The sequence below is a fragment of the Shewanella sp. 30m-14 genome, from assembly GCF_052977125.1.
Window position 1 is genome coordinate 115,343 of sequence record NZ_JBRILW010000010.1, and the last position, 42,093, is coordinate 157,435.

Genomic DNA, 42,093 nt, shown 5'->3' on the forward strand with positions numbered 1-42,093 from the left:
TTTAATGAAAACTGCTTTATCTATCATATTGCTCTCGCTCTCACTATTAGCCGCACAGCCTGCTGCGGCGAGTACTGTGCATGCCGTCACATCTATGATGTCGGTCTCTATGAAGGCCAATAGTAATCAGCAGCAGAAATTAAAAGTTCGCAGCAAAGAGCAGGCTGTACAGTTGGCGAAACGCCAGTATCGCGGCAAAGTGCTGAAGGTGCAGTCTAGCCGGGTTAATGGCAATCCAGGTTATAGCGTAAAGCTACTATCGAATGACGGTGTGGTTTTTTATGTCAACGTCGATGCCAAAACAGGCCGTGTTTCTCGCAACTAACTTTAGGCTATTGCTTGCAACGTTTTATTATCGAGCCGTACAACAAGGAGCCAGACCATGAGATTGTTATTAGTTGAAGATGATTTAGAGCTGCAATCAAACCTTAAGCAGCACCTTATCGAGGCCAATTACACCGTCGATACTGCCGATAACGGCGAGATAGGGCTATTTCAGGGCCGTGAATATAATTACGATGCAGCGATAATCGATGTAGGCTTACCTAAGCTTGATGGCATCGCGCTTATTACTCAGTTAAGAGCACTTGAGATTGGCTTTCCTATTCTTATTTTGACCGCCCGTGATAGCTGGCAAGATAAGGTTGAAGGCTTAGATGCTGGCGCTGATGATTACCTCACTAAACCCTTTCATCCTGAAGAGCTCGTCGCGCGTTTAAAAGCCCTTATTCGCCGCTCTGCAGGTAAAGCCAGCCCCATTATCACCAATGGCCCCTTTAGCCTGAACACCAGTAGCCTTGAGATTAAAAAGTCTGGGGAAACCATTACCTTAAGTGGTTCTGAATACAAGCTGTTTGAATACTTTATGCTGCATATTGGCGAAGTGAAATCAAAAACGGTGCTAACAGAGCATATTTACGACCAAGATTTTGATTTAGACTCTAACGTGATTGAGGTGTTTATTCGGCGCTTACGCAAAAAGCTCGACCCTGATAATCAAATAGGCCTTATCGAAACCCTTCGTGGCCAAGGTTATCGTCTTGTGTCACTCGATGACGACGCGAAACAGTAAGCCAATGATTAACCTCAAGCGCTTGCCCACTGTAATGCACTCTTTAAAGGCACGTCTTATCGTCAGCGCCATGCTGCTGAGCTTAGTCTTAATCCCTATCGTGGGCTTAACCCTCAACGACGCCTTTAAATTGCAGGTCAAGAGTGCCTCGGTCAAAGAGCTTAAAGCCTATGTTTATTCCATCTTGGCGGTGACCGAGGTCGACGATCAACAGTTATTTATGCCCGAGGTGTTGTTAGAGAATCAGTTTAATGTGATTCAGTCTGGGCTGTACGCCTTAATCACTATTCCCGAAGGCCTACAACAGACACTCACATCGGCATCCACATCGACAAGTGACCATAAACAAGACTCTAGCTTCGATGCTAAATTTGTTGGGCCTGAAACCCTAAGGCCGGCAAGCGATCAGATTATCGCCGAGCAACAAGTCACAGCCGGAACAGAGGTCGCTTGGCGATCTAACTCATTGCTTGGCATCGACCTCACTTCGGCAATCACCACTGCGGTACATACTGACCCGGCCTTTCCACAACCAGAAAAAGGCCAAGGCCAGTTCAGTGAGATTATGCTTAATGGCGAACCTCATTTGGTCTATGGCTTTAGTGCGAGTTTCGAAACCCAGCAAATTGATAAGCACGGGGATGAGCAGATCACCCGTTTTCCTGTCACGATTTATATCATTAAAGATCAAAGTGACTACCAGCTACAGGTTAATGAGTTTAATCAGCAACTTTGGCGCTGGTTATTGATCTTGATGGCCGCCCTGCTTTCAATTCAAATGTTATGGCTATGGTGGACACTAAAGCCCCTCACTCGTTTACAAAATGAATTAGCCGCGATTGAAAACGGAAAAGCCGATCACTTAAATGATAACTACCCCACCGAACTCAGTGCCGTTGCCAAGCAGCTCAACACCCTGCTCAATACTGAGCAAAATCAACGTAAACGCTATCGTAATGCCTTAGCGGACTTGGCCCACAGCCTAAAAACACCGCTGGCGGTTATTCAAAGCCAGAAAGATTTAAGTCCACAATCATTCGAGCAGATATCTCATATCAATCGCATAATCGGCCACCAGCTCAAACGAGCGCAATCGGCAGCAGGCTCTGCCTGGCACTTAGGCGTAGAGGTGGCTGAAGTCTCAGATAAACTGGTGCGCAACCTGCCCAAAATATACTGCCAGCCAGCAATCACTATCAATCAAGATGTCGACAGAAGCGCCGTCTTTAAAGGCGATGCCAGTGATTTGACTGAAATTCTAGGTAACCTGCTAGATAACGCCTGTAAGGCCGCAACCTGCCAAGTGCTATTAACAGTAAAGTCTGTCGACTCTTGCTTAGTTATCGATATCGAAGATGATGGAAAAGGGATCGATGAGGCGCTGCATTCACAAATATTTGAGCGTGGCATTCGCGCCGATTCTTACCAACAAGGTCATGGTATAGGTCTGGCAATTGTGCGCGACTTAGTCGATAGCTATCAAGGCCAACTCATTGTCGGCCAGTCGGCCAAACTCGGTGGTGCTCAATTCGAGCTGCGCTTTAACAGCTAATTTAACGGCACTCATCTAACGGCTCTAATCTACCCGCTTTTTGGCTTTCAGCTTCTGTTCATCTTGGATTTTTTATACTGATGCTAACGTATAAGGAGAGCATATGAACAGATTCAAAAAATGGCGCTGGCTATTTGTCATCACACTTGTCATTGCAATGCCTTTGATGATGTCTGCCGCCACAGTCAACGCACAAGATCACGACGCCGAGCGCGCTCAATACAGTGAAAGTCAGTATAGCGAAGGTCAGTTAGCGCAGATGCTTGCACCTATCGCACTGTACCCCGATAGTTTGCTTACTCACATTTTGATTGCCGCGACCTATCCATTAGAGGTGGTGCAAGCCCATCGCTGGCAAGCGTCTCATAACAACTTGAGTACACAAAAGCAGATAGACAAGGCGCAAGATAAAGACTGGGATCCCAGTGTGGTCGCGCTTATCGCCTTTCCTAATGTGCTACAAAAGCTCAGTGAAGATCTCAATTGGACCCAGTCTATTGGTGATGCCTTTTTACAAGATGAAGCACAGGTTTTAGACAGTATTCAAACTCTGAGACAAGAGGCTGATAATGCCAACAGTCTTGAGCAGATGGATAATATGCAGGTCACTCGGGTGAATAATCAGATAGTGATTGAGCCGGTAAGAAAAGAAATTGTTTATGTGCCTTACTATGACCCAAGATCAGTTTACGGGTATTGGCGCTGGTATAACTACCCGCCAGTCTATTGGGCGGTTTATCCCGGCTATGTCAGACCTGGCTATGGCCACTTTTACTGGCGCGCGGGAGTACATATTAGTTTTAACTATTATTTTAGTGCATTCCACTGGCACAAGCGTCATGTGGTCGTGGTGCATCACCATAACTCGCACCGATATCGTCATCGCGGCCGTATCGTAACCAGCCATGGTGCAAAACGCTGGGCCCACAAGCCTCAGCATCGACGCGGTGTGGCTTACAGTAATAATGCGCTTAGGCACAAATATAACAGCCATCATCCTAGTCGCGCTCAGAGTAAAGCGTTACGACGAAACGATAGCAAGCATGTGGCCAACAACATGGTAAACAGCCGTGAGCGGAATAACAGCCATGAGCGTGTAAACAGCCATGAGCGTGTAAACAGCCATGAGCGTGTAAACAGCCATGAGCGGATCAATCGTCATGATCCAATTAAGAACCATGACCGCATTAAAAATCAGATGCAAAACAAAAGCCGTGAGCGCGTGCAAACTCACCAGCAGAACACCCATAAACGTGAACAGCAGATGCGCACTAAGCTACAACCCAGCTCAAAGGCAGACAGCCGACACAATATATCAACAAACAGTCGGCCCCAACATGCTGCGACCAAGGTTCTGCAACCAAGAGTCAATAAAAGCCATACCACTAAGCCGCGACCCGCCCCTAGTAGCCATGCATCTAGAGGCAATTCGCCAAGGAACGACTCGCCAAGGAGCAATTCAACAAGGAATAACCAGCACAAACCAAGGAAAGATTAAGCTATCACATCACTAGCGACATAAAAAACGCCGTCAATCGATGGCGCTTTTTGTTTACAAACAAATACTTAACGTTAAGTTTTTGCTATTTATGTACTATACACCTAGATGCTTAGAGAATAAGATAATTAGATGCTTAGACATTGCTCGCGCTCAAGCAGCTCGGTGCATTGCAGTAGTCGCGTATCAATCTCTTTAAAGCGTGGACGTAAGCCGATGCTGGGCTGTAAACATGCGAGTTTTAACTGCAACAGCTGGGCAAGAATCGCTTCACTGCTGTCTAGTTTAGATTGTGAGCCTGTTTTTACTGGTAAGCATTGCCCAAGTAAATCCTCTATTAGGCACCCTAAGGCTCGCACTTCAATTGCTTCCATCGCTTCTTGTTGCAGTAAAGGCAATTGGCTTAAATTGGTCGCAGCGCCAAAATCACCAAATAGGATCTCAGCATTATCATTGTACATAGTGTTATGGGCGTAGATATCACCATGACTCACTTGGTTATGGTGCAGATGAGTTAGGCCTGATGCCATCTGTTTCAAGATAAGCAATATCTGTTTTAGTTCAAATTGAGTGCCAGCAGTGAAGGTGTCTCGCGTGCAAGTATCCAGTGATGGCGGCAGGCCTAAGTTTTGATAGTGACTAGGAATAAGCTCCATCACTAAACCAGAACGTTCAGCTTGACTAAGCTGGGCTACAACCTTAATGAGATTGTGATGGTGCCCAGCCTGTAAGCAATTAGCTAACTCATCTTTGGGGTAACCATCGCTAGTGACCTCGCCTTTAAATATTTTAACGGCAATATCAACTGGAGTAGCTGTTAACGCTGCTGCTTGCTTAAGCCATTTAGCGCGGTAAATAACGCCCGACGCACCTTGGCCAATAACCTCTTTAAGTTCAATATCATCAAGACTCACACTAGGCATAGTGACAACAGCTAAGCCTGGTTCATTGATTAAGCCAGATTTATTGACTAAGCCAGTTCCACTCACTAAGCCCGACTCTGCCACTAAGGCTTGTGGCTGCGGTTTTAACGGACTTCCGTCAAGCGCTAACCAGCTTAGGCGTGGCAACTGAAATAACCAATCTGGCAACGACTTAAAGGCATTAGCCGATAGGCGAGCTAATTCTAGTTTGGTGCATTTGGCCATACTCACAGGTAAAGCCGTCAGCTTATTGCCCGCCAAAGCTAACTTTTGTAATCGATGTAAACGCCCCATATCCTCAGGTAAAGATTCGAGCTGATTGTCGGTTAAAATAAGCCAGCGGGTATTTTCTGGTAAGGCCTTTTCTGGCAGGCGTTTTAAATTGTTCGACTTAAAGCTGATCATTTCCAGCTTAGGGCACTGTGCAAGTACCTGTGGCACAGATTCAAAGCTGTTATTGGTGAGAAACAAAATCTTTAATTGATGCAAATCACTTAAATTATCAGGCAACTCACACAGTTTGTTGTCAGATAAATCAAGTACCTCCAAACTATCTGCGAGGGAAAAAATCGCTGCTGGAAACTGTGTTAAGCCTTCAGAGATCTGTAGGCGTTTAATTCCCTTTAACTGGCCAGAGGTTAACTGCTCAATGGTGTGCAAAATCTTGTTCCTAATTGCCGCTGAAAAATAGCCCGCAATACTATACGATTCACGGGCATAGAGAAAGGCATAGAGAAAGGCATAGAGCAAGGCATGCATAAACCAATCTGCCTCAATGTGTTTGGCTATCGGTTCAATGATCCATACTCGCTTTATCGCGTATTGACAGAGCGTATTGATATAACATTGTATTTTGACTTAACCCTACTCCACTTTGGATAAAGGCCTACAGATGAAAAAATCCCAAACAGCTAAAGTCCCCAGTAGTCGGCTATCGCGACTCACCTCCTTAGGCGGTTTAGCGTCGCGATTAGCGGGAAGTATTGCTGTCGAGGGCGCCAAAAAACTGAGTCAGGGTCAATCACCTAAGTTACAAGATTTAGTGCTAACACCGACAAATATTGGCCATATTGCCGATAAGCTTGCTCAGATGAGAGGAGCGGCCATGAAAGTCGGCCAAATGCTGTCTATGGATTCTGGCGAGCTAATGCCAAAAGAGCTGAGTGCTTTGTTAGTAAGGCTAAGATCTGACGCCAAAATCATGCCCCATAAACAACTCGTCGCCGTGTTAAAACAAAACTGGGGAGAAGATTGGTTAGCACCTTTAGCACATTTCGAATTACGTCCATTTGCAGCGGCGTCGATCGGTCAGGTACATCAAGCAACCCTCGCAAATGGCAACAAACTTGCGGTAAAAGTCCAGTATCCCGGGATCCGTAATAGTATTGATAGCGATATCGACAACGTCGCAGCTCTGCTGCGTATATCGCAATTAATCCCTCAAGGTCTACAGTTTGAGGCATTACTATTAGAAGCTAAAAAACAGTTACATATTGAGGCCGATTACCACGCCGAGCTCACCATGTTAAAACGCTACAAACGCCTTATTGCCGATGAAGAGACATTTGTGTTGCCATCAACCTATGATGAATTATGCACGGCAGACATTCTGGTTATGGACTTTATCGAAGCACAGAGCATTGAGTCTGTCGCGAACTTAAGCCAAGGCGTGCGCAATAGGGTTGCCAGTGAGCTGCTAAGGCTGTTTTTTAGAGAATTATTTGAATTTAAGCTGGTGCAAACAGACCCTAACTTTGCCAATTTTCAGTATCAACACTCACAGCAGAAAATAGTGTTACTCGATTTTGGTGCCACCCGTGATATTCCGGCTCCGCTATCGGACAATTACAAACAGCTCATGAGTGCAGCCAAAGTTAATAACAGAGAGTTAATGGAAGAGGCAGCCCAAAAGATTGGCTTCTTTCAAGAGGCCATTAGTGAACAGCAAAAAACGGTTATTCTAGATATTTTCTATCAAGCCTGTGAACCACTCAGAAGTGAGCAAGCCTATCATTTTGGCGACAGCACGCTCGCGACACGGATCAAAGCGGCGGGTATGTCGATGAGCACAAAAGCTGACAAATGGCATACCCCGCCTGCCGATGCGATTTTCGTTCATCGAAAATTAGCGGGTATTTACTTACTTGCTTCAAAACTCGATGCACAGGTTGATGTTAAATCCATTTTCGAAGCCGCTATTAGGACACCTTAGCCCGATTATCTCGCTCGAGCTTTAACAGATCTTGGCCTTTGGTGATCGCAACAACAGCCTTTGATTTAAACTCGCGTAGGTAAAGGATAATGACAACCAAAATACTCGCGCAAATCAACACTAATGGATGATAGAACCAACACAGGGCTGCCATCGAAAAATAATAACAACGTAAACCATAATTATAAGAGTGTGCAGCTTGATCTTGTACCACAGCCATCTGCTTAGCGTAAGCACAAAGGTTTTCATTGTTCCCAAGCTTATCAACAGGCGCGGCTCCCACCATCACATTTAAAAAGCCATATTGACGCATTGACCAAGTAAATTCGAAAAAAGCCAACACAAAGATAAAGGTCAGCATACCTAGCTTGACTTGAACTAATGCATGATTTGGGGCGGCCGCAAACGGTATCGTTGCTATAACAGCCTCAAGTCGCTCAGCCTGAGCAAACAGGGTTAACACCCCCGCGAGCACAAACATGGTGGTCGAGGCAAAAAAAGCGATATTGCGCTCAAGGTTTGCCAGCAGCGCCGCTTCACTAACTCGCACTTCTCGCTTTAGCAACTCATACATCCAGTGAATACGATGCTGATGCAAGCAGCGGGCAATACAGTTAGTGTTTTTAGCTTTGCGTTTGGCAAAGAGTGCATAGCCGACCCAGCTAGTTATAAAACAAAATAGTGCAAAAAGGTCGAGTAGCGAAATAGTCATGCTTGGGTCCGTCAAGAGGAAAACGCATCATAATTTAAATCTATCAGCAGCAGTAATAGCAGGGCTTAAGTCTGATAAATGGTTAATAGGTGTTAAATAGGCAAAAATCTAAATTAATATTTATTTTACTCGTTTTGCTTGTAGATCCTTTTTTACAATCTCTAACGCAGCCAATGCAACGTCAGTAGCAATCTGGTTATTCTCCAGTAGAAAGATAAGATCGACTGCGAGCTTTACTTCCTCAGGAGCCTTATCGAGCGCATTAATTGGCTTATTTTCACTCATGATTTTTAGATTCACGTTCTTCGATAACAATTAGCGCACCATTATACTCAGACAACCCCATAGCCTCAATTAAGAAACTTGATGTAGATCTTTAGTTTTGCACCAGAATATCTATTTGTCGTGGCTGTAGGGCTTTATTACCTCTGAAAGCCTAGATATACTCGGCGTTAGAAGACACAATCAATATTGTGAATAGTGAATACAAAGGTAAATAACTCCTATGGCAAAAATGGATTTCTCGGTGATCAATGACACCACAGCAAAATCTTTTATCGAACAAAAAAACCTTATTAAAAGAGTATTTAAAGGTAACACTGTTCTGTGCCCTGTGTGCAATCAAGCACTTGAAATGAAGCTACCAGTTAGGGGTCAAGAAGAGAGTGTTTCAGGAATTTGCTGCAAGAAAGGTTGTACGGATATAGAACTTGATATGGAGCTTGTGCTTTAGCACTGAGCGCTCTATTGCGGAAAATATGCTATTTGGGGATAGTATGCTTTTTCGAGCAGTACGCTTTTTAGAACAGTACTGGCTATCAGTAATAATGGCTGCCAACTTAAGATGTTGAGCAGCCATTTTTTATCTACTCGCCACGTTTTTGATAGTGGTAGTGATAGTGATAAGCCCTGTGGCGCTGCGTTACCGCTTAGCCAGCTAAAGACTCACTCTCACTCGGCCAGTATGGGTAATAGCACTTCGAATACACAGCACAAGAGTGGTTGATACCGATATTGACAGGGTGACAAAAATCGCAACTGAAATCACTATCTGATACTTGATGGCGATTAACGGATCGACTCCCCCTAAAATCTGTCCCGTCATCATGCCGGGCAGCGTCACTAACCCCATGGTTGCCATTGAGGCCAAGATCGGTGCGAAAGATTGCTGCATCGCCATTTGCACAAATGGCAGGCTTGCCTGACTCGGTAAAGCGCCCAGCGCCAATGCACCTTGATATTCAGCCTTTCTATCATTAAAGGCTCCAAACAACCGCTGCAGCGCCACAATATTGCCGCTTAAACAGTTGCCCAGCAACATACCTGCGGTAGGAATTAAGAATTGCGCGGCATAAAGGGGCTCTGGCGATAATAGATAGACCATCATCAACCACAGTACAGGGAACATTCCCAAAGCTAAGCCTGATAAAACCGGAAAGTAGAGTAACTTCTTAGGTAACTTTGCTTTGCTGATAATCGCACTCGCTCCCACAAGTAACATCACCATTAGCCAAGCTAAATTGACCCAAAGATTATTGAGTATAAATAAATACTGTAGATACAAGCCCACCAGCACCAGCTGAGCAGTCATACGCAGCACCGCCCAAGCCATATCAAAAGTGAGCGCTAGACGAAAATATCGACCTATCGCGATAGGGATCACTAGCACTAACATAAATAGGCCTAACTGCAGCCAACCTATATCCATCTCATTATTCTCTAATCACTAAGCCCATGCCACAATATAACTGAAATAGCGTTAATGACACTCAATTGTGGCGGTTATCCATAACGAAATATTCACCCATTAGGAAAAACTTGATCAATATCTAATGAATTCACAATTGCCCTTGTTAGACTCTGGTCACTTTTTGCTATTTTAGAAACCATGATTATGAAGCAGCAACTACTTGAGCGATTCTTAAGCTACGTCAGTTTTAATACTCAATCTGACGGCAATAGCCAAAGTGTACCTAGCACAGACAGCCAATTTGTTTTTGCACAACATCTTCGTCAAGAGCTTATTAGCCTTGGATTTGACGATGTGCAACTCTCTGACAAAGGCTACTTAACCGCAACGGTACCTAGCAACGTAGAAGGCGCTCCTTGCATCGGATTTATTGCGCATTTAGATACCGCTCCCGACTACAGCGGAGAGAATGTATCGCCGCAAATCATTGAAAAATATGATGGCAAAGAGATTCAATTAGGCCTTGAGGCTGTACTGTCGCCAGAGAAATTTACCAGTCTAAAGCAATATATCGGCCAAACCCTTATCACCACCGACGGCAACAGTTTACTCGGCGGAGACGACAAAGCTGGCATCGCAGAGATCATCAGTGCATTGCACCACCTTGTAACTCACCCAGAGATCCCTCACGGTAAAATAAGACTTTGCTTCACCCCAGACGAAGAGATTGGCCGCGGCGCCGATCATTTTGATGTCGAGGGCTTTGGTGCCCAGTGGGCTTACACTGTTGACGGTGGTCAAGTTGGCGAGCTTGAATATGAAAACTTTAACGCTGCCACTGCAATAATCACCGCCACGGGAAACAACTGTCACCCCGGTACCGCCTATGGCGTGATGGTTAATGCCCAAACTATTGCGGCGCGTTTCCACGCAAAAATGCCGCTAAAAGATACACCGGAATACAGCCGAGACTATGATGGTTTCTTCCACCTACTTGGCATGGAAGGCGTTACCGAGAAAGCGACACTGACTTATATCATTCGAGATTTCGACTTTGCGCTTTTTGAGCAGAGAAAACGCTGGTTGGCTGAGGTTGTTGAAAAATATAATGCCGAGCTTGCTATCGGTAAATTAACCATAGATATTCAAGACTCCTACTTGAATATGAAACAACAAGTTTTACCCCACCCACATATTATCGATATCGCTAAACAAGCGATGCAAAACTTAAACATAGAACCCATTATTAAGCCGATTCGTGGTGGGACAGACGGCTCACGCCTGTCATATATGGGCTTGCCTTGTCCAAATATATTTACTGGTGGGCATAACTTCCACGGCAAGCATGAATACCTGTGTCTTGAGTCGATGGAGCAAGCTAGCAAGACGATTATTGAAATCGCTAAGCTGACCGCATTACATAAATAGACGCGTCGCCAAGATCAAAATATAAAAGGCCTGTGATTACAGGCCTTTTTGGTCAATCCGGTTAATCGCGCTATTTTCCTTGGCAGCAAAAAGTATTTGCTTCCCTCTGCGCGCTCTCTACACTTAGGCTATTCATATTCAACTCGACACTACCAAAATGAACGCTGCTATCATAGGTGCCACAGGACTCATAGGCCAATTACTGCTACAAAAATTGATCGATTCAGGATGCTATGAGCACATTTTAGTACTCGGTAGAAATCAGCCAAAATACCGATTAACACAAAACACTCAAGTCACATTTTTACAATGCCAACTTAATGAACTTTCCTCTCTCGAGCTTCCATTTACAGTCGGTCATGCCTTTTGTTGTCTCGGCACCACCATCAAGCAAGCTGGTAGCCAACAAGCCTTTATCGCCGTGGATAAAACAGCCTGTATCGATTTTATTGCCAAGTGCGAAGCCAGTAACAACTATGTCGTGACCGCCCTTGGTGCAAACAGCCAGTCAAAAACATTTTATAATCGCGTCAAAGGCGAAACCCAAGAGGCTCTTGCGAGCTTATTGAATAAAAACCAACAACCCACATCACCTAAGCGATTATGGTTATTTCAGCCAAGCCTGCTTTTAGGAGAGCGTTCGAATACACGAGTATTAGAAGATCTGGGTAAGTCATTATCTCGCTTAGTCTCACCGCTATTTATTGGCGCGCTGAGACAATATCACCCCATTGAGGCTGAAAAAGTGGCGAATGCCATGTTGGCGCATGCTCTATCAGCATTAGAGTCCAATGCAGCATCGCCTCAACGTGTCACTTTGGTTGCTAATAAAGAGATGCTATAGCCGGCATGGCTATTGACTCCATACCTATAACATCCTTTAAAATAGCATCCTTTAAAATAATGGCCCTTAACATAGCGGCCTTTTACCCTGTCATCGAGAATACCTTTGAAGCTCAGCAAACGCCTCCAATATATCAACAGCCTGATTAACACCCACTATGATCAGATTTGGGATTGCTGCTGCGATCATGGCTTGTTAGGCGCGGCATTACTACAACGAGGCGCGGCAAGTCATATCCACTTTGTCGATGTAGTGCCAAGCTTGATGGCTGAGGTGAAAAGTAAACTACAGCGGTTTTATCCCGATGCAAACAAAGAAGAGCAAACGCCTGTAACAAGTCCTAAAAGCTGCTGGCAAGTGCATTGCTTAGATGTGGCTAAACTCGATTTAGGCGCTAAAGAGCAGCGTCAATTGATTATCATCGCTGGCGTTGGTGGCGAACTGACGGTTGAACTCGTGCAGCAAATTGTTACACGCCACCCAGAGCATTCACTTGAGTTTATCCTTTGCCCTGTGCACCATATTTATACCGTCCGTACAGAGATGCAGAAACTCGGTTTAGGCCTAGTGCATGAGCAATTAATCCAAGAAAATAAGCGTTTCTACGAGATCTTGCATTTATCAAGCAGCAGCCAAGAAACAATAAGCCCTGTTGGCTCAATAATGTGGGATCATAGCCGTGAGCTAGATAAAGCTTACTTACAGAGTACCTTAAAGCATTACCACAGAATGGCTCTAGGTTTAGAAAAGGCTAATTTAACAATCGAGCAGCAAAATGAAAAAGCAGAGATTGAACTGATTATTGCAGACTATCGAGCCTTAACCGCTCAATAAGTTTCCCTGCACGCAACTGGTAAACAGCCCGTCATTTGCAGCGGTAAGCCGGTTACCCCCACTTTGTCGCTATAGGGTATAATCCCGCATCTTTCATTTAGTCCCCCTTAACCAATACGAGCTGAGCTGACCCATGCGCCTGTTAAAATCGACCATTCACGCCGACATCGCCCACCTTGCCACAGATGAACTTGCGACTAAAAGCTTTCACCGTCAAGCGGCTCGAGGGGTTATTCTTAAAGGCGAAGAGATCTTAATGCTCTACACCGAGCGCTACCATGACTACAGTATTCCAGGTGGTGGCGTTGATGACGGTGAAGATATTCAAAGCGGACTTATTCGTGAATTAGAAGAGGAAACTGGGGCGAAGCATATCGAGATCATCAGTGAATTTGGCCTATATGAAGAGTTTAGGCCCTGGAATAGAGATGGTTTTGATGTGGTACATATGGAATCGTTCTGCTTTGTTTGCGATATTCATGCCGAGCTTGGCGAAACAAAATTAGAGGCCCATGAGATCCAAAATGGTATGACCCCAGTGTGGATAAATATTCACCAGGCCATCGCCCATAACGAGCACACCATGGCTAACAGCCCTAAAAAAGGTATGTCGATTGAACGAGAAACCTTTTTGCTCAAGCGTATCGTGGCAGAGCTTTTATAAGCAATTGTACATTTTGGTTTAATATAGAAAAGCGTGGACTTTTAACCCATCCACGCTGTAATCACTCTTTGTCGCCTTGAAGTTTCACAACCGCTAATTCAAGCCTTTTAATCTCTCGTGCAGTCGCATTACGATTCATCTCGTTATAGATCCACATCTTAATCGCGATCTGCATCATACTTGCCAACAGCAACGTCACCCCCCACTTGATTAGCGCCACCGAACTGACGACGACAAAAAAGAATTGATAGCCTGACCACAACATAAGCAAGCTCAGCACAAAGGCAATAATGCTCATTAATATCATCCAGCCGCCCAAACGCCCTTTATAAGCATCGCCCAACATAGTAAACAGGCTTGGGCCGCGTTTAAGTTGACTACTTAGCTGCTCAGATTCTTTTAGTAATTGCTTGCGGATTTTCTCATCGATATCCATAAGTTTGCTCCTATTTGTGTCTCTTGTGCTAACGCTTCTTTCTAGATGTCTTTTCTAACCGCCGGGCTCTAACACTTGCTTTAGCAGCTCTCAGGCTCTGAACAAACGCGACTTAATCGTTCCATGTTGAATGCAGATAAACGGCTCCTTTATCTGTTTGAATAAAGACGATGCAGCTGAGTAAAAGGTTCACCCAACCTAATAAAAAAAGGGAGCATTTGCTCCCTTCTACCTGCCGCTTTGGTAATTTAAAAATGATTTAAGCTTAAAAGAATAAAACTTAAAAATAGACGAACAAGTTGATGATCATGGCATTGATAATATCGATAAAGAAGCCGCAGACTAACGGTACGATAATGAAGGCCCTGTGGGCGGCACCATATTGCTGTGTCACCGCGGTCATGTTAACAATCGCCGTTGCTGTCGACCCAAGTGTGACGCCACCAAAACCAGAGCAGATCACCGCAGCCTCATAGTCTTTACCCATCATTCTGAACACCACGAAAATGGTAAACATCACTGACAAGAATACCTGCACAGACATAACCACCGAGATATACAGTAAGCTACCTTCTAACTCCCAGATTTTAAGGCTCATCAAAGCCATGGTTAAGAACATACCTAGGCAGATATCTTGAATAAGTGACAAGCCTTGTGAAGCATCATCTAAATAGGTTCTATCTTTGACCGCTCTACGGTTGATAATAACCCTGCCCACATTACCGATAATAATGCCGGCTAATAGACAGGCAACGAACATCGGCAGCTTAACGCCAGCTTCTTGCAGCGATAAATCAATAAAATAGCCAATAATTAGTGTAACGTTGAGCCATAACCAAGCACGTAACACACCAAAATAATCGACCTTAATATGCGATGAGCCGGCTTGATGGCTGGTACCAATATCAAGATCTGAGTCTGGATTGGCTTTCACATTGTGTCGCTTCATCAAATATGCCGCAATTGGACCACCAATCACACAGGCAGATATAAGCCCTAACGTATTTGATGCTATACCGAGCTCGCTGGCATTCACAATCCCAAGCTCTTCAACAAAGGTTGGCGTCCAAGCCATTGCGGTTCCCACTCCGCCAATCAATGAAATAGAACCCGACATCAAGCCAGCCTTTGGATCTAGGCCAAATAAGGAGGCAATGGTTACGCCGGTGAAGTTTTGTAAGAAGATGAAAACACTGGCTAGAACGATGAGAATAAGTAACGGTTTGCCGCCCTTAATTAAGGTCGCAAAATCTGCCTTTAAGCCAATACCCGCAAAAAAGTATAAGAGTAAGGTGTCTCGAACACTCAAGTTAAACTCAATTTGAATATCAAAGGCATAATAGAGAATACCCACGATTGCAGCGCAGGCGAAGCCACCAACGACGGGTTCAGGAATACTGTACTTCCTGAGCAATTCGTAGCGAGAAATAATGCTTTTACCAATAAACAAAGCAATTATCGCTAAAGTAAAAGAGACAAAATCTTTAATTTCAATTAACTGGGGTTCCATGACAATGAGTTCATCCCTAAGCAAAAGTAAAAAGAAGTATCAGTAAATAGCCAAGATTTCATATCTTTAATATCACCTAATACCCACTTAACGCCCAATCCTTATCGAACCAACGACAATTAACGACTGAGTAGCGATATCATAAACAAATTGCAACATCTATTCACCCCTTGATATCACTATGTATATCAGTAACGAGCCAACTGTTTGTCTCCCCCTCACGAGCAGCTCAAGGTAAGCGCCTGTTGATGACATATTAATCATACCAGTACGACTAAAGTGATAGCAGCAAGCGCAAGCCCAATAAATGCTCACCAACAATAATTACGTTAACCCACTAAAAAATTAGATAAAACACTGAAACCCCAACAAAAGGCAGTAGACAAAAATACTAGCTTACGAATCTAAATTAGTAGTTAAGAATCACAGCTTTAATACCAATGCTGGACGCTACAAACACTCCTGACCTGCATACTCATCGGCAAGTACAAAGCTCATAATGCCGCTAAAACACAGATCTACAGAATTTAAAACTGGACTTTTACATTAATCAAATTAAGGATATGACTCATGAGAAAGCTACTCCCTATTGCAGCCGCTGTCGCAATCGCTCTAAATCCAGCGTTAGCCCTAGCTAATAATGCAACTATTAGTCAAGATGGCAACTCAAACACAGCATCTACAACTCAATCTGGTGCAGCTCAGCTCGCTAATACTAGCCAGGTAGGTAACGGTAATACCGCTACAGCACTCCAGTCTGGTGCAAACCAAACAGCGACAATCACTCAAGAAGGTGATAACAATACCACTAACACGACACAGTCGGGTTCTGCTCAAACTGCAACAGTGAGCCAAGTGGGTGACGGTGATGGTTCAACAGTCAATGTGACTCAGTCTGGCCTGGGTCCAAATTCTGCGATAGTAAACCAGGAGCATAACTTCAATAGCACGGCTGATGTTATCCAAGACGGTAACAACAATAGCGCGATAGTTAATCAGTTACATGTCAATGATAGCGCTGCAAACGTAAGCCAAACAGGCGACACCAACAGCGCTGATATTCGTCAGCATGGTTTTGGTATTCATAACCCAGCAGGCGCAACAATTAGCCAAAGTGGTCAGCGCAATACGGCTTCAACCAATCAAGATCTATCTACAGATGCATTGGCAGACGTAACACAAACAGGTAACGATAACACTGCAACCGTTAACCAATTAGCCGATTCTGTAAATTCAAAAGTATTTGCAACTCAAACAACAAACAACGCCTCAGTTATTGCGACGCAAACAACGGCTGATAACTCTACCATTACGACATTGCAAGAGAGCGACTCTAACTCAAGCATTACCGCAAGCCAGTCTAACGGTACAGCTAACACCATCAATGTGACTCAAACTGATTACACGACAGACTCTACAGCCTCTGTTAGCCAAAATGGCAGTAATAACAGCATGACTGTTTTCCAAGAGCACGCCTACACCTCTAACGTTACCGTTTCACAAGACGGTACAGGTAACATGGGCTCAGTCAATCAAGAGCACGTAGATAACAGTGCAGCCTCTATCAGCGCAACGGGCAACGACAATTCAACGGTTATTCGTCAGTTTGGTTTTGGCTGGCACGAGCCTGCATCAGCAACAATTACCACAACGGGTAACTCGAACAACGTCAATATTAATCAAGACACTTCGTTTGAAGCTATGGCTACTGTAGAGCAAAATGGTGATAGCAACATTGTTGATATTGACCAAGTAAACGAGTCAGATAACTCTGTTGTCACAGTAAAGCAACTCAATGCGAGTGTTAGCGGAAACGTGACTGCACAACAAAATGCAGCTGCGGATTCAAGCATTACAGTTGAACAATCAGGTGTTAGCGGTACATTTACTACCGTTAACCAGCTAAACGGCTCAGAACTAACGGCTTTAGTGACTCAAACAGATACTATTGGTGGCTCAGTACTCATCAACCAAGAAGGTGTTGATTTAGATGCGACGGTTACTCAGAGTGGTGAAGCTAACAACGCGGATATTATGCAAACCAGCACGTTAAACGTCGCTAGCGTTCAACAATACGGTGAATTTGGTATGGCCGACATAGACCAAACAGGCGCTGATAACGAAGCTTTCGTTAACCAACTTGGCGGTGAATATAACGATGCGTATATCGATCAGCAAGGTGATGGCAACCTAGCTAATATCACCCAAGACGGTTTTGGTGATATTGCTGCACATAATACTGCAACGATTACTCAGTATGGTACAGGTGATACAGCATCTATCACTCAAACGGGTGGATTCGGTAACACGGCAACTATCCTACAGAACTAATATTTTTGTAGCAAAAAAGGGGGAGCTAATTAGCTCCCCCTTTTTTATTTTTACTTTCAAAAACAGTTTACTTCGCGTATTCAACCGCAATGCTAGCCGCTAGTTTTGCGTTATTAAACACAAGTTCAATGTTAGCCGCTAAGCTGACGCCTTTTGTGGTTTCTGCCACTTTAGCCAGTAGGAATGGCGTTGAAGCCTTACCAAAAATACCTTTACTGTCCATTTCAGCAACAGCATCTGCAATCACCTGGTCAATCATAGCTCGGTCTAGCTGGTGTGCTTCTGGAATTGGGTTAGCGATAACCAATCCGCCCTTTAGGTCCATATCCCATTTAGCTTTCATTGCTGCTGCAATTTGCGCAGGGGTATCTAGCTGGTAATCAACACCGAACTCACTTTCACGGGTATAGAAAGCGGGCAAAGTACTAGTTTGATAACCAACAACAGGTACACCTTGAGTCTCTAGGTATTCAAGGGTTAAACCGATATCCAAAATAGACTTAGCACCAGCGCACACTACCGCTACGTCGGTACTGGCTAGCTCTTGAAGATCGGCAGAAATATCAAACGTTTGTTGTGCACCACGATGTACACCACCAATGCCACCAGTAGCGAACACTTTTATCCCTGCCATTTGAGCTAAGATCATCGTCGATGCGACAGTCGTTGCACCATCAACTTGCTTAGCAACAATAAATGGAATGTCACGACGGCTTGTTTTAATCACATCTAAGCCGGCTTTACCTAGGTATTCGATCTCTTCATGAGTCATACCCACTTTCAAGCGACCCTTTAAAATAGCGATAGTTGCGGGTACGGCACCGTTATCACGAATAATCTGCTCTACTTTAAGCGCCGTTTCTACGTTTTGCGGGTAAGGCATGCCGTGAGAAATAATGGTCGACTCTAATGCAACGACTGGCTTACCTGCTGCTAATGCGGCTGCAACTTCTGGATTAATATCTAGGTACTGCTCTAACATAACGACTCCTTGATAACGCGCTTAACGGAAATTTCTGACATATTAGGGTTTATAGTGGCTAAGTGAGATAACGCGACAACCGCGGCTCCCATAGCAAATTGTGTAGATTCTTCAGTGTCCCACTCTTGGATCCAGCCATGGGCTAACCCCGCGAGGAAAGCATCTCCCGCGCCATTTGCGTTGACCATAGACACCGTCATAGCAGGGACTAAGGCTTGTATGCCCTCATCGCTATAAAACACGCCATCTGCGCCTAGACTTAAGAAAATGCGTTTCACGCCTTGGCTGTGGAACCAATTAGCTAATTGAGGTAATTCATCATGACTCTTAATACTAATTCCAGAAAGTTGCTCGGCTTCTTTAAGGTTTGGTTTGAGGGTGTGAATGGAGCTTAAGAATGGCGCTAATTTCTTGGCCTTTGCACAAGAAACGGTATCAACAAAAATAGGTCTGTCGGAGAAGTTACTTAAAATATATTCCAAAGACTCTGCCGAAAGGTTGGCATCGACAATAATCAGCTCTGCTCGTCTTAACACTTCTTCGTGAGTCTTTAGCACAGCTACGCTTAGCCTGTCTAAAATAGCCATGTCATTGATCGCAACATGCATATCGCTGTCACCATCTAGCACTGAAAGGTAAGTTGATGTGGCAAATTCATCCAGATGAATACAGCCTTTCATATCAATGCCGGCTTGCTGACACTGACTCATGATCATCTGACCATAAGTGTCTTTTCCTAACGCACTAATAAGGTGAGTATCAGAGCCTAATCTAGCTAAGTTTTCTGCGATATTTCGGCCTACCCCACCCGGTGAGCAAGTTACGCTACCAGGATTAGAGTCGCCTACCTGTAGGGTATGTAGAGGGCGCCCAAGAATGTCCATATTGGCACCACCGATAACGATGGCGTAGCGAGATTCAGCAAGAATATACCCTTTACCTTTTATCACACCTTTATGGGTTAAATTCATGATGTGCCCGGCTACAGCAGAGCGACTAATCCCTAATTGATCGGCAATATTTTGCTGCGGGATCAAAGGATCTTGTTTAAGTAGTGCTAGTATCTCGAGTTCGCGTTCTGTCATTGTTATTATCCCGTCGACACGGCCAAACAAACATTTGTTTGGATACCAAACTTTAGTTCAAACTTATGCTAAGGGTATGCTTAATAAACTGAATAATCAACAGCTACGATCTGTAAAAAAGGGATTTGTGATCAAAGTAGTGAAACGACTTTGTCTAATATTTGGCGGGTATGACGTAATAGGAGTGAGTTACCTGTTCGGAAATCACGAGATAAAACAATATTCCTTGCCAAGAACCAAGCCTGTCGCAAAGGAGTCGGCGCAGCAGCTGATCTCAAAGCTATTAATAACCAAAAAATAAAAATGATAGAATAAAAATAGAATAGAATACGAAGGGGGTTATCGGCGAAATAACTAATAAAGAATTAATCGTTCAGAAAGGTACATCACGATAGAGCGGACTAAGCTGTATAAAAAAGGCCATCTTGGTAGATGGCCTTCAAATTAGTTAACCGTGATTAAAGCCGGATGACTCTTCAGAATCACTATTATGAGAAATAGGATGCTTAGCAAAGAACTCAACACAATGCTTTAAGTCTACTACGAGCAAGTCTGCTTGGTCGCGGCTAAAGCCATGACGAACCAAAATACGCATAATGACAAGGTCTTCTCTTTTCGGTGGCATAGCATACGCCGCTATCTGCCAACCTCTAGAGCGAATACGATCCGAGAGATCAAATAAGTTGAATCCAGGGTCAACCCCCTCTTTTAATGACCAACTCATCGCAGGGATCCCGCCATGACCATCATAGATAATTTCGAACATACCCAACTTTTCAATCTCACTCGACAGGTATTGAGCTGTGTCATAACAAGACTGATGGATCTTTCTGTAGCCTTCTTTACCTAAGCGTAAGAAATTATAGTATTGAGCCACGATCTGCCCACCAGGGCGAGAGAAGTTTAGCGCGAAGGTCGGCATGTTACCGCCCAAATAATTCACGTTAAAAATTAGGTCTTGATCTAATGCTGAAGCATCTCGCCAAATAACCCAACCTACACCTAGAGGGCTCAAGCCAAATTTATGCCCTGATGCATTAATTGACTTAACGCGTGGAAGTTTAAAGTCCCATTCGAGATCCGGTTGACAAAATGGCGCTAAAAATCCACCACTAGCAGCATCTACATGAATAGGAATATCAAGACCGGTATCTTGCTGGAGTTTATCGAGTGCTTCATGCACCGCTTTTACTGGTTCATATTGACAGGTGAAGGTGACGCCTAAAGTGGGAATAACACCGATGGTATTTTCATCGCATCGCTTAATCACTTCTTCAGCATTCATAATTAAGCGATCGCCTTCCATCGGGATCTCACGTAATTCAATATCCCAATATCGAGCAAACTTATGCCAACACACTTGCACCGGGCCACAAACCATATTGGGTTTATCAGTCGGCTTACCCAAGGCTTTCATTTTCTTGCGCCAGGCCCACTTAAGCGCCATACCGCCTAACATCGCCGCTTCGCTTGAACCGGTAGTCGAGCAACCTAAAGTATTTTCCGCATCCGGTGAATTCCATAGATCTGCGAGCATATGCACACAGCGGGCTTCAAGTTCTGCTGTTTGAGGGTATTCATCTTTATCGATCATATTCTTATCGATACATTCATCCATCAATTGATGGACTTCATCTTCAACCCAGGTTTGACAAAATGTTGCTAAATTCTGGCGAGAGTTCCCGTCCATCATTAGCTCATCGTGTACAATTTGATATGCATGACGAGGATTATTTTCCTGATCAGGCATCTTATATTTCGGCATAGATAATGCTAAATCTGTCGATGAGAAAATATCATCGAGAAGGTCGTCTCGCACAGAATCTTTTGCATGAAGAGGCATTGTATTTTACTCCATTGAATTAAATAAAATTTCCTACTCGCTGGTGATGCACAGCTGACCTAATCAACATAGAAGATAGTTAGACTGTCTGCAATACACAATTGAAAATAAATCAAAAATAATGACCTTACTTTAATATGAAAAACCACATTAAGTTAAAAACGCAGCAACAAATAACACCGCTGAAACCAAGAGTGGTTTTTTCATCTAAAAAGGAAACCTTGGAATAACCTTAAGGCAACCATACAGACCAAAGATACAGCTTAATTTACAACCAACTAAACAGCTAGTAATTAAAATATTTTCTATCAACAGCTGGTATGGACTCATCTAATTAACAAGACTCACTTCAGTATTTTCTAACTAGGCTTAAACCGAACAGTATAAAGAAGTGATCGACTCAGAGTGTTTTAGCACACTAATTCAAGGCAAATGAATGTGAAATGCTCGTCCTTTTTTGCCCCGCCATGCAACGAAGAAGTAAGCTGCCCAAAATACGCCGACAAGGCGATATTAAGCACTTCTGATGTGTACGAGCTTAAATCTAGATTAACTATGCTCGTGGTGAGCAGCATGAACTTGTATATCTCTGACATACATTAAGACACTTAATCCACAGGGACTGTGTGACTGTATGACTGTGGGACAGGGAAAATGCCTTTAAAACGCAGGAACGCTTCAGAGCGTGGAGGTCAGTTGCGTAAATGTCGTTAATGCTGCCTTATAATAGTTATAGTTATGGTTATGGTTATGGTTATGGTTATGTTTATGTTTATGTTTATGTTTATGTTTATGTTTATGTTTATGTTTATGTTTATGTTTATGTTTATGTTTATGTGAGGCAGAGTAATGCAGGAGCCGTTACCGAGGAGTAATTAATATTCTTGCCCAGAAACGCTGCACTCTCGCAAAGCGATCACACCTTTATACTGATTGGTATCATTCAAGAAAGCCGTTTTCAATTAATCATTGGAATTATCTCAATGATTAATGGGCTTCAGGGCTTCCCCATTAGATGACGTACTTATTAAGCCTTAAGCATTGATGAATCGCCATTAAGCATCTTCTTCATGCATATAGCTTTCAATTAAGGTAATTTGCTCAGCGAGTTGCTCCTCAATCTTGACTAATCTATAGCAACCATGTGGTAATGTTTCGAGCCTAATGCTATCACCAGCTCCGATGTTCAATTGCTCCACGACTTCAGCCGGTAATATTAAGCCTAGATCGGTACCTATTTGGCGGATTTTAATTTCGGTCATTTTTCTACCTACTCTATGAAAAGTACCTCAAGCCATTCATTGCTAATACACAGAACAACTATCCACGTACTATTATCAACTTCGATTACTGACATTATAGTAAAAGCTAATCAGCTCGCCTGGACAGTTTTCTTATCTAACATAAAATCGACAAAATACGACTGATAAAAAGTGATTCGCTGCCTCTACAAAAAGTCACCTCCTAAAAAAGCATTAGGGCTAAAAACTAAAAAAGGAGAGCTATTTGCTCTCCTTTCACACTTTCAAATATTATTAAACATCTCTAGCATTCGTTTGCCGCTACTATCACTTAGTCATTTAGACGTTAGGGCTTATGATGTTTGGTAATAAACCGATCTAACTGATTACCGAATGCTTGCTTATCACTCGCACCTATCGCAGCTGGCCCACCCGTTTGAACGCCACTGGCACGCATAGTGTCCATAAAATCACGCATATTTAAAATTGATTTGATGTTTTGCTCGGTATAGAGCTCGCCGCGAGGGTTGAGTGCCACACCGCCTTTGTCGATAACTTCTGACGCCAGTGGAATATCTGCTGTGATCACTAAATCACCTGCGGTTAACAGTTTGACGATTTCATCATCGGCCACATCAAAGCCTGAAGAAACAGTAACAAGGTTGATATAGGGAGATGGCGGTATACGCATCCAATGGTTAGCCACCAGCGTTACTTCTACTTTGGCTCTGTCTGCCACTCTAAATAACATCTCTTTAATTACACCCGGACACGCGTCTGCATCGACCCAAACTTTCATTACTGCTCCTAATTTGTTCTTTATAGATGACCGATTTAATGATTGAGCTATGACAGGCAATATGCCATGTCGCTAGGCCCAAGGCTTGAGATCAAGTACAGGCCAGATTTAATCAGCCACATTTTAACAGCTATCGCCCTTGAATGAGTAGCAACAAGTACATTGACTAAGTTAGTATTTATTCCGACTGGTATTATTTAACAGCTTCATCTTTCCCCCATCAACCAAGGTTGTGTTTTCGAATGAGCGTATTTACTCCTGAGTGTTTTGATTTTTTAAACGAGCTTTCAGTCAATAACGATCGAGAATGGTTTAAGGCTAATCAAGCTCGCTATGAGGATAATGTACGTACACCTGCGCTAACATTTATCGAAATGATGCAGCCACATATACTCGCACTTTCACCCAGATTAACCGCAGTCCCGAAAAAGGTGGGTGGCAGCATGATGCGACCGCAACGAGACAGTCGTTTTAGTAAAGATAAAACCCCCTACAAAACCAATGTCGGCATCCAGTTTAGGCATTTTCAAGCCAAAGATGTGCATGCCCCCGGTTTATACCTTCATCTAGCCAACGATAGCTGTTTTATCGGGGCTGGAATTTGGCAGCCACAATCACCAGCCCTAAACGCTATTCGCAGTTGCATTGATGAAAACCCCAACGGCTACAAAAAAGCACTGCGGGAACTCACTCACTATGACTTTGAAATGCAAGGCAGCCAACTTATTCGACCACCGAAAGGTTATGATAAAAATCATCCTTTGCTTGATGAGCTAAAGCGAAAAGATTTTATCGCAATAAAGCCGCTAACTATCGAGCAAGTGTGCGCGCCTGACTTTGTTGAACAATGTGCGAGTGAGTTTGTCTCTTGTCAGCAATTGATGCGCTATTTGTGCTTCGCATTAGATTTAGATTACTAAACGAATAAGCGAATCATTAGAGTCAATAACCTCAGTATCGATAGCGGTGGCTCGTCACACATTCAAGTCGCACCGGGTTGAGTCTGTTACTATTAGCTACTTTCTCAGTTCATTAGCAAATACCATGAGGCGTTTCTATTAAGCGCCTCTACACTCAGCAACAATCTCTGCTACAATTGCGCCAGTTTTTATTTCCAGCCCAATACAGGCTACTTCAGGCACACTCTAATGATAGAACCGTCATCATCTCCTCAAGATGCTTTCCAAGCACAATCTCCGGCGCAAAAACGAGCGTTAAGCTATAGCAATACCATACATCAGCTCTTTTTAAGTGTGATGCATGAAAAACTGCCCGCCGACCGCATTGTTGGAGAGTACTTCAGAACCAACAAGAAACACGGTTCTAAAGATAGACGTGTCATTCGAGAAAGCCTATTCGCACTGTTTCGATGGTGGGGTTGGCTCAAGCAGATCCACACTAGCGAGCAACAAGATCCTAGCTGGTTTGCCTGCTTAGCAATAGTGGCGGAGTTAGAGGCTCATAAATGGACTCAGTTTAGCGATGCCTGGCGTGAATTTGCCAATCAGTCAGAGCAATTTAACTTAAGTGCCACAGAGCAATTGTTCCCAAGTATCGGTGAAAAGTGCCAACGAGTAAGACAGCAGCTCAATGATGACAGCATTAATGAGCAACAACTATTACCTCAATGGTTTTGGCAAGTCGCTCAAACTGATCCCACAAAACAACTCGCAATTGTTGAGGCTATGTGCACTCGCCCGCCAATTTGGGCTCGCGCGCAAACACTAACCCAACAGCAACTTATCGAGTCACTTGCTACCGATGACGTTACCGCTATCGCCAGTGAATACTTTGATGATGCAGTAAGCCTTGGACATAAGAGCATTAACCTCAATGCTATTGGCGCCTATCAACGCGGTGAACTAGAGATCCAAGATCTAGGTTCACAAGTCATTGGCCGAATTTGTAACCCTAAAGCTGATGAAAAGTGGTGGGATACCTGTAGCGGTGCCGGTGGCAAGTCACTACAACTACGCTCATTAATGCTTAAGCAGGACCATGAGGCTCGCGGTAGCATCGTCTCATCAGATATTCGTCGAAAGCCGTTAGAGGAATTAACCAAACGTGCTAAACGTGCAGGTTTTAACGCTATAAGTATTGCTCCGTGGAAGAGTGAAGCACTGCCAGTACAAGCCGAGTCTTTCGATGGTGTCTTAGTCGACGCGCCTTGCAGCTGCACAGGCACATGGCGACGTAACCCAGATATGCGTTGGCTCGATGATGCAAGCGTGGTGACAGATAAGCACACCCTGCAGTTAGATATATTAAGTCGCAGTGCTAAGGCCGTTAAGCCGCAAGGACAACTCGTGTATGCAACCTGCTCGCTCTCGCCGATTGAAAACGAGCAAGTGGTCAATGCCTTTTTGCAATCTAACCCTGAGTTTGAATTACAAACATTGACTCACCCATTCACCGGTGAGCAAGTCAACATGCTGACTATCTGGCCTCAAGAGGCCGACACTGACGGCATGTTCGTTGCAAAAATGTCCAAACGATAACCGTCGTTAGCGGGGCTCTTTGCCTTCAAAGACATTTTCAATCCAGATGTTTCAATAAAAACGCCATCTCTTGTATGGCGTTTTTTTTCGAGCAATATTCTCACCTGTATTTCGTCATTTACTTGTCACTTTAATTCGCTAAAATCAAACAGAAACTAGGCTGGCTTGCCATAATCACAGCCCGCTTAAAACAAGGTTAAGTAAGACTGGAATTTAGAGCATGAGAAATACATACGATTTTGTTCAAGACAATGACTGGGATGATGATTTTGGTCCAGATTTAGATGAAATCAGCAAGAGTAAGCGTAAAAAGCAGCGTCGACGAGAACAGAGAAACAACTCTAAACGCGTTGATAATGATACTGAGTTTTCACCTTATAACGGCAATGAATTAGTTTAAAGAAGCCAACTAAAACTAAGTTTACAGGCTCTTTCTCTCTAACGATTGATTAAGAGCTGTAAACGTCTAATTGTAAGGCGTAACACTCAGCCTATATTTGACTTAAGCTTTGTGCATAACGTTCTCGGCGCTTAACACTTTGATCTTTGTATAAACGCTGCTCAGCTTGCCTTAGCCATTGACTGCTATCATTCACATCCGTATTTAAGCTAACACCAAGATGGATACTCATATCACTATAATGTTCGATTAAATAACCAGATTGGATCCGTGAAACTCGCTGCTGTATCTTTTGCAGCAACTCAGCCTCACACACAATAACGAAACTATTGTCTGCTATGCGATAGGTATCGATTAACTTACTGTCGGTGTCGTCATAAGCCTGACGGAGATAATCAGCCACACCACAAATAACCTTATCGACCTCATTATGACCCAGCTTTCGAGTGAGTAGCGTCACCCCCTCTAACGACACTAAAACCAAACATAATTGATTCGATGCTTGAGCACCAAAAGGGATCCCCCTCTGCATACCTTCATCAAATGCAAAACGATTCGGTAATCCTGTGAGCTTATCGGTGCGGGCATTTTTCCTAGCGACTTCTAATGTTTCGATGTGGCGCTCTTTCTCTTCGGACAGCAGACGAATTTTATAGGCTAACGCAAATGATAATAACAACGCATCGGCAGTACCTCCCACTAAAGTAGCCAGTTCTGCGTTATCAAAAAAATCAGGTGTCAGCCCCATATTTCCCGGCAAGATAAGTACTGCCGGTAACAGCAAACAAGTAAAGGCTAACAAGAAATATCGCGCTGGGGGAAACCCTTTTAATAGACAGACATTACCACAAACCATCGCCAACCCGATCCATAACATGATCAATACTGAAGCGATTATCGCCGTATAAGAGACCAGGTATATACTCGTTGGCAGGGCTATAATACATAACCACATTAGCCCTAAGCTTAGACGCCATAGTTTCGGTGACAACTCAGCAAGCTGCAAAAAGTGTATGTAAAATAATATATTAAATATTGGTAAGCTAATAAAAAACAGGTGGTGTAACTCCAAGCCATGAAAATCAAACAGGTGTGCAGGTAGATGAAAAGTGAGCGCCCAGCCAACCAAATAACATAAAACGTAACAAGCATAATAAAGAAATGCTTTATCACGAATAGACACAAAAATGATCCCGTTATATAGCGCAATAAACAGTAATCCACCTAAACAAAGAATAATAAACAAGGCATAGAGATCTGACTGGTGCTTATGTTCTTGGTATTGTTGAACTTGCAGTTTCGGCTGAGATGAGAAGTAACGACTATTGACTCGAGCAACCAACCAGTAATTAACACCTATGTTCATCTCTACGCTTCTTGCGTAATCAAACAAGAACTCGTAAGGGGCATAATAACCACTGCTGAAATATTGAGTTGAGCCGTCCTCGCCGATTAACCAATAATCAACGGACTCTATAATAGAATTTTTGACATTAACCGCCCAGTGCGTGTCATAGCTGTTAACCATAACACCTGCCACCATCCAGTAGTCACCACCATTAAGAGATACGCTACCGAGTGGTTTTTTTGTTTCCAACCAAGAGATAGTCTGCTCAAAATCTTGTGGCGCTTCATCTTCTGCTTCGGCACTAAAAATTATGGTCTGTTCGAGCATGGCTTCTTGCTGAGCATAACTCACATCACTCAATCCAAATACTGACAGTAACAGCAGAAGTCGCATTAATATTTTTATTGGCATTAACCAAGTAACCTATCAGTTTTATATCGGTCGAAGGATGCGTTAACTCGCACTTAAGCAACAAAGTGTGACAACAGTTTACATAAACAACAAATAAGCAGCAATTCAATTAACTGGCTCACGCTCGCCTATTTCACTTAAGGTTGAAGTTTTGAGCGCTGCTCACAAAGAGGCATACGCGGTTTGAATGCACAGCTTTGTGCAGCCAAGAATGGAGTAAGTTATTTTGAATGCACAGCTTTGTGCAGCCAAGAATGGAGTAAGTTATAACGAGGAAAACTCTAGCTCCAAAAAAGCATAACTGATTGATACAAATGAAATTGGCCCGATGCGCAATAGGAAAGTAAGAAGTTTATCTGCTCTGGTCTTGAGGCAGTCTTGATATGGTATTGATATGGTATTGGTATGGTATTGGTATGGTATGGTATTGATTTATATTAGAATCGCTTAGGCTCGCTCATGGCCAGCCTAAGCAGGGTTAACATCTCATAAAATCGAGAGTAAGCCGTTCTTTAGAACGATGCTTTTGCTCCAATATAGAAGCCCGAATCTAGCGTCGAATTTGATGCATTATCATACTGCAGACGAATATTTCTATAACCCGCAAATAGGGCTAACGCAGGGTTAAGTGCATATTGCACCTTACCATCTAACTGCCAGGATCCATCGATATCGCCAAATGATAATACCGAAGGAGAATAGTAGCCCGAACCATGAAGAGACACATTTGAGCCTAGGTGCATGGCATAACGCCCGCCTATCCCGACAAAATTGCCATTACTGCTGCGCTTCGACCACACTTGAGAAAACTTGGCGCCTAACTCAAATTGGTGGATCCCAGCGTCATGTTCAATATGCATCGCACCAGACAACATTTGCCCGCCCGTATCAGCATAGATATATTCAACAGATGCATTAACATCTTTATTGACATTAAACTTCAGCTCGGTCGACAACATGTCGTCATTAAGCCCAAAGGTAAAGTCTGTCGCATAGGCATTGATAGACAAAGCACTCAGTAAAAGTGTTGCCATTAAGGTTTTAGCTGTCATTTATGATCCCGAAACTTGTAAACTTTCGGCAAGCATACACAAAGGATTAGCGCTTTTTTATATAAACCTTGTCTGAAACCTTGCTTTTAAATGAGCGTCAACACAAATCAAACCAATAGGCAACAAGCAAAACTTAAGCAACACATCCGCATCCAGATGTAACAAATCAAGAAATGTTAATTTTGCCTGTTAATTCTTTATGTTAGCGAAAGCGCTAGCACTACAGAAATCTTTTACTGAAAAAAGGCTAATCTCGTTTTCTTAATGTGATAATTTAAGCCCCGCTTTATCGATTATTCATCCTCAAAGCCTTTACCAGCTTAGGATTGAAACAAGTCTAGTTGAATTTAAAAAACGCGATAATATTAGGCAACAACTATACAACTACTATACTAAGTTATTAGAAAGAAATGCTTTGGTGTACAGATGAAACAGTTAACATTATCCCCTCTCGCAATGGCTATCACCATGGGCTTGATATTATCAGCTTGTGGCTCCGACGGTGACGCTAGCAACCCAGTGCCAGATCAAGGCATATTTAGCCTTGGGGTGTCAGACAATCCAGCAGACGCAAACATTGTTAACGTGGCTTTTAAGCAAGTTGTGTTAAAAAACAGTGACGGTGCGATCTCATTCGATGTTTCCACGGATGATGACGGGCTACAGCACGTCGATCTGTTAAGTTTTCAGGGGCAAGCCGTTGAAACTCTAGTCAGTGGCCAGTCCGTTCCTGTGGGTGAATACCAGATGTGTATTTACATGGAGAATAACACCATCTCTAGCGATGACAGTTCCTACGTACTTAGTGGCGCAACTGAAAATGAAAATGGTGAGTTTGTTGGTGGTGACATTGAAGGCTTAGTCACCAACAGTAATGGTTCTTGTGGCGGTATTGGCGCCGAGGAAGACAACACGGGTCGCCTCTTCTTCAATAAATCATTTACTATCGCAGCGGGTAACAATAACTTTGTGGCTGAGTTCAACCTCGCTAAAGGCCTTCAAGCGCCACATGGCAATAAAGAATATTGGACACTAAAACCCACTTCAGTGCAGCTCGTTAATGCATCTGAGGTTGGTGCTATTCAAGGTCAGATCAGCCAACAAACCATGACCAACTGTGAAACTAGCGCTGGAGGCTCAGTGTTTAGCCCTGCGGTATACCTGTACCCAAGTGAAACAGAGCTGGATCAGATGGCAGATTTTAGAACCGGTCCAAATATTTTAACTCAGGTCGCCCCCATCACATCAGCGAGAGTTAACCCTATCCTAGATGGCAGCGATAATGTCACTGGTTATGAATACGAATTTGGCTTTGTGGTCGCCGATACCTATAGTCTTGGGTACACCTGCCTAGCACAAAACGATGATCCAGAAGAGTCTAATCTGCGTGAACCTGATGATGGTAGCCTGCCATTCTTTATTGACTCAGCAGAGCAAGCTGTCACTGTGACCGCTGGCGAAACGACGGAACGCAACTTTCCCGAGTCATTTGCCCCTGTAACACCTTAAGTCCCACTTTATTACAGCGATTAAATAACCACGATAAAGGGCGCTCATAGCGCCCTTTCACTCTCATTTTATTGCTTACTTCAAGGGTAACAATCAGCAGCGAGTTGTTCATCTTCCATCAAACTCATTGCACAAAAGTAAAAAATGTCGATAGAGTATGACTAACGACACAAGGAGAAAATGATGACAAGTTCAATTTATGATTTTGCAGTTAAGGATATTCAGGGGAAAACGGTTTCACTGGCGGACTTTAAAGACAAAGTCGTCTTGATCGTCAATACTGCCAGCGAGTGCGGTTTTACCCCTCAATATAGAGAGCTTGAGGCTTTGTACCAGAAACTTCAATCGCAGGGGCTTGTCATACTCGGGTTTCCCTGCAACCAGTTTGGTGAGCAAGAGAAAGGGGATAGCCAAACCATTAGCTCATTTTGTGAATTAAATTTTGGCGTGACGTTTCCACTATTTGAAAAAATTGAAGTCAATGGCACTAACACGTCACCTCTCTATGCGTATTTAAAGCATTCCGCTAAAGGCTTACTCGGCTCTGAAAGAGTAAAATGGAACTTCACTAAATTTCTAGTCGATAAACAGGGCAAAGTAACCCAACGCTTCGCACCAACCACTAAACCGATGGCGATTGAAGCTGATATTTTAAAACTACTGTAGCTCTTAAAATTAGCTCTTAAAATTAGCTCTTAAAATTAGCAGCTTAGAATAATCTTAAAAAAAGATTAAATATTACACGTTATTTTTTGAACTTTAGCGAAATACTCGCCTCTAACTTTTTGAGCATTGAGTTTTTCATGTTCATCATTCTCCCTGGGGCTTCTAGCGCAGCCCCCTTGATCTCAATGTAGATCAATCAGGCAACCCCTTGGGTTGCCCTTTTTTTTGCTCGTCATTGGCTGTTTTGAAAATATTTGAAACCCAACTGAACTAATCTGAAATTTCACACTCTGACTATATGAACCGATTCTCGTTAAGTGAATATTTAAGTCTTGAGGCTTTAGATGTTGGCTTAACCTTAGTTTCATTGTTCATCATCATTCCCTTGGCATTCCCATTAGGTTTGCCCTTGGAGATAAACGGTTAGCTAGCGCATAAGCTGTTTATTTCTACTTAGATATTGTTATGGCAACCTGCTTAGGTTGCCATTTTTTTATCTGCAACTTGAAGAAATCGCCCCCGCAATCATACCAATCAGTATAGGAAAGCGATCGACTACTCTAGCCGCTTATCAGCGCCTCAGTGCATAATCCTTCTCTTAAGAATAATCTATCTCATGGCTTAGCACTGCTAGTTATTCCCCACAACACCGTCATTGAAAACCGTCACAAAGAAAACCTGATGAGTCTTAGTCTTTAACATTTGCCTTTAAAAAGTCTTTGACAATAGCCGCTAAAACGATTGAGTAAGCTCAATCGGCACCTAATCCTTATCTTTAATTAACATCATAAAATCAGCGATTTAATTAAAAATGATGCGCGCGCGGGAAAATAAATTCAGACAAATTGCAACTTATGAGGAACTAACTCAGATTTATCGACTCTGACTATATGAACCGATTCTCGTTAAGTGAATATTTAAGTCTTCAAGGATTTAGATGTTGGTTTAACCTTAGTTTCATTTTTCATCATCATTCCCTTGGCATTCCGATTAGGTTTGCCCTCGGAGATAAACGGTTAGCTAGCGCATAAGCTGTTTATTTCTACTTAGATATTGTTATGGCAACCTGTTTAGGTTGCCATTTTTTTTGCCTGCAACTTGGGTGAAACCCGAGTACTCAACGCCATAAAGTGCCTCTAGCCTCTAAAAGTGAATCTCTTTTCTAATAATGCATCTCTTTATAGTCACTCTGTTTTAATCCCTTTTTCAAAATACTTTTTTCTTAACGCCTTTTCTTAATGCCTTTTGGGGATATATTTGTTCAATAGGTTCGCAGAGTAATATTCCGGTCATGGCCTAACACTGCAAGTTAATCCTCGCAATACCGTCATTGAAAACAGTCACAGAAAAACCTGATTAGTCTTCGCCTTTAACACTAGCCGCTGAAACGATTGAGTAGAATTAACACCAAACTATTAGCTTCAATCACGTCAATCACGTCAATCACGTCAATCACTATCTAGCTTTTAATTTTAAATTAGCGCTTGAAACCGGAGTGTTAATTATCCTTTTAAATTAGTAGCTTATGTGAATAATATTTCGATGGTGGAAAATAAATGCAGATAAATTGCAACTTATGGGGAACTAACTCAGATTTATCGACTCTGACTATATGAACCGATTCTCGTTAAGTGAATATTTAAGTCTTTAAGACTTTAGATATTGGTTTAACCTTAGTTTCATTGTTCATCATCATTCCCTTGGCATTCCAATTAGGTTTGCCCTCGGAAATAAACGGTTAGCTAGCGCAAGAGCTGTTTATTTCTACTTAGATATTGTTATGGCAACCTGATTAGGTTGCCATTTTTTTTGCTTTTTTACTTACGTTTCAGTAGTTGATCTAACATCACCGCAATCGAAGGGTGATAGCCATCTCGTGCTTTAGCATATATTTGCTGTACTTGACTCTCAAACCCAGCCTTAATGAGCTCTGCGTAAAGTGGTTTCACAAACTTGCCTCGACCAATTTTGATAAGGTATGCGCTCACCGCATCGAGCACCTGCTCATAGCGGTTACGAATAGCGACTCTAAACCAATCACAGGCGATCTCTGCATTGGTTGTCTGTGTTAGACCAAAGGTATTATCTAAATCGGCCAAGGCGTCATGGGACAATTGCTGCGGTAAGTTGGTTAAGAAGTACTGCCAATGATGCACGCGCCAGCCCTCAGTCATCAGGCTAGAGGCACTAGCGCCATCATCAAAGGCACGTAGCGCCATGGTCACCTTATCTAAGCTGGTTGATTTTGGCTCAACAAACCAGCTTGGCATGCCTTCACCATAAATCCACTCCATCATCTCAGCTTCACTGATCTTATCGGCGTGAGTTTTTAACAACGTTTGCTTAGCATACTCAACAAAGGTTTCGGTAGTGATCGCTTCAAATGCAAAGGCTTGCACGTAATCATATAAAAATGCATCAAACGCTGTTCGCCCAAGACGCTTTTCAAGATCATGAACAAACATTGAGGCTTTATCGTAGGTAAATCGATTAAAAGCTTCATTAGGATCTTGCTGCTGCATATTTGCAGGTAGTGTCTGCGCTTTTATTGCTGTCGTAGAAATCGCCTCTTGCAGACGACCATTTTCGAGTACCACTTCAAGCTCAGCGAGCTCTTTACCATAAACCTCTTCAACAATACGATTAGTAAAATAAGTGGTAAAGCCTTCATTTAACCAAAGATCACGCCACGTCGCATTACTCACAAGGTTTCCGGTCCAAGAATGCGCCAGCTCATGAGCAACTGTCGAGACTAGACTCTTATCACCCGCAATCAAGGTCGGGGTCATAAAGGCCAGCCTAGGGTTCTCCATGCCACCAAATGGAAAGCTAGGCGGCAACACTATCATGTCATAGCGACCCCACGGATACGGCCCGAGCAGCGACTCTGCAACCTCTACCATACTTTCCGTGTCTTCAAACTCTGCTACCGCAGCGCCAACCACTTCAGGCTCAGCATACACACCTGTTCTAGGGCCTAATTCACCAAACGCTAAGTCACCAACTGCAATAGCGAGCAGGTGGGTAGGCATCGCTTTTTCCATGGTAAAACTAAATTGCCCCGTTAATGGCGCATTAGCATCATTCATTGCACTCATCACCGCTCGCATGCCTTTTGGCGCATTAATTACCGCATCAAAGGTGATTCTCGCTTTAGGTGTATCTTGCAAAGGGATCCAACTACGGGCGTTAATGGGTTGCGACTGACTAAATAAAAACGGTAAGGTCTTGCCACTGGTTTGTTGCGGCGTTAACCATTGTAGGCCTTGCGCCCCCGGCGATGTACGGTAATGGATAACCACACTCGCTACACTTTCTGAAAGTTGAATATTAAGTCGTTGCCCTAAGATCTCATCTTGCTTATCCAGGGTAAATGCTAATGCTTGTTGAGAGTCAGAGTAAATCCCTTCGATGGTTAGATCACGGGTATCTAACCATAGCTCGCTTGTCTGTTTGTCAATGTAATCTAGCTGTAATTCGACCTGCCCTGCTAATTGCTTAGTATCAAAATCCACATCGAGTAAGAGCGACAAATGCTTAACTCTGACCTGTTCGGTATTCGCAAACGAGTGGTAATCATGATTATTATCCCATTGCTTTAACACGGCATATCCTTTTTAAGTAACTGATTATTTGATTGCATTTTAACGCTATTTGATGTGAATTAAAGCCCAGTTTGACATCAATAGAGCTAAATGAAACACTTGTGAATATTGTATGCAAAACTATAAATCAGAGAAAGCCTCAATGAAAAATAAACATGCCTTACCCGTCCTTGCTTTTATGTCACTACTTCCTACAGTCGTTCAAGCTGATGAAAACGCTAGCCTAGAGAGCGTGTTAAACCAAAACCATGCCTGTAGTGATACTATCGTTATTCGCTCGCAAGCCTTAACAAAAGATCAGATCAGCTCTGCGTGCGAATTGTTAGTAAGACAGGAAACTAACTTCCATAAACTATTTGGCACACAAAACAAACCTGTTGCCGATGACAACAATCACAGCATGCGTGCCAATGTCTATCACTCAAGGGAAGATTATGTTGATCATGTCACTAACCACTTCGACGTGCCTAGCGACAACGGTGGCATGTACTTAGAAGGCTTGCCTTGGAAGAGCGATAACCAAGCTGAATTTGTTGCCTATGAGAAAAAAGGCCAAGTCTGGAATCTAGCACATGAATATGTGCATTACCTCGATGGTCGTTTTAATCTCTACGGCGATTTTTGCCTCTCACTACATGACTCCCACAGTGGCCCAGAGTATTGCCCTAAGCCTGCGCCGCTTTACCCACACACGGTTTGGTGGAGCGAAGGTGTCGCTGAGTATATATCCCTTGGTGATAACAACCCTAAAGCCCTGGCTTTAATTGGCAGTGAACAAAGCTACACCCTGAGTGAGATCTTCAATACAAGCTACGAGCAAAATGGCGGCACCGATAGAGTTTATCGCTGGGGTTACTTAGCTGTGCGCTTTATGATTGAGAACCATAAAGATAAGGTTGATACCATGCTTGGCTTTACTCGAAAAGGTGACTACCCACGTTACCAGGCATTGCTGGCGGGTTGGGGAACAGATATGGATGCTGAATTTGATGTGTGGCTTAAACAGCTTAAAGCTGCGCAAAAGTAGTTACCTCTATTAGCAATGATAGCGCAGGCTAAAGAAATCATTAAAAAAGGCCTCTATTTAGAGGCCTTTTCTTTGTTCACTATTCATCGTTTAAGATGAGTGCTAACTCATCATTAAAGACGAATGCCAGCTTTAGCTAAATCTTTTGCGATAACGCTGCGTGGTAGTGCAACATAACCGTCTTTTTCAACAATTTGTTGACCTTGCATCGATAGTACGTAGCGGATGAATTCGCGATCCATTGGCGATAGATCTTTGTTTGGATGCTTGTTCACATATACGTATAGGTAGCGAGACAGTGGATACTTGCCCGTTGCCGCATTGTCTGCAGTAGCTGGGATATAGTTTGTGCCTTTTTTAGAAATCGCAACCGCTTTAACGCCAGCAGTCTTATACCCAATACCCGAGTAACCAATCGCATTAAGTGATTGAGAGACAGACTGCACGACTGAAGCTGAACCTGGCTGCTCGTTTACGTTCGCTTTAAAGTCACCTTTACATAGCGCTTTCTTTTTGAAGTAACCGTAGGTACCAGATACTGAGTTACGACCGTAAAGCTGTATATCTCTCGCCGTCCAGCCGCCATCAAGACCCACTTCACCCCAACGAGTAATATCACCGCCGCCACATTTATCAGTAGAAGAGAAAATACCATCGATCTGCTCAATGCTCAGGCCTTCGATTGGGTTATCTTTATGCACAAATACCGCTAAGGCATCAATTGCTACACGAATAGCCGTTGGCTGGTAGCCATAATGCTTTTCAAATGCTTCAACCTCGTTTGGCTTCATCTTACGGCTCATTGGGCCGAACTGAGAAGTACCTTCCGTTAATGCTGGTGGCGCAGTAGAAGAACCTGCAGCTTGAATTTGAATATTAACGTTTGGATAAAGCTGCTTAAAGTCTTCAGCCCAAAGCGTCATCATGTTCGCTAATGTATCTGAGCCAACAGAAGATAAATTACCTGACACGCCGCTCGTCTTTTCGTAAGTTGGTAAAGACTGGTCGATTTCAGCCATTGATGCTGCAGAAAATACAGTCGCTGCAGTAAAACTTACCGCGCCAACAAGTTGTTTCAGTTTCATTCTTTGCTCCAGTGTTGATATCTTAGTATTTTAAAACGCTGTCAGTATTGACTCCATTGATGACAAGTCTATTACTACTAAGTGACACTTCGATGACAAGCCAAACAAATTTAGACCTATTGATAAAAAAAACAGGCATAAGCCTGTTTTTATATGACATTTATTTTAAAAGCAGCCGCATTATTCGTGATCTGGCACCGTATACTCAATTAAGTTTTGCGGGATCACAAAACTAAAGGTACTGCCCTTACCCAACTGACTGGCAATATTGAGTTCACTTTGGTGATGATGCAGCGCATGCTTGGTGATCGCCAGCCCCAGACCTGTACCACCGCACTGGCTTGAGCGCGCACTATCGACTCGATAAAAACGCTCGGTTAACCGACCAATATGCTGCGGTGCAATCCCCTCGCCATTATCTTTAACACTAAACAAACCACCAATGGCAATCTTGCGCCAGCTTATCTCAATTTTACCACCAGGTTCAGTATAGCGAATCGCATTAGAAATCAGATTCGAGCACACACTCCTGAGCTGTAATTCATTGCCATATACATCAAGCCCAGGCTCACAATAAAAACTAATGTCATACTGCTCTTGCGCCAAGGCTAAGGCTTCATCACGCAAGATATCTATCATCTGCGACATACTAACCTTAACCTCTAAATTCACATCGCTGGCATCTTCAATTCTTGATAATGCCAGCAGCTGCTCAACCATAGAGCGCATTCGCGTTGTTTGCTGCTGCATCAGCTCCATCGCCCTGACATTCGGCGAATCTGGTTCAGCCATAGACTGCATCATTTCCAAGTAACCTTGCAGCACTGTTAATGGCGTTTTTAGCTCATGAGATACATTGGCGACAAACTCTTTACGCATCCCCTCGAGCTGACGAACTCGGGAAATGTCACGGGCAATCAATAACAGTTGACCTGCACCATAGCCCATAATCCGGATTTCAAGAATATGCCCTTCAGACTGAGGCGACGCTAACTCTAACGGCTCTTGGTATTCATTATTTTTAAGATAAGCGGAAAAATCCGGATGACGAATAAGATTATCGATCCGCTGCCCATTATCTTGTGGCCATACAAAACCTAACAGCAATTGCGCCAGTTTATTACACCACAAAATATTATGTTCAGAGTCTAATACAACTGCTGCGTCAGGTAGTGCTTCGGCACCTTGCCTGAAACGTCCAAGTAAAAACGCAAGCTGTGACACTCGTTTACGATTTTTTCCTTGTAAGCGATAGATACCATTAAATACCCCTTCCCAACTGCCACTGCCATTTGGGGGGGTAAGACGGCGATCATGCCATAGCCAAAAATTTAAACGAGATAATTGGCGATAATGCCAAATTAACAGAGAAATCGATCCGAATAACAAAATCCAAATCACTTCACCGACAAGCAAACCGACCAACAAACACAAAGCCAGATAAATCACCAATCGGGAAACTAAACGGTACCCAGAATATGAATCAAACATGTGTTACCAATATAACGACCATATGGGAGGACTCGGCACAAGATAGCGTAAAATCAACCTTGTGCCTATGGGGTATAATACCAATCACATATTTAGTACGATTGATATAAAACTAAAGTCTGGTAGAGAAACGATAACCAGCACCGCGAACGGTCTGAATAAGGCGATCGTGACCTGATTGAGTTACCGCTTTTCTTAAGCGTCTAATATGTACGTCAACAGTTCTATCTTCAACATACACGTTAGTCCCCCAAACATTATCGAGTAGTTGCTCACGGCTATACACGCGTTCTTGGTGGGTCATAAAGAAATGCAATAATCTAAATTCTGTGGGTCCCATATCAAGCACGTCTTCACCGACAGTGACGCGGTGACTAACAGGATCCAATTGCAGGCCTTGAACATCGATAGGATCTTCTAGGCAAGTAGGCGCACTACGGCGCATTACAGCTTTAATCCGTGCCACTAGCTCTTTAGGTGAAAAAGGTTTAGTAATAAAGTCGTCGGCGCCGACTTCCAGGCCACGTACCTTATCTTCCTCTTCGCCACGCGCAGTCAACATGATAATAGGAATATGACGAGTGAATTCGTCTTGGCGTAAGCGCTTCGCTAACTGAATACCGCTACCACCAGGGAACATCCAATCGAGCAATACGAGATCCGGGTAAGGCTCAGTTAACATATCGAGTGCAGAGTCATAATCCTCAGCAGCGACAGTGGTATAACCATGCTGTTCCAAAACAAAAGTTAACATCTCACGGATGGCTAACTCATCTTCAACTATCAAAATCCTTGCAGTCATAATCGATCTTCTATCAGTGAATTTCTACGATGCTATTATTGGTCACTTTTGTGACATTAATATTAAACACCGAGATATTTTGCCATATTAAACGATATTTTTGTCATAAATATTACTTTCCGCTTATACCAAGTTTCCATTAGCTAGCAGTGTATTTATTTATGTACAGATGCCGCTAGTCTATAGCCGAAAGCAAACATAAAATATGCCATTAAACAGCATACTTAAGCCCAGATCAAAAAAGGGGCCTAAGCCCCTTTTAATAAAGTTTCAGCTTAGAACTTGTGTTCTAGACCAATACCTACGTAGTTGTCGTCGTTTGAAACCTTCTCATATGAGCGACTGGTGTAGAACGCGAATAACTTAGTTGGCTTACCTAACTTATAATCGCCACCAACTGACCAAGAATCACCCTTATCTTCCATGTCTTGATACTGCGCTTTTAATACAATCGCTTCAATTTGGTAAGCTGCACTTAACAGGTAACCTGATTTGCTTTTTGCACCAACGGTTGCCGTGCCGTCAATTTCATACGTCTCTTCTTGCTGCTGGTACATACCACCTAGCTTAAGCCCAGCAATTTTACCTTGAACCGTTGCACGTACAACTTCATAACCTTTTACGTCTGCATCATAGGCAACAGAAGCAAAGATTGGTGAGTTCTTCAGCTTGGCATCACCGTACATAGCCGCAACACTGTATCCATCTTGTCCGTATTGCGAGCCTGCACCGTCAGCAGCATATGTCACACCGACTTTGAAACCACTAAATGAAGGCGTTACATAAGTTGCTGTTTGTTCAATACGGTTTTCACCTTTAAACAAGTTTTTCAAGTCACCAGATAGGTCATTGAACTGGTCAACTTTACCTTGTGAAATCTTAAGCATGGTATCGTTACGACCTACAGAGAATGCACCGAAATTACCTTTAAGACCAACAAACTGGTTACGCGCTTCAAAGTTATTTTTACTTGAGTCACCCGTATCAACTTCATATTCAATCGTGTAAAACGCTTCAAGAGAGTTGCTTAGTTCAAAAGCACCTTTAACACCAAAACGAGAAGCATTAGATTGAATCGTCGTTGTTGATTCATCATTTACATCGTTTGACTGTGCAGTCACATTTAGCTTGCCGTAAACCGTAAGAGGGTCCGCAGCATAAGCAGAAGAAAGTGTTGCAGTAGCAAGAGCTGAAGCCAGTAGAGTTTTACAGAAAACGTTCATCATTTAATCCTTTTGACGTTATTCGTCTTAGTTATTGGTTCGGACGAGCGCCATAATGAAGATGATTTGTTGCATTTTTATTTCAGCAAAGAGTGAATAAAGACATATTTATTAAATCTTGAGCGACTGAGATCCGCTAACCCAGAGCTAGCGTGCCTTTTAGCCAAAGTGTAAGAAATGTGACACTTTAATGAAATGTCGCATAATGAGGATCCAAGATGGCAATGAGGCGGTTTACCCGAACCGGACAATGCCTTACACTGCGGCTTTAATTTTGATTGAGCACTTATCTATGTGGTTTAAAAATCTAACTGTATACCGCTTTAACAAGCCTTTCTCTGTTGACCCTGATTCACTAGAAAAATCACTGGAAGACTTCACTTTCTCTCCTTGCTCAAGCCAAGACATCAGTAAATTTGGATTCTCTAAGGCCATGGGCAAGCATGGCGAAACTTTGATCCACACCGCTGGCGACAGACACCTAATCTGCGCGACTAAAGAAGAAAAGATTTTACCGTCTCAAGTAATCAAAGAAGCACTTGAAGAAAAAGTCAGTCAAATTGAGGCTGAAGAAAACCGTAAACTCGCTAAGAAAGAAAAAGACGCACTTAAAGATGAGATCACCACGACCTTATTACCACGTGCTTTTTCTCGTCGTAGCCAAATTCGTGCATTGATTTTACCTGAAATTCAAATGGTGCTCGTTGACAGCTCTAGTGCAGCTAAGTCTGAAGAACTAATGGCTTTATTGCGTAAAGCAATTGGCACGCTACCTATTATTCCAATCAGCTTTAAGACGCCAATTGAAACTCAGCTAACTGAATGGCTAAAAGAAGGCAAAACACCACCCGCCTTTGAAATGCAAGATGAAGCTGAGCTTAAGAGCGATTCTGACGAAGGCGGTATCGTTCGCTTTAAGCAGCAAGACTTAAGCGAAAACGAAGTACTGGCACATATTGAAGTCGGTAAGCAAGTGCATAAGTTAGCACTGCATTTTGGTCAATCAATTGCGTTTGTATTGCAGTCCGATGCCGCGATTAAGCGCCTTAAGTTCTCTGAAGAGTTTAGAGCTGATAACGACGACCTAGGCAACGACGACCCGATGGCAAGACTTGATGCTGACTTTGCATTAATGAGCAGCGAGCTTATCGCGCTTATCAATGCGGTTGTTGAGGCGCTTGGTGGCCTAGAAGACAGTATCTAATAACGCTTGCTATTACCCAATAAAAAGGCGCCAAATGGCGTAATGCCGTTCACTTAAGGTGAACGGCATTTTTATTTTTGGCATACCGTTGAGGCCTTGGTTTTACTGTTCTGGGG

36 protein-coding genes are annotated in these 42,093 nt (G+C 43.2%); 18 read left to right on the forward strand and 18 right to left on the reverse strand.

Annotated elements, in window-relative coordinates; genetic code table 11:
* Positions 1 to 4: 4 nt before the first annotated feature.
* From ACVBIU_RS09620 to ACVBIU_RS09635, 4 genes are all read left to right on the forward strand, one after another.
* Entirely contained in the window at positions 5 to 325 is a 321-nt protein-coding gene (locus tag ACVBIU_RS09620) for a PepSY domain-containing protein (protein WP_447160634.1), read from the forward strand.
* A 57-nt stretch (positions 326 to 382) separates the two neighbouring features.
* Positions 383 to 1,072: a response regulator transcription factor gene (locus ACVBIU_RS09625; RefSeq protein WP_447163631.1), complete on the forward strand. Its 690-nt coding sequence runs from the start codon at positions 383 to 385 to the stop codon at positions 1,070 to 1,072.
* A 4-nt stretch (positions 1,073 to 1,076) separates the two neighbouring features.
* Positions 1,077 to 2,624, forward strand: coding sequence for an ATP-binding protein (locus tag ACVBIU_RS09630; protein WP_447163632.1), 1,548 nt, complete (start codon positions 1,077 to 1,079; stop codon positions 2,622 to 2,624).
* A gap of 103 nt (positions 2,625 to 2,727) precedes the next feature.
* Complete coding sequence (locus ACVBIU_RS09635) at positions 2,728 to 4,122, forward strand: DUF3300 domain-containing protein (RefSeq protein ID WP_447163633.1); 1,395 nt, start codon at positions 2,728 to 2,730, stop codon at positions 4,120 to 4,122.
* A 128-nt stretch (positions 4,123 to 4,250) separates the two neighbouring features.
* On the opposite strand, the gene ACVBIU_RS09640 is transcribed toward ACVBIU_RS09635, so the two are convergent.
* The gene (locus ACVBIU_RS09640) at positions 4,251 to 5,705 is read right to left on the reverse strand and encodes a leucine-rich repeat-containing protein kinase family protein (protein ID WP_447163647.1); all 1,455 of its coding nucleotides are present in this window, start codon (positions 5,703 to 5,705) and stop codon (positions 4,251 to 4,253) included.
* A gap of 232 nt (positions 5,706 to 5,937) precedes the next feature.
* Here ACVBIU_RS09640 and ACVBIU_RS09645 point away from each other — a divergent pair, with 232 nt between their 5' ends.
* Complete coding sequence (locus tag ACVBIU_RS09645) at positions 5,938 to 7,257, forward strand: ABC1 kinase family protein (RefSeq protein ID WP_447163634.1); 1,320 nt, start codon at positions 5,938 to 5,940, stop codon at positions 7,255 to 7,257.
* Here the strand turns inward: ACVBIU_RS09645 and ACVBIU_RS09650 are convergent.
* Together ACVBIU_RS09650 and rsmS are read right to left on the reverse strand one after the other, a co-directional pair.
* Complete coding sequence (locus ACVBIU_RS09650; protein WP_447160639.1) at positions 7,244 to 7,969, reverse strand: DUF599 domain-containing protein; 726 nt, start codon at positions 7,967 to 7,969, stop codon at positions 7,244 to 7,246. The genes ACVBIU_RS09645 and ACVBIU_RS09650 overlap by 14 nt on opposite strands.
* 120 nt (positions 7,970 to 8,089) lie before the next feature.
* Positions 8,090 to 8,284, reverse strand: a complete 195-nt coding sequence (gene rsmS, locus ACVBIU_RS09655) for a pleiotropic regulatory protein RsmS (RefSeq protein ID WP_447160640.1) — start codon at positions 8,282 to 8,284, stop codon at positions 8,090 to 8,092.
* Positions 8,285 to 8,474: 190 nt separating this feature from the next.
* On the opposite strand from rsmS, the gene ACVBIU_RS09660 reads away from it, so the two are divergent.
* A complete protein-coding gene (locus tag ACVBIU_RS09660; RefSeq protein ID WP_447160641.1) occupies positions 8,475 to 8,702 on the forward strand; it encodes a hypothetical protein in 228 nt (75 codons plus the stop codon).
* Between the two features lie 204 nt (positions 8,703 to 8,906).
* On the opposite strand, the gene ACVBIU_RS09665 is transcribed toward ACVBIU_RS09660, so the two are convergent.
* A complete protein-coding gene (locus tag ACVBIU_RS09665) occupies positions 8,907 to 9,677 on the reverse strand; it encodes an ABC transporter permease (protein WP_447163635.1) in 771 nt (256 codons plus the stop codon).
* Positions 9,678 to 9,863: 186 nt separating this feature from the next.
* On the opposite strand from ACVBIU_RS09665, the gene pepT reads away from it, so the two are divergent.
* The 4 genes from pepT (at position 9,864) to ACVBIU_RS09685 (ending at position 13,429) form a co-directional block, all read left to right on the forward strand.
* Positions 9,864 to 11,087, forward strand: a complete 1,224-nt coding sequence (gene pepT, locus ACVBIU_RS09670; RefSeq protein ID WP_447163636.1) for a peptidase T — start codon at positions 9,864 to 9,866, stop codon at positions 11,085 to 11,087.
* Between the two features lie 157 nt (positions 11,088 to 11,244).
* On the forward strand, positions 11,245 to 11,931 hold the full coding sequence (locus ACVBIU_RS09675) for a nucleoside-diphosphate sugar epimerase (RefSeq protein WP_447160644.1): 687 nt from the start codon (positions 11,245 to 11,247) through the stop codon (positions 11,929 to 11,931).
* A gap of 105 nt (positions 11,932 to 12,036) precedes the next feature.
* Positions 12,037 to 12,765 carry a tRNA (adenine(22)-N(1))-methyltransferase gene (locus ACVBIU_RS09680; RefSeq protein WP_447163637.1) on the forward strand — a complete coding sequence of 243 codons (729 nt, stop codon included), beginning with the start codon at positions 12,037 to 12,039 and terminating at the stop codon, positions 12,763 to 12,765.
* 133 nt (positions 12,766 to 12,898) lie between these two features.
* A complete protein-coding gene (locus ACVBIU_RS09685) occupies positions 12,899 to 13,429 on the forward strand; it encodes an NUDIX hydrolase (RefSeq protein ID WP_447160646.1) in 531 nt (176 codons plus the stop codon).
* Between the two features lie 61 nt (positions 13,430 to 13,490).
* Here the strand turns inward: ACVBIU_RS09685 and ACVBIU_RS09690 are convergent, their stop codons facing one another.
* Together ACVBIU_RS09690 and gltS are read right to left on the reverse strand one after the other, a co-directional pair.
* Positions 13,491 to 13,865: a DUF6768 family protein gene (locus ACVBIU_RS09690; RefSeq protein ID WP_439267719.1), complete on the reverse strand. Its 375-nt coding sequence runs from the start codon at positions 13,863 to 13,865 to the stop codon at positions 13,491 to 13,493.
* 280 nt (positions 13,866 to 14,145) lie between these two features.
* Positions 14,146 to 15,375, reverse strand: coding sequence for a sodium/glutamate symporter (gene gltS, locus ACVBIU_RS09695; RefSeq protein ID WP_447160647.1), 1,230 nt, complete (start codon positions 15,373 to 15,375; stop codon positions 14,146 to 14,148).
* A 570-nt stretch (positions 15,376 to 15,945) separates the two neighbouring features.
* Here gltS and ACVBIU_RS09700 point away from each other — a divergent pair.
* Positions 15,946 to 17,706, forward strand: a complete 1,761-nt coding sequence (locus tag ACVBIU_RS09700) for a beta strand repeat-containing protein (protein WP_447163638.1) — start codon at positions 15,946 to 15,948, stop codon at positions 17,704 to 17,706.
* Positions 17,707 to 17,773: 67 nt separating this feature from the next.
* Here ACVBIU_RS09700 and ACVBIU_RS09705 read toward each other — a convergent pair whose 3' ends face one another.
* The 5 genes from ACVBIU_RS09705 to ACVBIU_RS09725 all read right to left on the reverse strand — a co-directional run bounded on the left by ACVBIU_RS09705 (position 17,774) and on the right by ACVBIU_RS09725 (position 23,656).
* Positions 17,774 to 18,688: a pseudouridine-5'-phosphate glycosidase gene (locus tag ACVBIU_RS09705; protein WP_447160649.1), complete on the reverse strand. Its 915-nt coding sequence runs from the start codon at positions 18,686 to 18,688 to the stop codon at positions 17,774 to 17,776.
* Positions 18,682 to 19,773 carry a PfkB family carbohydrate kinase gene (locus ACVBIU_RS09710; RefSeq protein ID WP_447160650.1) on the reverse strand — a complete coding sequence of 364 codons (1,092 nt, stop codon included), beginning with the start codon at positions 19,771 to 19,773 and terminating at the stop codon, positions 18,682 to 18,684. Before ACVBIU_RS09710 ends, ACVBIU_RS09705 begins: the two co-directional genes overlap by 7 nt.
* A gap of 448 nt (positions 19,774 to 20,221) precedes the next feature.
* A complete protein-coding gene (locus tag ACVBIU_RS09715) occupies positions 20,222 to 21,616 on the reverse strand; it encodes a glutamate decarboxylase (RefSeq protein WP_447160651.1) in 1,395 nt (464 codons plus the stop codon).
* Positions 21,617 to 22,671: 1,055 nt separating this feature from the next.
* On the reverse strand, positions 22,672 to 22,878 hold the full coding sequence (locus ACVBIU_RS09720) for a hypothetical protein (protein ID WP_447160021.1): 207 nt from the start codon (positions 22,876 to 22,878) through the stop codon (positions 22,672 to 22,674).
* A gap of 325 nt (positions 22,879 to 23,203) precedes the next feature.
* Positions 23,204 to 23,656, reverse strand: a complete 453-nt coding sequence (locus tag ACVBIU_RS09725) for a YaiI/YqxD family protein (RefSeq protein WP_447160022.1) — start codon at positions 23,654 to 23,656, stop codon at positions 23,204 to 23,206.
* Positions 23,657 to 23,898: 242 nt separating this feature from the next.
* On the opposite strand from ACVBIU_RS09725, the gene ACVBIU_RS09730 reads away from it, so the two are divergent.
* The 3 genes from ACVBIU_RS09730 (at position 23,899) to ACVBIU_RS09740 (ending at position 26,554) form a co-directional block, all read left to right on the forward strand.
* Entirely contained in the window at positions 23,899 to 24,576 is a 678-nt protein-coding gene (locus tag ACVBIU_RS09730; RefSeq protein WP_447160023.1) for a DUF2461 domain-containing protein, read from the forward strand.
* Between the two features lie 228 nt (positions 24,577 to 24,804).
* Positions 24,805 to 26,154: an RsmB/NOP family class I SAM-dependent RNA methyltransferase gene (locus ACVBIU_RS09735; RefSeq protein WP_447163639.1), complete on the forward strand. Its 1,350-nt coding sequence runs from the start codon at positions 24,805 to 24,807 to the stop codon at positions 26,152 to 26,154.
* Between the two features lie 220 nt (positions 26,155 to 26,374).
* Positions 26,375 to 26,554 (forward strand): hypothetical protein, encoded by a 180-nt coding sequence (locus ACVBIU_RS09740; protein ID WP_447163640.1) that lies wholly within the window; start codon positions 26,375 to 26,377, stop codon positions 26,552 to 26,554.
* A gap of 91 nt (positions 26,555 to 26,645) precedes the next feature.
* On the opposite strand, the gene ACVBIU_RS09745 is transcribed toward ACVBIU_RS09740, so the two are convergent.
* Together ACVBIU_RS09745 and ACVBIU_RS09750 are read right to left on the reverse strand one after the other, a co-directional pair.
* Positions 26,646 to 28,295, reverse strand: coding sequence for a sensor domain-containing diguanylate cyclase (locus ACVBIU_RS09745; RefSeq protein WP_447168802.1), 1,650 nt, complete (start codon positions 28,293 to 28,295; stop codon positions 26,646 to 26,648).
* A 530-nt stretch (positions 28,296 to 28,825) separates the two neighbouring features.
* A complete protein-coding gene (locus ACVBIU_RS09750) occupies positions 28,826 to 29,365 on the reverse strand; it encodes a YfaZ family outer membrane protein (protein WP_447160027.1) in 540 nt (179 codons plus the stop codon).
* A gap of 426 nt (positions 29,366 to 29,791) precedes the next feature.
* On the opposite strand from ACVBIU_RS09750, the gene ACVBIU_RS09755 reads away from it, so the two are divergent.
* Positions 29,792 to 30,874, forward strand: coding sequence for a DUF4382 domain-containing protein (locus ACVBIU_RS09755; protein WP_447163642.1), 1,083 nt, complete (start codon positions 29,792 to 29,794; stop codon positions 30,872 to 30,874).
* 183 nt (positions 30,875 to 31,057) lie between these two features.
* Positions 31,058 to 31,540, forward strand: a complete 483-nt coding sequence (locus tag ACVBIU_RS09760; RefSeq protein WP_447160029.1) for a glutathione peroxidase — start codon at positions 31,058 to 31,060, stop codon at positions 31,538 to 31,540.
* Positions 31,541 to 33,357: 1,817 nt separating this feature from the next.
* On the opposite strand, the gene ACVBIU_RS09765 is transcribed toward ACVBIU_RS09760, so the two are convergent.
* Entirely contained in the window at positions 33,358 to 35,145 is a 1,788-nt protein-coding gene (locus tag ACVBIU_RS09765; RefSeq protein ID WP_447163643.1) for a M1 family metallopeptidase, read from the reverse strand.
* Positions 35,146 to 35,287: 142 nt separating this feature from the next.
* On the opposite strand from ACVBIU_RS09765, the gene ACVBIU_RS09770 reads away from it, so the two are divergent.
* A complete protein-coding gene (locus ACVBIU_RS09770; RefSeq protein WP_447160031.1) occupies positions 35,288 to 36,172 on the forward strand; it encodes a collagenase in 885 nt (294 codons plus the stop codon).
* A 113-nt stretch (positions 36,173 to 36,285) separates the two neighbouring features.
* Here ACVBIU_RS09770 and ACVBIU_RS09775 read toward each other — a convergent pair whose 3' ends face one another.
* The 4 genes from ACVBIU_RS09775 to ACVBIU_RS09790 form a co-directional block, all read right to left on the reverse strand.
* Positions 36,286 to 37,257 carry a PstS family phosphate ABC transporter substrate-binding protein gene (locus ACVBIU_RS09775; RefSeq protein ID WP_447160032.1) on the reverse strand — a complete coding sequence of 324 codons (972 nt, stop codon included), beginning with the start codon at positions 37,255 to 37,257 and terminating at the stop codon, positions 36,286 to 36,288.
* Between the two features lie 180 nt (positions 37,258 to 37,437).
* A complete protein-coding gene (gene phoR, locus ACVBIU_RS09780; protein ID WP_447163644.1) occupies positions 37,438 to 38,748 on the reverse strand; it encodes a phosphate regulon sensor histidine kinase PhoR in 1,311 nt (436 codons plus the stop codon).
* A 112-nt stretch (positions 38,749 to 38,860) separates the two neighbouring features.
* Positions 38,861 to 39,550: a phosphate regulon transcriptional regulator PhoB gene (phoB, locus tag ACVBIU_RS09785; RefSeq protein WP_447160034.1), complete on the reverse strand. Its 690-nt coding sequence runs from the start codon at positions 39,548 to 39,550 to the stop codon at positions 38,861 to 38,863.
* A 275-nt stretch (positions 39,551 to 39,825) separates the two neighbouring features.
* Positions 39,826 to 40,776 (reverse strand): porin, encoded by a 951-nt coding sequence (locus tag ACVBIU_RS09790; RefSeq protein ID WP_447160035.1) that lies wholly within the window; start codon positions 40,774 to 40,776, stop codon positions 39,826 to 39,828.
* Between the two features lie 289 nt (positions 40,777 to 41,065).
* Here ACVBIU_RS09790 and rdgC point away from each other — a divergent pair, with 289 nt between their 5' ends.
* Positions 41,066 to 41,977 carry a recombination-associated protein RdgC gene (rdgC, locus tag ACVBIU_RS09795; protein ID WP_447160191.1) on the forward strand — a complete coding sequence of 304 codons (912 nt, stop codon included), beginning with the start codon at positions 41,066 to 41,068 and terminating at the stop codon, positions 41,975 to 41,977.
* The last annotated feature ends 116 nt before the right edge of the window (positions 41,978 to 42,093 follow it).

What these genes read in the sequence shown, in the direction of transcription:
- ACVBIU_RS09720 (WP_447160021.1), bottom strand. Translation starts at nt 22,878, where the DNA reads ATGACCGAAATTAAAATCCGCCAAATAGGTACCGATCTAGGCTTAATA.
- ACVBIU_RS09740 (WP_447163640.1), top strand. Translation starts at nt 26,375, where the DNA reads ATGAGAAATACATACGATTTTGTTCAAGACAATGACTGGGATGATGAT.
- ACVBIU_RS09620 (WP_447160634.1), top strand. Translation starts at nt 5, where the DNA reads ATGAAAACTGCTTTATCTATCATATTGCTCTCGCTCTCACTATTAGCC.
- ACVBIU_RS09660 (WP_447160641.1), top strand. Translation starts at nt 8,475, where the DNA reads ATGGCAAAAATGGATTTCTCGGTGATCAATGACACCACAGCAAAATCT.
- pepT (WP_447163636.1), top strand. Translation starts at nt 9,864, where the DNA reads ATGAAGCAGCAACTACTTGAGCGATTCTTAAGCTACGTCAGTTTTAAT.
- ACVBIU_RS09760 (WP_447160029.1), top strand. Translation starts at nt 31,058, where the DNA reads ATGACAAGTTCAATTTATGATTTTGCAGTTAAGGATATTCAGGGGAAA.
- ACVBIU_RS09665 (WP_447163635.1), bottom strand. Translation starts at nt 9,677, where the DNA reads ATGGATATAGGTTGGCTGCAGTTAGGCCTATTTATGTTAGTGCTAGTG.
- ACVBIU_RS09775 (WP_447160032.1), bottom strand. Translation starts at nt 37,257, where the DNA reads ATGAAACTGAAACAACTTGTTGGCGCGGTAAGTTTTACTGCAGCGACT.
- ACVBIU_RS09650 (WP_447160639.1), bottom strand. Translation starts at nt 7,969, where the DNA reads ATGACTATTTCGCTACTCGACCTTTTTGCACTATTTTGTTTTATAACT.
- ACVBIU_RS09625 (WP_447163631.1), top strand. Translation starts at nt 383, where the DNA reads ATGAGATTGTTATTAGTTGAAGATGATTTAGAGCTGCAATCAAACCTT.
- ACVBIU_RS09690 (WP_439267719.1), bottom strand. Translation starts at nt 13,865, where the DNA reads ATGGATATCGATGAGAAAATCCGCAAGCAATTACTAAAAGAATCTGAG.
- ACVBIU_RS09635 (WP_447163633.1), top strand. Translation starts at nt 2,728, where the DNA reads ATGAACAGATTCAAAAAATGGCGCTGGCTATTTGTCATCACACTTGTC.
- ACVBIU_RS09750 (WP_447160027.1), bottom strand. Translation starts at nt 29,365, where the DNA reads ATGACAGCTAAAACCTTAATGGCAACACTTTTACTGAGTGCTTTGTCT.
- ACVBIU_RS09710 (WP_447160650.1), bottom strand. Translation starts at nt 19,773, where the DNA reads ATGACAGAACGCGAACTCGAGATACTAGCACTACTTAAACAAGATCCT.
- ACVBIU_RS09705 (WP_447160649.1), bottom strand. Translation starts at nt 18,688, where the DNA reads ATGTTAGAGCAGTACCTAGATATTAATCCAGAAGTTGCAGCCGCATTA.
- rdgC (WP_447160191.1), top strand. Translation starts at nt 41,066, where the DNA reads ATGTGGTTTAAAAATCTAACTGTATACCGCTTTAACAAGCCTTTCTCT.
- phoR (WP_447163644.1), bottom strand. Translation starts at nt 38,748, where the DNA reads ATGTTTGATTCATATTCTGGGTACCGTTTAGTTTCCCGATTGGTGATT.
- ACVBIU_RS09735 (WP_447163639.1), top strand. Translation starts at nt 24,805, where the DNA reads ATGATAGAACCGTCATCATCTCCTCAAGATGCTTTCCAAGCACAATCT.
- ACVBIU_RS09685 (WP_447160646.1), top strand. Translation starts at nt 12,899, where the DNA reads ATGCGCCTGTTAAAATCGACCATTCACGCCGACATCGCCCACCTTGCC.
- gltS (WP_447160647.1), bottom strand. Translation starts at nt 15,375, where the DNA reads ATGGAACCCCAGTTAATTGAAATTAAAGATTTTGTCTCTTTTACTTTA.
- ACVBIU_RS09770 (WP_447160031.1), top strand. Translation starts at nt 35,288, where the DNA reads ATGAAAAATAAACATGCCTTACCCGTCCTTGCTTTTATGTCACTACTT.
- phoB (WP_447160034.1), bottom strand. Translation starts at nt 39,550, where the DNA reads ATGACTGCAAGGATTTTGATAGTTGAAGATGAGTTAGCCATCCGTGAG.
- ACVBIU_RS09630 (WP_447163632.1), top strand. Translation starts at nt 1,077, where the DNA reads ATGATTAACCTCAAGCGCTTGCCCACTGTAATGCACTCTTTAAAGGCA.
- ACVBIU_RS09755 (WP_447163642.1), top strand. Translation starts at nt 29,792, where the DNA reads ATGAAACAGTTAACATTATCCCCTCTCGCAATGGCTATCACCATGGGC.
- ACVBIU_RS09715 (WP_447160651.1), bottom strand. Translation starts at nt 21,616, where the DNA reads ATGCCTCTTCATGCAAAAGATTCTGTGCGAGACGACCTTCTCGATGAT.
- ACVBIU_RS09745 (WP_447168802.1), bottom strand. Translation starts at nt 28,295, where the DNA reads ATGCGACTTCTGCTGTTACTGTCAGTATTTGGATTGAGTGATGTGAGT.
- ACVBIU_RS09725 (WP_447160022.1), bottom strand. Translation starts at nt 23,656, where the DNA reads ATGAAAGTTTGGGTCGATGCAGACGCGTGTCCGGGTGTAATTAAAGAG.
- ACVBIU_RS09730 (WP_447160023.1), top strand. Translation starts at nt 23,899, where the DNA reads ATGAGCGTATTTACTCCTGAGTGTTTTGATTTTTTAAACGAGCTTTCA.
- ACVBIU_RS09675 (WP_447160644.1), top strand. Translation starts at nt 11,245, where the DNA reads ATGAACGCTGCTATCATAGGTGCCACAGGACTCATAGGCCAATTACTG.
- ACVBIU_RS09790 (WP_447160035.1), bottom strand. Translation starts at nt 40,776, where the DNA reads ATGATGAACGTTTTCTGTAAAACTCTACTGGCTTCAGCTCTTGCTACT.
- ACVBIU_RS09645 (WP_447163634.1), top strand. Translation starts at nt 5,938, where the DNA reads ATGAAAAAATCCCAAACAGCTAAAGTCCCCAGTAGTCGGCTATCGCGA.
- ACVBIU_RS09700 (WP_447163638.1), top strand. Translation starts at nt 15,946, where the DNA reads ATGAGAAAGCTACTCCCTATTGCAGCCGCTGTCGCAATCGCTCTAAAT.